Origin of the sequence: Cytobacillus sp. Hm23, from assembly GCF_051842895.1 — a bacterium.
Lineage (GTDB): Bacteria > Bacillota > Bacilli > Bacillales > SM2101 > Nanhaiella.
In genome coordinates this window covers 1-57671 of record NZ_JBPXRQ010000020.1, presented here as the reverse complement: position 1 = coordinate 57671, position 57671 = coordinate 1, and the positions used below count along the sequence as shown (strand labels likewise).

Annotated in this window: 53 protein-coding genes and 1 pseudogene (1 of these 54 running past the window's edge); 36 read left to right on the top strand and 18 right to left on the bottom strand. The window is 32.9% G+C overall.

Features of this window, described 5'->3' with window-relative positions; translation table 11 throughout:
* Positions 1-326: the final stretch of an aminoglycoside phosphotransferase family protein gene (locus ACSVDA_RS13905; RefSeq protein ID WP_485884036.1), read on the top strand. Its footprint begins 562 nt before the window's first position; 326 of the gene's 888 nt are visible here — the last part of the coding sequence; its start codon lies beyond the left edge, outside the window; its stop codon occupies positions 324-326.
* A 482-nt stretch (positions 327-808) separates the two neighbouring features.
* Positions 809-1306: a DinB family protein gene (locus tag ACSVDA_RS13900; RefSeq protein ID WP_485884035.1), complete on the top strand. Its 498-nt coding sequence runs from the start codon at positions 809-811 to the stop codon at positions 1304-1306.
* Positions 1307-1575: 269 nt separating this feature from the next.
* Here ACSVDA_RS13900 and cyoE read toward each other — a convergent pair whose 3' ends face one another.
* Both cyoE and ACSVDA_RS13890 read right to left on the bottom strand, forming a co-directional pair.
* Positions 1576-2493, bottom strand: a complete 918-nt coding sequence (gene cyoE / locus ACSVDA_RS13895) for a heme o synthase (RefSeq protein WP_485884033.1) — start codon at positions 2491-2493, stop codon at positions 1576-1578.
* A 184-nt stretch (positions 2494-2677) separates the two neighbouring features.
* On the bottom strand, positions 2678-3019 hold the full coding sequence (locus ACSVDA_RS13890) for a cupin domain-containing protein (protein ID WP_485884031.1): 342 nt from the start codon (positions 3017-3019) through the stop codon (positions 2678-2680).
* A gap of 489 nt (positions 3020-3508) precedes the next feature.
* On the opposite strand from ACSVDA_RS13890, the gene ACSVDA_RS13885 reads away from it, so the two are divergent.
* On the top strand, positions 3509-3847 hold the full coding sequence (locus tag ACSVDA_RS13885; RefSeq protein WP_485884029.1) for a zinc ribbon domain-containing protein YjdM: 339 nt from the start codon (positions 3509-3511) through the stop codon (positions 3845-3847).
* A gap of 115 nt (positions 3848-3962) precedes the next feature.
* Here the strand turns inward: ACSVDA_RS13885 and ACSVDA_RS13880 are convergent, their stop codons facing one another.
* Both ACSVDA_RS13880 and ACSVDA_RS13875 read right to left on the bottom strand, forming a co-directional pair.
* Complete coding sequence (locus ACSVDA_RS13880) at positions 3963-4748, bottom strand: DUF817 domain-containing protein (protein ID WP_485884028.1); 786 nt, start codon at positions 4746-4748, stop codon at positions 3963-3965.
* A 478-nt stretch (positions 4749-5226) separates the two neighbouring features.
* Positions 5227-5607: a DUF4440 domain-containing protein gene (locus ACSVDA_RS13875; protein ID WP_485884026.1), complete on the bottom strand. Its 381-nt coding sequence runs from the start codon at positions 5605-5607 to the stop codon at positions 5227-5229.
* 335 nt (positions 5608-5942) lie between these two features.
* Between ACSVDA_RS13875 and ACSVDA_RS13870 the strand changes: the two genes are divergently transcribed.
* On the top strand, positions 5943-6410 hold the full coding sequence (locus ACSVDA_RS13870; RefSeq protein ID WP_485884025.1) for a DinB family protein: 468 nt from the start codon (positions 5943-5945) through the stop codon (positions 6408-6410).
* A 97-nt stretch (positions 6411-6507) separates the two neighbouring features.
* On the opposite strand, the gene ACSVDA_RS13865 is transcribed toward ACSVDA_RS13870, so the two are convergent.
* Positions 6508-7074 carry a GNAT family N-acetyltransferase gene (locus ACSVDA_RS13865; RefSeq protein WP_485884024.1) on the bottom strand — a complete coding sequence of 189 codons (567 nt, stop codon included), beginning with the start codon at positions 7072-7074 and terminating at the stop codon, positions 6508-6510.
* Between the two features lie 109 nt (positions 7075-7183).
* Between ACSVDA_RS13865 and pdxR the strand changes: the two genes are divergently transcribed.
* The 8 genes from pdxR to ACSVDA_RS13825 all read left to right on the top strand — a co-directional run bounded on the left by pdxR (position 7184) and on the right by ACSVDA_RS13825 (position 14304).
* Complete coding sequence (pdxR, locus tag ACSVDA_RS13860; protein ID WP_485884022.1) at positions 7184-8596, top strand: MocR-like pyridoxine biosynthesis transcription factor PdxR; 1413 nt, start codon at positions 7184-7186, stop codon at positions 8594-8596.
* Between the two features lie 281 nt (positions 8597-8877).
* Positions 8878-9660, top strand: a complete 783-nt coding sequence (locus tag ACSVDA_RS13855; protein ID WP_485884021.1) for a TetR/AcrR family transcriptional regulator — start codon at positions 8878-8880, stop codon at positions 9658-9660.
* Positions 9661-9877: 217 nt separating this feature from the next.
* A complete protein-coding gene (locus tag ACSVDA_RS13850; protein ID WP_485884019.1) occupies positions 9878-10738 on the top strand; it encodes an alpha/beta fold hydrolase in 861 nt (286 codons plus the stop codon).
* An 87-nt stretch (positions 10739-10825) separates the two neighbouring features.
* A complete protein-coding gene (locus ACSVDA_RS13845; protein WP_485884017.1) occupies positions 10826-11254 on the top strand; it encodes a hypothetical protein in 429 nt (142 codons plus the stop codon).
* A 78-nt stretch (positions 11255-11332) separates the two neighbouring features.
* Entirely contained in the window at positions 11333-11536 is a 204-nt protein-coding gene (locus ACSVDA_RS13840) for a tautomerase family protein (protein ID WP_485884015.1), read from the top strand.
* A gap of 434 nt (positions 11537-11970) precedes the next feature.
* Positions 11971-12312 carry a PadR family transcriptional regulator gene (locus ACSVDA_RS13835; protein WP_320208845.1) on the top strand — a complete coding sequence of 114 codons (342 nt, stop codon included), beginning with the start codon at positions 11971-11973 and terminating at the stop codon, positions 12310-12312.
* The gene (locus ACSVDA_RS13830) at positions 12309-12821 is read left to right on the top strand and encodes a hypothetical protein (protein ID WP_485884013.1); all 513 of its coding nucleotides are present in this window, start codon (positions 12309-12311) and stop codon (positions 12819-12821) included. Before ACSVDA_RS13835 ends, ACSVDA_RS13830 begins: the two co-directional genes overlap by 4 nt.
* A 4-nt stretch (positions 12822-12825) precedes the next feature.
* The gene (locus tag ACSVDA_RS13825; protein ID WP_485884011.1) at positions 12826-14304 is read left to right on the top strand and encodes a serine hydrolase domain-containing protein; all 1479 of its coding nucleotides are present in this window, start codon (positions 12826-12828) and stop codon (positions 14302-14304) included.
* A 115-nt stretch (positions 14305-14419) separates the two neighbouring features.
* Here the strand turns inward: ACSVDA_RS13825 and ACSVDA_RS13820 are convergent, their stop codons facing one another.
* Complete coding sequence (locus tag ACSVDA_RS13820; RefSeq protein ID WP_485884009.1) at positions 14420-15400, bottom strand: alpha/beta hydrolase; 981 nt, start codon at positions 15398-15400, stop codon at positions 14420-14422.
* A gap of 312 nt (positions 15401-15712) precedes the next feature.
* On the opposite strand from ACSVDA_RS13820, the gene ACSVDA_RS13815 reads away from it, so the two are divergent.
* Both ACSVDA_RS13815 and ACSVDA_RS13810 read left to right on the top strand, forming a co-directional pair.
* Positions 15713-15883, top strand: coding sequence for a hypothetical protein (locus ACSVDA_RS13815; RefSeq protein ID WP_485884008.1), 171 nt, complete (start codon positions 15713-15715; stop codon positions 15881-15883).
* A gap of 134 nt (positions 15884-16017) precedes the next feature.
* A complete protein-coding gene (locus ACSVDA_RS13810) occupies positions 16018-17055 on the top strand; it encodes a serine hydrolase domain-containing protein (protein ID WP_485884007.1) in 1038 nt (345 codons plus the stop codon).
* Between the two features lie 115 nt (positions 17056-17170).
* On the opposite strand, the gene ACSVDA_RS13805 is transcribed toward ACSVDA_RS13810, so the two are convergent.
* Positions 17171-18112 (bottom strand): 3-oxoacyl-ACP synthase III family protein, encoded by a 942-nt coding sequence (locus ACSVDA_RS13805; RefSeq protein ID WP_485884005.1) that lies wholly within the window; start codon positions 18110-18112, stop codon positions 17171-17173.
* Between the two features lie 262 nt (positions 18113-18374).
* Here ACSVDA_RS13805 and ACSVDA_RS13800 point away from each other — a divergent pair, with 262 nt between their 5' ends.
* The 9 genes from ACSVDA_RS13800 to rlmD all read left to right on the top strand — a co-directional run bounded on the left by ACSVDA_RS13800 (position 18375) and on the right by rlmD (position 27311).
* Entirely contained in the window at positions 18375-19250 is an 876-nt protein-coding gene (locus ACSVDA_RS13800; RefSeq protein ID WP_485884004.1) for an alpha/beta fold hydrolase, read from the top strand.
* A gap of 117 nt (positions 19251-19367) precedes the next feature.
* Positions 19368-20228, top strand: coding sequence for a right-handed parallel beta-helix repeat-containing protein (locus ACSVDA_RS13795; protein WP_485884002.1), 861 nt, complete (start codon positions 19368-19370; stop codon positions 20226-20228).
* A gap of 216 nt (positions 20229-20444) precedes the next feature.
* Positions 20445-21053 (top strand): pyroglutamyl-peptidase I, encoded by a 609-nt coding sequence (locus ACSVDA_RS13790; protein WP_485884000.1) that lies wholly within the window; start codon positions 20445-20447, stop codon positions 21051-21053.
* A gap of 121 nt (positions 21054-21174) precedes the next feature.
* Positions 21175-21942, top strand: a complete 768-nt coding sequence (gene pxpB, locus ACSVDA_RS13785; RefSeq protein WP_485883999.1) for a 5-oxoprolinase subunit PxpB — start codon at positions 21175-21177, stop codon at positions 21940-21942.
* A 4-nt stretch (positions 21943-21946) separates the two neighbouring features.
* A complete protein-coding gene (locus ACSVDA_RS13780; protein WP_485883997.1) occupies positions 21947-22711 on the top strand; it encodes a LamB/YcsF family protein in 765 nt (254 codons plus the stop codon).
* A gap of 3 nt (positions 22712-22714) precedes the next feature.
* A complete protein-coding gene (locus tag ACSVDA_RS13775; protein ID WP_485883995.1) occupies positions 22715-23722 on the top strand; it encodes a 5-oxoprolinase subunit C family protein in 1008 nt (335 codons plus the stop codon).
* Between the two features lie 99 nt (positions 23723-23821).
* Positions 23822-24028, top strand: a complete 207-nt coding sequence (locus tag ACSVDA_RS13770; RefSeq protein WP_485883993.1) for a hypothetical protein — start codon at positions 23822-23824, stop codon at positions 24026-24028.
* A gap of 726 nt (positions 24029-24754) precedes the next feature.
* Positions 24755-25669 (top strand): diacylglycerol kinase, encoded by a 915-nt coding sequence (locus ACSVDA_RS13765; protein ID WP_485883992.1) that lies wholly within the window; start codon positions 24755-24757, stop codon positions 25667-25669.
* A 250-nt stretch (positions 25670-25919) separates the two neighbouring features.
* Positions 25920-27311, top strand: coding sequence for a 23S rRNA (uracil(1939)-C(5))-methyltransferase RlmD (gene rlmD, locus ACSVDA_RS13760; protein ID WP_485883990.1), 1392 nt, complete (start codon positions 25920-25922; stop codon positions 27309-27311).
* Between the two features lie 17 nt (positions 27312-27328).
* Here the strand turns inward: rlmD and ACSVDA_RS13755 are convergent, their stop codons facing one another.
* The 6 genes from ACSVDA_RS13755 to ACSVDA_RS13730 form a co-directional block, all read right to left on the bottom strand.
* Positions 27329-28807 (bottom strand): recombinase family protein, encoded by a 1479-nt coding sequence (locus ACSVDA_RS13755; RefSeq protein WP_485883988.1) that lies wholly within the window; start codon positions 28805-28807, stop codon positions 27329-27331.
* The gene (locus ACSVDA_RS13750; RefSeq protein ID WP_485883986.1) at positions 28804-28977 is read right to left on the bottom strand and encodes a hypothetical protein; all 174 of its coding nucleotides are present in this window, start codon (positions 28975-28977) and stop codon (positions 28804-28806) included. Before ACSVDA_RS13750 ends, ACSVDA_RS13755 begins: the two co-directional genes overlap by 4 nt.
* A gap of 619 nt (positions 28978-29596) precedes the next feature.
* The gene (locus ACSVDA_RS13745; protein WP_485883984.1) at positions 29597-31111 is read right to left on the bottom strand and encodes a recombinase family protein; all 1515 of its coding nucleotides are present in this window, start codon (positions 31109-31111) and stop codon (positions 29597-29599) included.
* Positions 31108-32505: a recombinase family protein gene (locus ACSVDA_RS13740; protein ID WP_485883982.1), complete on the bottom strand. Its 1398-nt coding sequence runs from the start codon at positions 32503-32505 to the stop codon at positions 31108-31110. Before ACSVDA_RS13740 ends, ACSVDA_RS13745 begins: the two co-directional genes overlap by 4 nt.
* A gap of 15 nt (positions 32506-32520) precedes the next feature.
* Complete coding sequence (locus ACSVDA_RS13735; protein WP_410626107.1) at positions 32521-32679, bottom strand: hypothetical protein; 159 nt, start codon at positions 32677-32679, stop codon at positions 32521-32523.
* A gap of 83 nt (positions 32680-32762) precedes the next feature.
* On the bottom strand, positions 32763-32891 hold the full coding sequence (locus ACSVDA_RS13730) for a hypothetical protein (protein ID WP_320208862.1): 129 nt from the start codon (positions 32889-32891) through the stop codon (positions 32763-32765).
* Positions 32892-33535: 644 nt separating this feature from the next.
* Between ACSVDA_RS13730 and ACSVDA_RS13725 the strand changes: the two genes are divergently transcribed.
* From ACSVDA_RS13725 to ACSVDA_RS13680, 10 genes are all read left to right on the top strand, one after another.
* Complete coding sequence (locus ACSVDA_RS13725) at positions 33536-35053, top strand: hypothetical protein (protein ID WP_485883979.1); 1518 nt, start codon at positions 33536-33538, stop codon at positions 35051-35053.
* 10 nt (positions 35054-35063) lie between these two features.
* Positions 35064-37400: a GmrSD restriction endonuclease domain-containing protein gene (locus ACSVDA_RS13720; RefSeq protein WP_485883977.1), complete on the top strand. Its 2337-nt coding sequence runs from the start codon at positions 35064-35066 to the stop codon at positions 37398-37400.
* Between the two features lie 1910 nt (positions 37401-39310).
* Entirely contained in the window at positions 39311-40777 is a 1467-nt protein-coding gene (locus ACSVDA_RS13715; RefSeq protein ID WP_485883976.1) for a type I restriction-modification system subunit M, read from the top strand.
* Complete coding sequence (locus ACSVDA_RS13710) at positions 40774-41913, top strand: restriction endonuclease subunit S (protein WP_485883974.1); 1140 nt, start codon at positions 40774-40776, stop codon at positions 41911-41913. Before ACSVDA_RS13715 ends, ACSVDA_RS13710 begins: the two co-directional genes overlap by 4 nt.
* Positions 41914-41955: 42 nt before the next feature.
* Positions 41956-45300 carry a DEAD/DEAH box helicase family protein gene (locus ACSVDA_RS13705; protein ID WP_485883973.1) on the top strand — a complete coding sequence of 1115 codons (3345 nt, stop codon included), beginning with the start codon at positions 41956-41958 and terminating at the stop codon, positions 45298-45300.
* A gap of 41 nt (positions 45301-45341) precedes the next feature.
* On the top strand, positions 45342-45509 hold the full coding sequence (locus ACSVDA_RS13700; RefSeq protein ID WP_485883971.1) for a hypothetical protein: 168 nt from the start codon (positions 45342-45344) through the stop codon (positions 45507-45509).
* 883 nt (positions 45510-46392) lie between these two features.
* Positions 46393-46530 (top strand): hypothetical protein, encoded by a 138-nt coding sequence (locus ACSVDA_RS13695; protein ID WP_485883970.1) that lies wholly within the window; start codon positions 46393-46395, stop codon positions 46528-46530.
* Positions 46531-46941: 411 nt separating this feature from the next.
* Positions 46942-47148, top strand: a complete 207-nt coding sequence (locus ACSVDA_RS13690; protein ID WP_485883968.1) for a hypothetical protein — start codon at positions 46942-46944, stop codon at positions 47146-47148.
* A 188-nt stretch (positions 47149-47336) separates the two neighbouring features.
* Complete coding sequence (locus tag ACSVDA_RS13685) at positions 47337-47639, top strand: hypothetical protein (protein ID WP_485883966.1); 303 nt, start codon at positions 47337-47339, stop codon at positions 47637-47639.
* Positions 47640-47666: 27 nt separating this feature from the next.
* Positions 47667-48038 carry a hypothetical protein gene (locus tag ACSVDA_RS13680; protein ID WP_485883964.1) on the top strand — a complete coding sequence of 124 codons (372 nt, stop codon included), beginning with the start codon at positions 47667-47669 and terminating at the stop codon, positions 48036-48038.
* 637 nt (positions 48039-48675) lie between these two features.
* Here ACSVDA_RS13680 and ACSVDA_RS13675 read toward each other — a convergent pair.
* Positions 48676-48831 (bottom strand): hypothetical protein, encoded by a 156-nt coding sequence (locus ACSVDA_RS13675; RefSeq protein ID WP_485883963.1) that lies wholly within the window; start codon positions 48829-48831, stop codon positions 48676-48678.
* 114 nt (positions 48832-48945) lie between these two features.
* Between ACSVDA_RS13675 and ACSVDA_RS13670 the strand changes: the two genes are divergently transcribed.
* Both ACSVDA_RS13670 and ACSVDA_RS13665 read left to right on the top strand, forming a co-directional pair.
* Complete coding sequence (locus tag ACSVDA_RS13670; protein ID WP_485884073.1) at positions 48946-50310, top strand: reverse transcriptase/maturase family protein; 1365 nt, start codon at positions 48946-48948, stop codon at positions 50308-50310.
* 89 nt (positions 50311-50399) lie between these two features.
* The gene (locus tag ACSVDA_RS13665) at positions 50400-51416 is read left to right on the top strand and encodes a DUF4238 domain-containing protein (RefSeq protein WP_485883962.1); all 1017 of its coding nucleotides are present in this window, start codon (positions 50400-50402) and stop codon (positions 51414-51416) included.
* A 365-nt stretch (positions 51417-51781) separates the two neighbouring features.
* Here ACSVDA_RS13665 and ACSVDA_RS13660 read toward each other — a convergent pair whose 3' ends face one another.
* The 4 genes and pseudogenes from ACSVDA_RS13660 to ACSVDA_RS13645 all read right to left on the bottom strand — a co-directional run bounded on the left by ACSVDA_RS13660 (position 51782) and on the right by ACSVDA_RS13645 (position 55943).
* On the bottom strand, positions 51782-52348 hold the full coding sequence (locus ACSVDA_RS13660; RefSeq protein ID WP_485883961.1) for a hypothetical protein: 567 nt from the start codon (positions 52346-52348) through the stop codon (positions 51782-51784).
* Positions 52349-52577: 229 nt separating this feature from the next.
* Positions 52578-53699: pseudogene (locus ACSVDA_RS13655) on the bottom strand (site-specific integrase).
* 251 nt (positions 53700-53950) lie between these two features.
* On the bottom strand, positions 53951-54280 hold the full coding sequence (locus tag ACSVDA_RS13650) for a helix-turn-helix domain-containing protein (RefSeq protein ID WP_485883959.1): 330 nt from the start codon (positions 54278-54280) through the stop codon (positions 53951-53953).
* A gap of 646 nt (positions 54281-54926) precedes the next feature.
* Positions 54927-55943 (bottom strand): beta-propeller fold lactonase family protein, encoded by a 1017-nt coding sequence (locus tag ACSVDA_RS13645; protein WP_485883958.1) that lies wholly within the window; start codon positions 55941-55943, stop codon positions 54927-54929.
* A 496-nt stretch (positions 55944-56439) separates the two neighbouring features.
* Between ACSVDA_RS13645 and ACSVDA_RS13640 the strand changes: the two genes are divergently transcribed.
* Positions 56440-57453 carry a cytochrome D1 domain-containing protein gene (locus ACSVDA_RS13640; RefSeq protein WP_485883956.1) on the top strand — a complete coding sequence of 338 codons (1014 nt, stop codon included), beginning with the start codon at positions 56440-56442 and terminating at the stop codon, positions 57451-57453.
* The last annotated feature ends 218 nt before the right edge of the window (positions 57454-57671 follow it).

Sequence of the window (57671 nt, the reverse complement as noted above, 5' to 3'; positions counted from 1 at the left end):
AAAAGCTTGCCGGAATGATAGATTTGCAGAAAATCACTATTGCTGACCCTTATCATGAATTTTATAAAATGGAGTATTTCACAACACCTATTAGTCAAGCATACGCTCGTGGTATCATCGATGGCTATCATCAGGATGGTGTGCCAACATTATTTTGGCAACTTCATCGCCTATATGCAGCGATACATATTATTTCTGCTGAAGTATGGGGGCATAAGGTTGCTTTAGATCAAAAGGATAAATTTATGCGCCATACACTTAGAACACTAGATGAATGGGACGATTTCAAAAGAGAGATTCCTAGTTGGTATAATAGCGAATGTTAAAGAGATTAATAACGATATATTAGGTAGTTTAGTTATATTTTTTTTCATATTCAATAATCATGAACATCAAAAATAAGTTGTTTAATATATTCTCTTCGTAATTACACTTATATAAATATCCGTAACTTCTTAATTACGTGTTTAGTATTTTTTAGGAGCGGCGCTGTTTTACATACAGTTGTTTCTTTTTGTACTATGATATAAACACGTATAAACTATCGTTCGAGATACCTTGTCAACTTTCTGAATTTAGGAGTCCGGTTACAAAGGCTGTTTTTGCATTGCTTATTGCTTTTCGTTAGATATATGAACGTATATCTAGCGTTTCTTTTCTGTTTTTACAATTGTTGAGGTCACATAAAACTCAAACAAGAAATTTTACGAAACGAGCTTTAACAAAAGTGTCTATAATAAACATGAAATCTGTTTGGAGATAATAAAATGTATTATCAAATAGTCCTTTAAAGGAGGCTACGATTAAATTGGATCTAAAAGAAGTTTTATTAGAACAAATGATAACTTGTCATGAGCAAAAGAACTGGTTTGTACCACTTACTGTTGCCCTTGAAGGGGTTTCAGCGGATCAGGCAATGTGGAAAGTAGGGGACAGCAACTCCATATGGGAAATAGTTAGCCATTTAACTTTTTGGAATGAGCGATATTTGAAGTTTTTTAAGGGGGCTCCACTACCTAAAGGTAAAGTCGTTAATGATGATACATTTGATTTGTCTAAGGTAAATGATTCTAACGAAGAATGGGCAGCTGCAGTATCACATCTATGTAACATCATGTCTGAATGGGTAACTGTCGTGAAAGAAAGCGATCAAGATAAACTTTATAGTGTAGCACATATTGATTCTGGTACATTATGGTCTTCAATGATAGCTAACTTCAATACTCATAATGCATATCATATTGGCCAAATTGTTCAAATACGAAAGATACAAGGGATATGGGATTCATCAGCTGGAGTCAACTAAATTTCTAACATATTTAAGCTGTTCTCATTTGCTGACAGCATCTTATGTTAAGGAATCTGTGTAATAATGGAAAAAAGTAATTTGCAAGGGCGAAAAACAGCTATGCTTTGTGACAGTAGGTCTAAGATCAGTATCTCCATAAAAATGGTAAGAGTCCCAAAATGTCGACACTGATACATAACCACTATCTGCATAAAGAATAGCTGTTTTCATTGGATCTGGGCATGTAAATTATTTAAAAATTACTAATGCCATCTTCAATATATGTTTTACAAGTCAAACAAAATGCCCATGAGAGAATAGATGATTACAGTTGAAAATAAAATAGTCATATGGAAAAGGGAAAATATAAACATTGACTTTGCCCATTTTTCAGAATCCATTCTTTTATAACCATAAACACTTAAAACAAGCCATGAAATACTTAACAGAAGTGCTACAAGCATTAACCCGGTGCTTAAAGATACGAAAAGAAAACTAATTAAAATTAATACAACTAAGTAGACATTTGTTTGTATATACGTTCTTTTAACTCCTTTGATTACTGGAAGCATTGGAACATTTGCAGCTTTATATTCACTGTGTTTTCGTATAGCAATAGCATAGAAATGAGGCATTTGCCAAATAACTGTAATGACAAAAAGACCGAGAATGGCAGGATGTGTAATGTCTGGATAAATAGCAGCCCAACCTATGAGTGGAGGCATAGCCCCAGAAATACTTCCAATCTCTGTATTGTAAATTGTTCTTCTTTTGCTCCACATCGTATAGGGGACAACATAAAAAAACAAGCCCAAAAACCCGAGAAGTGCTGCTAAAGGAGTCGCTAATGATAATATTATTATTCCAATGATGGTCATGAAGCTACCTAGCCATAGAACGGTTTTAGGCTGTATTTCTCCTGTCACAGTGGGTCTGTTTTTGGTTCTTTCCATTATTGAATCAATATCTCTATCATACAAGTTATTAAAAGCTCCAGCCGCACCCATTACTAAAATAGAACCGATGGTAGCATAAATTATTTCTGGTATTTTCTCAATGAGACTCAATTGATACGTATATAAAGCCAATGTCAACCCAGCAAACATAGGAAACAGATTGGATTTAATGATCCCAGTCTTAACAGTTTGCGCTAAAATTTGCGATAATGTACGCTTTGACATTGTTAAGTTTTCTTCCTTATTCATGATGACCCTCTTCTCTTTGAACTAGATGATCTGAATGTTTCTTACTATACTCGAGAATAACATGATTGATGTTGATCTACAAAATTAAAAGCTTACATTTTACATTTCATATTGAATTTACAAACTAATTGGTATGTTTGTCAAGAGAAGGAAGTTATAACTTTTCTATTTAAAAATGGTTATGTTATGCAATGTTGTCATTTTGCAAGAGTGTTGCTGGTGAGAAAATTACGATAATCGTAAGGTCTTTTTTTATGTCATAAAATTGATGTTTCACATTTTTCTCTACAAATACAAAAGATCCGTCCTTAACTGTAAAGTGATTCTCACCGACGAACATTCGTGATTCACCACTTATTATAAAATAAAGCTCATCCTCTGTATGTGGTTGCTGAGTATCAATCTCACCAGCTTTTAGCTCATATATACCTACACTCATTGAAGAGGTATTAAAAAACTCATTATATGAGTGTTCTGAGCCTTTGAATTTATTAATCAGCTCCTGTAGGTTAAATATATTCTCCATTATGAATCAGCTCCATATTAATCATTTATTATTCTGAATATTCTATAATATATTAGTGTATTTTACAATTACATCTATATTTAAAACGAAAAAACGAACATTTGAAGATAACTTGTTTTTGGGAATGGCTATTATTCGGGTTATAAAAGAGGGGAATTCTACATTTTTGTAAAGACTGTTTTCTAAATGGTATTAATTTGATAACAATAGCAACAAACTTTAAGAAAAAAAGCCTTAGAAATAGTTGTTTTCGCATTAATTGTAGCTTGTCGTAATAGAGCTAAATACGTATGATTAACGTTCGTGGCAATTTTTCTATTTTTAAAATCTATATCCACTCTTAAAACTCATCATACTCCCTATTTTTAATAACAATAGCAACAAAGTTAAAAAAGCCTTAGAAAATGTAATACAATGTTAACGCGATCGATAAGAAATGATAATATAGTTTCTATCGATCAACTTATAGGAATGGATGGAGGAAAATAAATGAGCTTGCCAAATTGTCCAAAATGTAATTCACCATATACGTACGAAGATGGGATTTTACTAGTGTGCCCAGAATGTGCCCATGAGTGGAGTTCTGAGGGAGACGTCGTAAATAATGAAGATCAGAAGGTGATTAAAGATTCGAATGGGAATGTCTTGAAAAACGGTGATTCTATAACAGTCATTAAAGACCTTAAAGTTAAAGGTAGCTCAATAGTCGTAAAGATGGGGACCAAAGTAAAGAACATTCGTCTAGTTGAAGGAGATCATGATATTGATTGTAAAATTGATGGCTTTGGGGCTATGAAGTTAAAATCAGAATTTGTTAAAAAGGTATAGTGACACACAGCAGCAATATTGAACATTACATAACCATTCAGGTATTTGATGTGGCTCTTAAAAATGGAGAAAATAATAAAAAAGAGAGAAAGCTCCAAGTGGAGTTTTCTTCTCTTTAAATGGATATTTCACTTGACGGCTTCCTGTTGTTTTTTACATGTTTAAGCTCAGCAACGATCATGAGGCTGACAATAACAAGTAGGAGCCAAGAACTGATTTTTCCAATATGCACAATTTCCCAAGTCTGTTCTTGATTCGGATACGCCCATGCACCAAAAAAGGTGGCGATATTTTCCGCAATCCAAATAAAAAATCCTATTAGGATAAATGAAAGTGCTAGAGGCATTTGATAAGTTGTTTTGTTAACCGTAAAGGACACGAATGTTTTAAGGAAAACAAAGAGAATTGTAAGCTTTAATACCCAGCGAACATCAAAGATGAAGTGATGTGTGTAAAAATTAAAATAGATTGCAGCTCCTAAAATGATTACAACCCATGAAGGAGGCCAACTGTTCAATTTTAAATCAAATCTTCTCCATGCCTGACACATATAACTAGCTACACTTGCATACATAAACCCGCTGTACAGAGGAACACCGTATATTTTTGTAACTGCGTTCTCAGGGTAAGACCATGATCCCATATGAACCTTATATATCTCAAGAGCAAGTCCAATTAAATGGAACACAAAAATAACCTTAACTTCATCTGCAGTTTCATACTTAAATATTACTAATAAAACTTGAGTTACTACACAAATGAGCAATATAAGGTCATATCGAGCAATAAAGGGAACTTCAATAAATTTTGTAAGTGCAAGGGAAAGAAAAATAATAACGGGAAAAACGCAGGACCGTGCCTGTTCAAAACCAAAATAGAAAAAGTTACGTAAATGTTTCATTTATAAAGCACCTCATAAAACCCCAGTAATATAGTTGTAAGTATGGGTGGAAATGAAAAAAAAATCTATAGTAATAATTGGTTATATGTACTAATACTGGTTATTAATCGTAATAGTAGCATAGATGACTGCAAAGTACGATACACTAAGTAACAATTTAGTGAAGTGAAGTTAATTTCTAGTTAACTATCTATGCAAAAACGACAAGAAACAGCCCCGATTTTTTTCTTTAAAGGCTGTTTTCGCATTGATTGTTGTTTTTCGTACAACAAGAGTTCGTGACAGCTTTTCTTCTGTACAACGAAGACTAACAATAAAGACGACTGTTTATGGTAATGATAACAATAACACCAAAGTTTACGAAAAGAGTCTTATATGGAGCTACGAATCGTTCTATGTAATGGTTATTTAGTATGTTAAAGTTTATTGGTGTTTGAAAAGAATAACTTAGATTTATGTACAGGGAGTAACTTGTATATTATTTCTCTATCTCAATGAACTCTCTAAGTAACTTCCAATTGTTTTCTTCTCGTTTCCAAATAAACATGCATTTCGCATATGCAGGTGTACCATTTATTATGCTGATCTTTGTGCCTAAAATGATATGTTCATCTCCGTTATTACGTTCTGTAATAGAAAGGGGTTCCAATGTCATTTCAGTATTCTCATCATATTGTTGTAAGACTGCATTAATATCATAATTGTAATCATATTGTTCGGGATGATTTAGGTTTGAATGTGCCCAAAACCCTATAAAACTTTTAGACATATATTTTCTTATGTCATCTCCATTTTTACTTTTAAATCCCTCATTCCAAGACTTGTAATATCGGTCTAATACTTCTTGAATAGTATCCATAGCATTCTCTCCTTATAAGATGATACGTATTAAATTTCAATAAAGACACTATTAATCCTTTAATAAATGTTCGACATGATATGTCAATCTCTACTTCCTTGTGCAACTGATGCTAGCTAACTAATGTGTCCGAGGTTACTATAACAATGAATGGTCAATAAAAAGGACTATGATCATTTTGTTAATATGCAGGGATTATAAAATAGTGCATCGAAGCATATTTTATAGGATAATATGCAATTTATCTGGAGGAAAAATAGGCTTGGAAGTTGATAGACATAAATGATCGTGTAATTTCCATTAAACTATGCTAAGCAGGTGTTAAGGAGGATAAGATGTGTAAAGATTATATAATTGAGAAAAAATTAGTGTTAATTGACTGGAGTCAGTCGTTAAATAATATGAGTGATGAATTATGGCTCAAGCCTATTAAAAAGGGTTCTTGGGCTACAGCTGATATTATCTCTCATTTCAAATTATGGGATATGTTTTTAATAGAGAATAGATTGTCTTATTTAGTGAGAGGAGAAGCTTTCCCAAAACTAGAAGTTGATGTTGAAGGTATGAATAAAAAAGCTTCTGACTATGCTAGGTCGGGTATTTCAAAGAATGATTTAATAGATGAATTTATTTCAGTTCGTAAAGAATTAGTTTCGATAATAAATTATTTTCCTGAAGAAAAATTTAATCAACCATGCAAAGGTAAAGAGCATTTAACTCTATGTGATTATCTTTCAAGCATGGTAGATCATGACATACATCATCAAAAACAAATTGAAGATTTTTTAGCAATGTCGTTGTGAAAAGCCTAGCTGTTATTATTGTCTTTTTGTTGCTAAAGGATGGTTATATAAATCAATCAAATATACCCCAATAAAAGAGTATATTTGATTGATACTGCTAATCTTTTTTACTTAATCGATATTCATCTTCTAGCATACTCATTAAAATAGCATCATGGTATTGATGATCGTAATATAGTCTGTCACGTTGTATACCCTCTTTTTTAAACCCCAATTTCTCATAAACATGTAACGCTCGTTTGTTAAACGAAAATACTTCCAGTTCGATACGATGAAGGTTTAATATTCCGAATCCGTATTCCAACATTAAGGAAATCGCTTCACTTCCATAACCTTTACCTTGATGTTGATCAGCATCTATAGCAATGCGAATGCTGGCACTGCGGTTAAAAGTATCAATATCCTGTAAGGCAATGTCACCGATTACGTCATCTGAAGAACAAAGTGCAATTAATAAAATAATTGAGGAAGAATCTCCAGATTTGCTCTCAATATAGCTATTAATTTCTTTTCGTGTATAACTCCTCTGTGTACCTGTTAGTCTTCTTGTTTCTGAGTTATATAGCATGCTGAAATATATTTCACTATCCTCTACATCCAATGGACGTAAATAAACTTTATTTCCAGTCAAGAAGCGAACTGGGAGCTGTTGATTTGATGTCATAGTCTATTCCTCCTTGTTCATTTAGCAAGAGTATATCAGTAAATTGTATATTTAAAAATGTGCAGTTTATAATAATTAAAAAGGACAGATGTGGAAGAAGGATGATTAGATGATACTGCTCCCAAGATTAGATGAAAACAGTAACATGCCTCTTTATGTTCAGATATATGAATATATGAAGCAAGAAATTGTCGGTCAAACTATTTCAGAAAATACGCGTCTTCCATCTATTAGAAAGATGGCAGATTTACTTGCTATTAGTACGACGCCAGTAGAGCTTGCATATCATCAGCTTATAGATGAAGGTTACATTATTAGTAAACCGAAAAGTGGATATTATGTTAAAAACTTACCGAATACATTATATGATAATCAAGTTAATCTTTTTGATACTGCAAACGTAAAAGGTTATACACCAAAACAAGTCTATAAATATGATTTTCATTTATCGAAAAATGATTTTAATGCATTTCCTTTTCAAACGTGGCGTAGACTTTTTAACCAGGTTATGCGCCTTGAAAATAAAGATTTACTTTTTTATGGAGATCCACAAGGAGAAGAAGGGCTGAGAAATGAAATTGCAAAATATTTGTATCAATACAGAGGGGTTCAATGTTCTTCAGATCAGGTTGTCATAGCAGCAGACCAATATGCACTACTTAATTTTATTAGTCAAATTTTGCGAGAGTACTCTGTGAATGTTGCAGTAGAAAACCCAGGATATATTTTATTTCGATCCACTTTTAAGCAGCAAGGCTTTCAAATTTCACCAATTGAATTAGAGAAAGGTGGGATTAGCCTTCAGCATTTATATGATAGTAAGTCAAGAATCGTTTGTGTTTCACCTTCACATCAGTATCCACGTGGTATGATCATGCCTGTCTCGAAGCGCCTCAAATTGCTAGAGTGGGCAAAACAACATGATGGCTATATTATTGAAGATGACTACGATGGTGAGTTTCGTTATCATGGAAGACCGATACCTTCATTACAAGGATTATTACATGACACAAATGTTATTTACTTAGGTGGTTTTTCGCAAGTATTAGCCCCTGCCATGTGTATTAACTATATGGTATTGCCAAAAAAACTAGTTTCTACATTTCACTTAGTACAACAGCGACTATTATTTGAGCAATCATCCTCACCAATTCACCAAAAAACGCTAGAGGTTTTTATGAAGGAAGGCTATTTAGCTAGACATATTGCCAAAATGAGAAATATTTATAGAAAGAAACACGACAAGGCAATAAATTCGATTCAAACTCATTTTGGAGAAAAAGCATCTGTCTTAGGTGAGGATGCAGGCTTTCATCTTTTAATAAAGGTTCATAGCACAAAAAAGGAAAGTGAGCTTATTGATTTAGCAAAACATGCAAGTATAAATATTGCATCAGCTACATTCACTTGGTTTCAATCACCAATAGAAGAACAAAAGGAATTTATTTTAGGTTTTGCTAGTATGGACATAGATGATATTGAACCAGGTATCAAATTGCTCAGTGAAGTTTGGCTGAAGTAAAAAATAAGGCTCTTTTCGTAAATTTTTTTGCTTTTTTACTAAAACCGGACAGCTAGATGAATTTTATGAGGGTTCATAAATTTTAAAAGTAGAAAAGGTACCACGGTCACTAAGTATAGACGTGCTTATATCTAAGTACGAAAAGCAAATCAATGCAGAAACAGCCAATATTAAAATAGAAATGACATTTAAAATATAATTGAATTTTCATAATATATAAAATATAATAAATACATACTCATAAGTTTGTTTTTGTTACATATGTATATAGAGGTGGTCGTGTGAATTTAATAGATAGAATTAATGAAGCTATAAAAAAAGTATCAGTTGAAAAAGCTTATGACAAGGTTACTTATGCTGACATTGCTAGAGAAGCAGATATACATTGGACTACGGTTAAAAGAAATATTGGAAGTAAAGAAAACATCCGAATAAAAATTTTAGAGTATCAAGCTGCAAGCAACGAATCATTCAAAGATACACGAACAAAAATTATAGATTCTGCTGAAGAAGTATTTACTCAACTTGGGTATGACGGAGCGACTTTGGATCAAGTTGCTGAGCATGCAAACATGACAAAAGGTGCTGTATATTGGCATTTTACAAGCAAGAGTGAACTTTTTTTAGCATTAATTGATAGAAGCCTAAAGCAGCTTTTATATCACTTACCTCAACAGTCAAAAGATGTATTTTATTCATATAATCCTCAGGAAGCATTATCAAATTTACTACAAAGTCAATTTATGTCATGTGAGCATGACCAAGGGCAAAGGCCAACACTATTTTTTGAATTTATTTCTAAACGGAGAGATGAGGAAATCCATAAAAAGTTACATCAATCCTTCTCACAGCTGTTTAATGGAACTACTGAAATCATCCAACAAATGCAGCAACAAAAACGGTTGAATGATGATCTAGATCCTCACAAACTAGCTGTTACATTGCACGCAATAATGAACGGCATGATTCTTATGTGGTTAGTTTCTCCGGAGTCTGTACCGCTTAGATCAATAGGAGAGGAAGTAGCAAAAATCGTGTGGAGAGGAATTGAATATACAAAATAAGCTCATGCAATTGATATGATCAAGTAGTAATATTAACATACCTACAAGTATGTTGATGAACTTTATCATTAATTAACAAGGGGTGGATAAAATGGCTTTCACTATTTTACTCAGTATAGCTTTGTTATGTTTTGCTTTGTTCGTATTCAATAAATTTCAATTTATCAAGGCAGAAAAGTTGTTTCCGCACAGGGGGAACTTTATAACAGTTAATGGAGTGCAGTTGCATTATATTTGCGAGGGCACTGGTCAACCAATCGTTTTTTTACATGGTGGCATACTTTCGAGTCGGGATTATGAAGAGATAGTGAAGCTAGCTGCTGAAGAGGGCTACCAAGCGATTGCCTTTGATAGACCGGGGTATGGACACAGCGATAGACCACAAGGTATTGACATGAATCCAAACGATCAAGCAAGAATGATTCATGCTGCAATTAATGCCATGGGAATTACGAAACCTATTATACTAGTCGGACATTCATGGAGTGGTACGATGACGTTATCGTATGCATTGCAGTTTCCTAAAGATGTGGCAGCGCTTGTTACATTAGGGGCGGTCATGTACAAAGAAGGTTATCCTGCGGAAAAACCTGATCTATTATCGAGAATAGTAGTGACACCTGTGCTTGGGTCAATCCTTTTACATATGTTATTAAAGTCACCAATAGGGAAAGGCTTAGCTCATACTACGGTTACTGAGACGTTTAAACCTGAACGTGTGCCTGAAGGCTATAAAGAAGAATTTTATGCTTTAGCATTCCGCCCAGTTAATTTTAGAGCCAATCGTGAAGATGTACTTGCGTTTCCAATTACATCAAAGAAGATAAGTGAAAAATATAAAGAGATCAAAACGCCACTCCTCATAATGGTTGGAGGAAATGATCCTTTTAGTACTACAAGGGAACAAGGACAGCGGTTAATGAAAGATATTCCACACACACAATATAAGCTTATTCCAAATGCAGGTCATATGATGCCAGATATACATCCAAAGCTAGTTTTACATCATATTAGCACTTTTTTTACGGAAATAAATATAAAACGCAATAATACCATAGAATATCCACGTATAAAATAGTAAATATTTGGTATTTTATGTTAATCTAGTAATGATAAATTCATAAGATTGTCGGTAGTGTAAGAGAATGACGTGAAGGAGGGTGTAATGAAGTTTAACCATGTTTGTAAACTTGTATTAATATTTTCTTTTACACATATGTTACTATTACCAAGCAGTTCTTTCGCCACATCTTGGGCGTATGAATTTGTCGTATGGAAAGGTTATACGTATGAAGTACTTGATGAAGTTGTGACGAATGTAGGTAGGAAAATAGGTAAGGTAACTAGATATTCGGATATGGAATCTTACTCAGGTAATTTTTCGAATGCTTATAAGGAAGGTACGAAATATTACGCTATTCAAGGTATAAGTACAGATGAAGCCATTGCAGTGCAAGTTGAAGATGGGGTTTATAAAAAAGCTGTAAGAAGAGGGGAACATAAGGGTGTTTCATCGCCAGCTTTACTTATTGTAGGAGCTTTTGTGCTCCTTATCATTGGTGCATTCTATGTTGAAAAGAAGTTGAAGAAATGAAAAATAGTTATTGTATGATATTAAAATGTCACCTGTTTACATTGGGTGCCGTTAATAGTATTTATGGAGGGTGAAGAAATGCCTTATATTAATCTTCAAATAACAAAAGGTGCAAGTCGAGAACAAAAAGAGCAAATCGTTAAAGATTTTACAGAAACTCTAGGTCGTGTATTAGGAAAAAAGCCAGAGCATACTCATATTGTTATACAAGAAATTGAAGATGAAAACTGGGGATTTGCTGGTGTTTTAACTGACGAATACCGGAAAAACGCTTCACAGTAATCATGTTAATAGGCTGTTTTCGCATTAATAAAAGCTAAACAAGAATATAGGGGGATCTTTTACCTCTAAAGTACATCAATTAATCAAATGTAGGGGGAAAAGCAACAAAATTTGAAAATAGCCTTTCAATAAAATGTTATAACTTCTTGTTCTTATATCTAGCTACAGTAATAGCGAATATAATAATTTCATTTGCAAAGCTGATCCTGTTTCGTAATAGGTGTCAGCTTTTTTATTTGGTTGTTTTATTATTTTTTATTGTTGTTAGTAGGTTTCTTTGACTCGGAAGGAATCATGTAAGCATTACTTAAAGGTGATATTTTAGTGTAGTTTGCACAAGATAATATTACTATCCACACCATTATTTCCAAAAAAAGTACATTTTTTTCTTTTATATACTTGAAAGAAGTATATATGTGTGTTAAATTTATTTTATGAATAGAATAAGTTTAATAAAAGGTCATTTAGAAATGTGTGTACTGTCGATTTTGTCAAAGAAAAAAAGCTATGGGTATGAAATTATGAAGGAGTTAGAACAACACAATTTAAAACTGAAAGGAGTAGGCAGTATTTACCCAATATTGACGAAGTTAAAAGATCAAGAATGGGTGGATACTTATCGTGAAATGACAGATAGTGGTAAAGTTCGCGTGTATTATGAAATTAATGATCAAGGAGAATTGTATCTTCAAAAGAAAATTGATGAATGGTTAGAGTTACAGAGTGATATTAAATCTCTACTAAATAGTGGATTAAAGGGAGAGGATCTAGAATGAAAATGGAATTGAGCATTGCAGAACAACAATATGTAAACAAAGTGCTTGATGAGTTAAAAAGGTACCAAATAAGCTCAAAAGAAAGAAGTCGTATTAAAGAGCAGCTTCTGGAACATATACAAGAAGCTCGTGAGCATGGTGATGATGCGATTAGTGAATTAGGAGATCCTGCTACATTTGTTGCTGATTTTTTGGAAATAAATGGTATAGATCAAACTGCTGGGCTTAAACAAATACAGCAAAGTAAATCAAAGAAAGGTAGGGTATTTCCCATTGGAGTGTTTACCCTCATCGTAACCTATCTTTGTACACAGTTCATATTTTCTATGTCTTTAACTAGAGCATTTGATCCAACATACACGAATAATACGTTTAACTATAATATTTTATACCAAATCTCAGATAATACATGGTGGAATGCTATGCTAATGGTTTTTAGTCTTGCTATTTCCTTGTTAGTGTCATTACTAGTAGTGGTTTATTTACGTAAAGTACGATATAAGAGGTGAAGATATGAACATAAGAAAACGTATAGGTAAAGTTATACTTGTGTCCTTATTGCTTCATCTATTTTTCTTCAGTCAACAAGAACCTCGAGCTTTCGCAGAAGAAGACTTGAAGAAGACGATCGAAAAATATGTAGAGTCTTACTTAGAAGAGCAACGAATACCAGGTGCTTCAATTGCAATTGTTAAAGATAACGAACTATTTTACTCGGAAGGTTGGGGGGTGACTGGAGAATCTGAGGAAGCGGTTACGACTCAAACTCCATTTACTGTTGGGTCAATTAGTAAATCCTTAACGGGTTTAGCGATTATGAAATTAATTGAAGAAGGTACCATTCATCTAGACGATCCTATTCAAATGTATCTTCCATGGTTTTCCCTTAAAGATAAAGAAGCAGCATCTAAAATAACAATCAAGCAATTACTTACTCAAACGAGTGGTATAAGTACATACTCTGGCTTATTATTATCAGACCAAGGTTCTCAAGATTTTAATGCGATTAAGAACAATGTGGAAAGTCTCTCAGACACTAAGTTAACAGTTACACCAGGAGAAAAATATCAATATAGTAATGCTAACTACCTAATTCTTGGTGCCCTTATAGAGGAAGTGACGAATCAAACGTATAGTGAGCATATGGAAGAGCAAGTATTTTCACCGTTAGGTATGAATAATGCTGCAGCGGATCATGATACAGCATATGAAAGAGGGTATTTAGCTGGGTACCAGTCTTGGTTTGGAATTCCACGAATAAGTTCAGTAACATATGATAATGGTGGAGCACCGTATGGGTACATCACGGCTAGTGCAGATGATATGGTTCAATTCATACATTTTCTTAGTCAACAAGATGGAAATTCATTGCTAAATGAAAAATATATGAACCTTTATTTAACTCCTCATGTTCAAACAGGTGATAATCGATTCTATGGTTTAGGTGTTAGAATTTCAAACCCAAATTCTGAGGATAAAATGGTATGGCATTCAGGTTCTACGCCTGATTCGCACTCTGAAGTATTTTATCTTCCTGAATCAAAGTGGGGTGGTGTTATTCTCACTAATAAAAATCATGCTTTAGAAGAGATGGCACTTGTTAACCTTAAACAAGGAATTATAAACATCTTACATGGTGATGAACCAGTTGAAATTTCGAAGTTCAATCCTATCTTGCAGTTGATTATATTAGGAATAGCTGTTCTATTAATGATGTTGTTTATCTACCAATTAATTACCGTAAGATTGGTAACAGTTCGACGAAGAAAAAGGTGGAGCATCATTGGTATGTTGTTATTAGTATTAGCATTTGCAATTAAGCCGGTATTTAGTTATAGTGTTGGATCACCTTGGCATTCAATTAAAGTATTCGGTCCGGACGTTGCGTTCCTTACTAATTTAATGATGATCCTTCTAGCATTGAACGGCATATTATCAATCTATATTTCTTTAAAATATAAAAGATCGAAGGAACATTTAATAGCAGCATAGTTTTATCAATCAGTAGCTACTTCTTCCAGCCTCTCAAGTCATTTCGTAAAGGGATAATTACCTTAAAACGAAATGACTTTAAGGCATATCGGAGAAGGCCGTATCATACAGTCATTTAATTTAAAATAAACTGAATTAATTTTGTACTTAATTCTTCGTCAAGAGGCAAATTAGCGTTTGTATAAGTTGCAAGATTTCCTGCTTTATCAAGAGGGGCTTGTTTTAATATATGATTCATTCCTTCTATAATAAATAGTTCAGCTTGAGGGTTTGCTTCTTTAAGCAGACGTGCTTCTTTTTCAGTTACTTGTATATCGTTTGTCCCATTTATAATTAGTAGGGGTATGTTGAGTGAACTAATAATATCAACTGGATTATATGTAAACCAAGAAATTAAATAAGGTTGCACAGAAGGCCTAAATAAAACATTTAATTCTTGAGAAACATCTGTTACTTGTTTTCCTTGCTTAAGTTGATTCAGAATATTTTTCGTTTCGTCCATCAATTTTGGCGGTAATTGTCCTTCAAGTTGTTCGAGCAAGAGCTTATCAGCTGACTGCCCGACTCCAGCTAAAGAAATAAATTTATCAACCGCCACTTCCTGTACAGCTATCATTCCAATTAATGAACCTTCACTATGTCCAACAATATTTATTGAAGCAAAACGGCTATCTTTTTGTATATAATGAACAATTGCTGCAACATCATGTACGTATGATTCGATTGTTAAGTCTTCTTCTTTGTTAACGAGGTTTATATTATCTCCTACACCTCGTTTGTCGTAGCGAAGAGTTGCAATACCACGTTCATTTAATGCTTCAGAGAGCATTTTTAGACTATTGTTCTTACCGTTTGCCCCGACTGTATTCCCATCTTTGTCTGTTGGACCAGAGCCCGCAATAATAATAGCAATAGGTAGAGAATCTGCTCCCTCGGGTATGTCAAGAACAGCTGTTAAAGTACTTCTTTCAACCGGAATTGAAAGTGTGTTTTCCTCTGTTTTTCTGTGCTGTAGCTGTTCTTCAGATTGATTGGAACAAGCTACAATTATTAAGGATATGATTAACAAAACGCCTCTAGCTAGTGTTTTCTTCATTGTAAATCACCTCTTGATGTAAGATTTTTTTGCTAAGAACATATATGTTTACAGTGCTAGCATGTGTGTCACCTATTCATCTATATAAACAATGACAGTGGCATACAACCTAAACTTGTTGTTCTACTTTGTTGTTTTTTCACTTACATTTGAATAGCTGTTGTGTATGATACGAATTTTGTAGTCTTTAGAGAAGAAAAGATGCTCTATATTCGTATTTAGTTCTTATTACGAAAAGCAAAAATAGGTTTAAGTAATTACTTGTTTAAAATTTAGGAGAGAACATAAGTGAGGAATGGTGCGAATTTCTAAGTGATTAATAAGCTTGGTGTAAAAGCTATGTTGACAATCATGTTGGTTTTTATTCCTTTGATAAATGTTGTAGCTGATCTTCTTATCACAGCAAAAGGTACTAAACAAGCTAGTGTGAAAATAGACTATATTTATTCTCGGTATATTTTATCTTGTGTTATAGATATATAATAGATTATGAAGTGTATAGCAAATTATTCCATGTTAATTGGATAATAACTAGATTGAGTAAATTGATTATCTTGTAATAGAGAGTGTCGATTATACCGAATATAAAATAACATAGGATGAAAGGAACGTTTTTTATGCAAAATATGCAGAAGGACATCAATATAGTCATATCAGAAGTCGTTAAAGATACAACGTTTTCTGGAGTCATTTTTTTGAAGGATGACAAGAATAATATTTTTGAAGAAAGTCATGGCTACGCAAATAGATCAGAAGAGATTGCTAACACAGTAAAAACGCGTTTTGGAATTGCATCCGGCTGTAAGTTATTCACTTCTATTGCTATTTGTCAGTTAGTAGAGAAGGGGTTAATATCATTTAATACAAGGCTCAATAAGTGTCTGGAAATTGAATTCCCACACTTCGATGAAGCAGTAACGATTCATCACCTGTTAACCCATAGCTCTGGGGTCCCTGATTATTATAACGAGGAAATTATTGAAGATTATGAAGACCTTTGGAAAGATAGACCAATGTACGTAATGAATACTTTAAATAGCTTTCTGCCAATGTTCCAAAAAGAGAAAATGATGTTCACACCTGGCGAGAGATTTCATTATAATAATACCGGATTTATTTTGTTAGGGCTCATTGTAGAGCAACAAACAGGTCTTAGTTTTACTAAGTATGTCGAACAGAATATTTTTCAGCCATGCGGTATGAGAGATTCGGGCTATTTTTCACTTGATAGACTACCTAAAAACACAGCCATTGGCTATATAGATAACGATGAAGAAGGTACATGGAGAACAAACACCTATGCTATTCCTATTAAAGGTGGTGCTGACGGTGGTGTATTTATAACTGCGCCTGATATGATGAGATTTTGGAAAGGGCTGTTTAGTTATGAATTATTAAGTGAAGAGTGTACTAACGAGTTGTTAACTCCTCATATCCATGAAGATGGTGATGACTATTATGGGTATGGGATATGGATTAAGAAAAAGAATAATAGAATTTATAAATATCATGTAATGGGGTACGATCCAGGCTTATCATTTCACTCATCTTTTTACCCTGATAGCGGTGTGACGATGGTCATCACTTCAAATAATGAAAGTGGAGGCCCTTATAAAATTACTAGAACGATAGAAGAGCATGTATTAAATGTTTAATATGTTACAAAAATTGCAGGAACTGCTTTTGTTAATCTCAGATGAAGTAGCAGCTAAAGTAAAGCACTGTTCTTTAGCTGCTTTAACTTTGTTAGCAATTTATTAGACATACATTTTATTTACCCCAACGAAGGGCAATACCTCCCCATCCAAGGCCCGCACCGTAACCAACTAGGACGATTAAATCTCCATCTTTAATGTTTCCTTCCTTTAACTCTTCATGTAGACCGATTGGTATCGTAGGAGCAGAAGAATTGCCATAGTACTGAATCGTTTTTGTGTGTACTTTTTCCATAGGGAAACCTAATGCTTTCATTCCTTGCTCCATAATTCTTAGATTGGATTGATGTGGTACGATATAGTCGACTTCTTCCAAGTTTAACTTCGATACTTCTAACACTTTATTGATAGCTTTAGGCAGTTTATCAACTGCAAATTCAAAAACAGCCCTACCATCCATTTTGATATTCTTGTTTTCATCAAGGTGTAAGTACTTCCCACCGCTGCCGTCCATCTGCATGTTAATTCCTAATATACCTTTCTCTTGAGGAACTTCTCCTACAACAACAGCCGAAGCACCATCTGCAAATATGAGTGCAGTTTTTTTATCCATCGGATCAATGAAAGATGAACACTTATCCACTGCAATAACTAGTACTTTCTTATAGAGACCTGTTTGAATATATTGCGCACCTGTAGCTAGAGCTGTAATAAAGCTTGAACATCCAGAATGCAAGTCTAGCCCTGCACATTTTGTCGCTCCAATGCGATCTTGAACGAGTGCTGCCGTAATATGGGTGTCATGTGTATTTGTCCCTATAATCACCATCTCGATTTCATCAGCATCAACTCCAGCATCTTCGAGCGCTCTTCTCCCAGCTATTTCACACATATCCGCTAGCGATGCGTCAGCACATTCATATCTTCTCTCTAATATCCCTGTTTTTCTAATAATGACTTCTTCTGTAATCCCAAATCGTTGAGCAATTTCTTCATTTCCAATGATTTGTTCAGGAATATTCACTCCTATACCTAGAATCCCAGCATTATAATCCATTTACATATTCCCCCCTAATATTTGTTAATTCGACACTATTATTTTATCATGGTAATTAGTTGGAAATATAGTAAAATTTACATTTTAGTAGTAACTTTGAAGGAGTAATAGTAAGTGAAAAACAGCTAAATAGTATGATCCCTGTGTACAAAGTTTAGGTAGTGTTCTAATGGCGTGACATGCTGGGAAAAAGGAGGGGAAGATCAATAGATGTAAGTAACATTGTCATATGAAATGAAGCTAGTTTTTTAGTTTAACATTTTTGTCATCGTTTTTAGCAGGGGATGTGTTAAATCTGGATAAACTATTAAACAAAGACTTTATCAAACTAATAAGTGAGGGAATCATTATGCCATTTAATGAAACAGATCATGTGCAAATCTATTATGAGGATTGTGGGGATAAAAATGCTGCTGTACTGGTCTTAATCCCAGGAATTGGTGCCGGTCATGAAATGTATAAACCTCAAGTAGATTACTTTAGTACACAATTCAGAATTATAACGATTGATTTACGAGGGAACGGAAAATCATCTGAATTAAATATGAAAAAGAATGCTATTATTGATAAACAATCAGAAGATGTTATAAATCTATTGAAAAAATTACATATTACTAAAGCTGTGTTTTTAGGAGTCTCATACGGAGGTGTAGTATGTCAATTTATAGGTATAAATTATCCAGACTATGTGAAAGGACTGGTCATTGCAGATAGTTTTTGTGATACTGAGCTAGCTGTTATCGGACGAAAATATAAAATATCCTCTTATCTTGCTGTTCCACTATACTTTCTCCCAAGAAGAGCATTAGAACATATGACAAAAGCAACCTATAAGGAATGGCCAGTTGCCGCGGAGTCAATGGGACAAGTAATAGTAAACATGAGGAGATCAGAACTAGTTCAGCAAAGACTAGCTGTTAATAAGATTAGTTATCGAAAGGAGCTTTATAAAATTGATGCCCCAACATTAGTATTAATGGGTGACAAAATGCCAATAGAATGGGGAGAAGAAATAGCTCATTCAATCAAAAATGCTAGGCTACAAACGATTAATCATTCTTTTGACCCTAGTAATTTGTGCAACGCAGAGCAATTTAATGAATATGTTGACAAGTTTTTACGTGAACTATCATACTAGCAGCTATTGTTTGATTTCCTTAAGGGGAATAATAATGTATCATTTATAAAACAAACATACAATCACTTCAAAAATATTAGAATAATATATTTTATTCTAAGCTAAGGAAGTGATAATGTGACGATCTTTATTGTACCTTCAGATGAAACACCAACTATAAATTCAGCAATTAAACTTGCAATGCCTGGAGATACGATTGAAATCCTTGAAGGAACATACAATGAAAATGTCATTGTAAATAAGAATGATATTTCGATCCAAGCAGCTGACAAAGCAATTGTTACGATTATGGGGTTTGATAAAGCAGGGATAGGCATTGATATAAAGGGTGTGGATGGTGTTGTCATTAAGGATTTAGTAGTTACAAACTTTGCAACTGCCATCTTTTTAAGAGGGAATGGAAATAGCATTATAGATGTATCAACGATATCAAATGCTGTTTATGGCATTCTTTTAAGAGGAGATAACAATACAGTTGAGGATTGTTTATTTCGCTTGAATGATATTTCTGGATTGAATTTGAACGGACATTCTAACAAGATTAGATATAACATTAGTGATGAAAACGTCATAGGTGGTATCATTAATTCAGAAGGTACTGCAACTAGGAACTTAATTGAACACAATACTATATTAGAGTCTGAAATAGGTATAGGTTGGTTCACGTTAAATTCGACAAATAATATTTTTTCAAACAACCTAATTACGAAAAATGAGTTTGCTATTATCATACAGAATTCAGGGAATACGATCTCAAGGAATATTATTAAATCCCACAAGATCGAGGGTGTAGATATTCTAGGAGATAACAATAAGTTTATAAATAATGAAGTAGTAAATAGCAATATAGGATTAACTATAACTGGTGATGACAATGAAGTATTAAATAATGTTTTCTTAGGGAATAAATTAGCTGATATTGTTAATTTGGGGGCGAACAACATAATAAATAGTAATAAGACTGAAAAAAATATTTGAGAAAGGCTAGCATAATGCTGTTGTTCGATTGACTGATGTGTATGAGAATAACAGCAATGAAGCCTTTAAAAAGAGGAATTACTTTAATCATAAGTCCATGAAATTATATTCTACCTTTCATTTATCTGGAGCAATAGAGTTACAAATTCTCAAGGTTGTAAATTGTTATTAAAGTAATAGGTAGCATGCTATACTTCTATTAGGAGGGTTACTACTATGAAAAAACTACTATTAACAGGATTTGTTCCGTTTTTAGATAATCCTATTAATCCAACTGAGGACATTGTAACAAAATTAGATAAAACGATTATTGGAAATTATGAAGTGTTTGGTCGCGTGCTACCAGTTGAATTTGCTAAGTCAGGTAAGGAAATAATAAAGCTATACGAGGACATTACACCTGATGCTATTATTTCGTTAGGGTTAGCTGCTGGAAACAACCGAATAACACCAGAAAGAATTGCGATTAATTGTAATGATGGTGCTGTTGACAATACGGGTGCCGCTATGAAAGATCAGCCGATAAATATTGAAGGCCCTGATGGTGTTTTCTCCACATTACCAATTCGCCGTTTTGTAGATACTCTACAAGAGGAAGGGCTCCCTGCAGAAATCTCTAATTCTGCTGGAACTTATTTATGTAACAATGTGATGTATACTATGCTTACATATTTGCAACAGCAAAATAAATCAGTTCCGTCTGGGTTTGTCCATATTCCAGCTTCCCATGAGCTTGCCTTAAAAAATAGGAAGCTACCAAGTTGGTCTAGTGAAGATTTATTAAAGGCAGTTACAACGATGATCGGTGTGTTAGATGATGCGTAATTAACCCGTGAATGCTCTATAGAGGTAGCGAGTATTTAGCAGGAAATTCATTTTTACTCGCTACTATTTTAATTCGTTGTCATCTTTCGATATTACCCTTTCACAATGACAAAAGTATAAGGTGATTGATTTGAAACCATTCACATTTTATCCTATTGGTGATTCAGGAATGAAGATTCAATTAAGCGATGATATCTCGTTATATACTAATAAGAAAGTTCATCAAGTATGTAAGGTGTTAGAGGAGAGAAAGATAGATGGAATTTTAGAGATTGTACCATCCTACCATTGCTTTTACGTATACTATAACCCACTGAAACTGAAAATATTTCATATTGTCGATTCAGTAGAGCATGTCTTTCACCAGCTTGCAGCTCAAGGTGATGAGCAGAATGAGATCGTTTTAGTCCCAACTTTATATGGTGGGGAATATGGCATAGATCTTACTCGAGTGGCGCAAGAAAATAGTGTTTCAGAAAGTGATGTTATTCAAATGCACGCTAGTATAGATTATTTTATATATATGATGGGTTTTTTACCTGGATTTCCTTATTTAGGTGGAGTTGAGGAAGCGATTGCTACGCCTCGTCTTAAAAATCCTAGAACAAAGGTCGCTGCTGGTTCTGTTGGTATTGCTGACCGTCAAACAGGAATTTATCCAGTTGACTCGCCAGGTGGCTGGAACATCGTTGGAAGGACGCCATTACCACTTTTTAATGCTGACTCTGCAAAGCCATTTCTTTTTCGTGCTGGACAGTATATTCGCTTTATACCTATTTCAGAGGATGAGTTTTACTTTATTCAAGAACAGGTGAATAACGATACATACGTAGTGAAGGTAGAAAAAAAGGAAAATAAAAAGCACTATGAACATAGGGAAAAGAGGTGACTTTATGTTAAAAAGCATTGACTTAAACTGCGACTTAGGCGAGAGCTTTGGTGCGTATACGATCGGACAAGATGAGGCTATTCTTGACTATGTCTCATCTGCGAATATTGCTTGTGGTTTCCATGCTGGTGACCATAACGTTATGGCAAAGACAGTAAAGCTTGCAAAGGAAAAAAATGTAGCTATCGGTGCTCATCCAGGGCTTCCAGATTTAATTGGCTTCGGTAGGAGAGAAATGAAAGTGTCTCCAGAAGATGTGTATCATTTTGTTATCTACCAACTAGGAGCGTTACAAGCATTTTGCAAAGTTCATAAAGTAGATATGCAGCATGTGAAGCCACACGGAGCACTATACAATATGGGTGCAAAAGATATACAAATTGCCGCTGCTATAGCTAACGCAGTTAAAGTGGTAGACTCACAGCTCATTCTTTTCGGGTTAGCAAACAGTAAGATTATCGAGGCCGGTCAAGAACTGGGTTTAACAACGGCATCTGAAGTATTTGCTGATCGGACATATCAACAAGATGGAACATTAACACCTCGCAGTGAACATAATGCACTCATTGATGATGACAATATAGCAGTCAATCAAATTATTCGTATCATTCAAGAAAAAATTGTAACGGCTGTAACAGGAGAAAATATACATTTACATGCTGACACAGTATGTGTTCATGGGGATGGTCCACAAGCGTTGATGTTCGTAAAGAAGCTGTTTAAAACATTAAAAGACAAAGGGTTTTCTATTAATAAAGTAGGTGGCTAGAAAATGGGTAAGCCAATATTTTTTGTGAAAAAGAAAGGGTTATTTACAACATATCAAGATTTAGGTCGATACGGCTACCAAAAATATGGCGTACCTGTATCCGGTGCAATGGATCAATTAGCATTAAAGGTCGGTAACTTATTAGTTGGTAATTCTATACGTGAAGCGGGAATTGAAATTACGATGCTTGGGCCATTATTAGTTGCAGAAAATAGATGTCTCATAGCAATCACCGGCGCTCATTTAGGAGCAAAAATAAACGGCAAGCCAGCACCATTATGGAAAGCATTGTTGTTGAACAAAGGTGATGAACTCTCATTCTCTGGTCCGCAGGTAGGTATGCGTGCTTATATCACTGTAGCTGGTGGCTTTGATGTGCGTACAGTAATGGGAAGTCAATCAACTTATGTAAAGGCTGATATAGGGCAAGCAATCAATGATGGAGATATTATAAAATGTAATGATTCATATGAAGAGCACACGGAATCAAAATTACTAAAAAGCGGTAATGTAATACCCAATCATTGGCTTGCAACACATACTGTTCCTACATACGGTAAACATATTGTTGCTCGCATCATTAGTAGCCCCCATACTGAACAATTCACGAGCACAAGTTTAAAAACATTCGTTAAAACTACATATACTGTCAAACAAGCTGATCGCATGGGCTATCGCTTAACATCTCCTACACCCATTGTACATAACAACGGTGCGGACATCATCTCTGAACCAATACCAGTAGGCACAATCCAAATACCTGCAAACGGTCAACCTATTATTTTAATGTCCGATCGACAAACGATTGGTGGCTATACAACGATAGGTACGGTCATCGCTGCTGACTTACCAAAAATCGCACAGCTCCCACCAGGTGGCACGATTCAATTTCAAGCTGTTACTGTAGATGAAGCACATATGCTAATAAAGCAGGAACGTTCGATGCTTGCTCAAATCGCTTTAGGTGTAACTGGAAGTGAAGCACAAGCGTTAGCGCTTATAAATGAATGATCGTGATGTACTTGGTGCAGAGTTCTATTGAACTTGAGAGTATAAGGAAATTGTTGGGTCGGACAGTAAAACACGAAATCGGACAGTAAAGAACCAAAGTTGGACAGTAAAACAGCAAAATCGGACAGTAAAGAACCAAAGTTGGACAGTAAAACAGCAAAATCGGACAGTAAAGAACCAAAATTGGACAGTAAAACAGCAAAATCGGACAGTAAAGAACCAAAGTTGGACAGTAAAATACCAAAATCGGATAGTAAAACTACTAATTTGGGCGGTAAACTACAAAATGTTATTGAGATTGTCTAAATTTCAGTAAGTTGAAATTAACATTTAAGGTTTGATTGCTGCTTCCCAATTATATCGCCTCCTATCATTTCAATTTTACAGATTTAACAGTTGAAGCTTGTTAAGGTCCTCTAAACAGGGGGGCATTTTACTCTTCTTATGGCGTTTCTCAACTGCTCATTCTCTATCTTTATCTCACCCATTAACATTTCTGCAAATGGATAAAATTATAATTATCAGTGAACAATTGTATAACTAGATCAACAATATTAAGAGGCTTTTTTGATTGCGAATTTTTTTGTAGGGATTTTAATCAATTTAGGTGAAAATATAGTAGAAAAAGCAAATGCTCCAATATATTTCGAAATCTTTTTTTTTTAATGTTATTGTAGTGCATAGTTCTTCTCGCTAATAATCCTGTAACTTTGTCAGAGAAAGTTCAACCTCAAAATAGTATTTTGAAGTGTCAACGAATGTTCAAATACAGTTGTCATTATGTTAGGATGACAATTATCTAATAATTTTTGTATTCGATGTAGAAAGAAATGATCTTTTTGTATGAACTGCTAAAGACAAACATACATATAAAGATATATAGAATTATTTAAGATAAAATTGATCATTTTGTATAAAATGTATATTGCATAATGATTTACAAATTCTTTGCATCAAAACAATCTTTGAGCTATGATGTTAAATGATGGAATGGAAACGCCAAGAGACATAATAATAAATAGGATGATGGGTATGAAAAGAGCGCGAATTATATATAATCCAACATCAGGACGTGAAGCATTTAAGAAGCATTTACCAGAAGTACTTCAGCGGCTTGAAAAAGCTGGTTATGAAACCTCATGTCATGCTACAACTGGTGAAGGTGATGCAACGAAGGCCGCACAAATTGCTGTTAAGAGACGTTATAACCTTGTAATAGCAGCTGGTGGAGATGGAACAATTAACGAGGTTGTGAATGGAATTGCAGAACAGCAATACCGTCCTAAATTAGGGATTATACCGGTAGGAACAACGAATGATTTTGCGAGAGCAATCGGCGTACCTCGGTCAATTAATGCAGCTTGTGATATTCTCGTCGAAGGTGAACCAGTACCAATTGATCTGGGTAGAGTTAATAAGCAATATTTTATTAATATTGCAGGTGGTGGCCGCCTAACGGAATTAACGTATGAAGTACCTAGTAAGTTAAAAACGATTCTAGGACAGCTAGCATATTATTTAAAAGGGATTGAAATGCTACCTTCAATTCGTCCTACAGAAGTGGAAATTGAGTATGACGGGAAGTTATTTGAAGGAGAAATCATGCTTTTTTTAGTAGCAAACACAAACTCTGTAGGTGGCTTTGAAAAACTAGCTCCAAAATCAACATTGAACGACGGCATGTTTGATTTGCTCATTTTGAAAAAAACAAACCTTGCAGACTTTATTCGTATTGCTACATATGCGCTAAGAGGAGAGCATATTCGTGACCCGAAAGTGATCTATGCAAAAGCTAACCGCATTAAAGTGCAAACACATGATAAAATGCAATTGAACCTTGATGGGGAGTACGGTGGCTTAATGCCAGGTGAATTTGTAAACCTGTATCAGCATATTGAAGTATTTGTACCGAAAGATAAAGCCATGAAAATGAAAAAAAAGTCATAGACTGTGTTTCGGTTGAGAAGGACTACACAATTGTTTTCAAGCAGGAACATCCACATTTGTAGCATACAGCATATATATATGTAGAAGTTGTAGTGGAAGATGTAAACAAGGTTCGTTATTGAATACAAAGTTATTGATAGACCGCCATACGCGGTCTATTTTTGATGGTTATGAATATCATTCAGGTGCTTAGCACATACAATTTATGTTACAATCGTTTCAGTATTTTATCGAAAAGGAAGTAGTCATGATGACAAAGGAAATAGCACCTATAGAAAAAAATGAGTTTGTGACGGTAACGTTTGAAGACCTCACTCATGATGGAGCAGGGGTTGCAAAAATTGATGGGTTTCCATTGTTCGTTCCACAAGCGTTACCTGGTGAAACGGCTAAAATAAAAGTAATAAAAATAAAAAAAGGCTATGGTTTTGGTCGCTTAATCGAAATACTTGAACCAAGCAAACATCGAATAGAACCAATCTGCCCGATATATAAGCAATGTGGTGGTTGCCAATTGCAGCATATGAGTTATGAAGGGCAGCTTTTAGCAAAGCATAAGCAAGTAAAAGACGTCTTAACTCGTATCGGACATATAGAAAATGTGACAGTTCACCCTGTCATGGGTATGAACGATCCATGGCGCTATCGGAATAAAGCACAGGTTCCAGTTGGAGAACGTGAAGGAGGACTTGTCGCAGGATTCTACCAGCAAAGATCTCATGAAATTATTAATATGGAGTCTTGTGACATTCAGCACGAGCAAAATGATTTTGTCGTGCAAACAGTGAAGTCCATCTGTGAAAAATATGGCGTACGTGCGTATGATGAAAAAAAGCATCGTGGAACGCTTCGTCACGTTATGGCTAGGTACGGTCAAGTTACAAAAGAAGCTATGGTCGTACTGATCACGAAAACAGCGGACATCCCTCATAAGAAAAAGATAATAAAAGAAATAGTGGAACGCATTCCTGACGTAAAGTCTATCGTTCAAAACGTCAACACAAAACGAACAAATGTTATTTTTGGTGATGACACGTCTGTTCTTTGGGGAAATGAATATATTTATGACTATATCGGCAATATCAAATTTGCCATATCAGCACGATCGTTTTTTCAAGTAAACCCAGAACAAACAAAAGTACTCTATAACAAAGCGCTAGAATATGCGGAGCTTACCGGTGATGAGACAATCATCGATGCGTACTGTGGCATCGGTACGATCTCCTTATTTTTAGCACAAAAAGCAAAACAAGTATACGGTGTAGAAATCGTACCAGAAGCAATTGAAGATGCAAAAAGAAATGCAAAGTTGAACGACATATCAAATGCCGAATTTGCAGTAGGAAAAGCCGAAGAAGTCATTCCAGCATGGTATAAACAAGGCATACACGCAGACGTCATCGTGGTAGACCCACCTCGTAAAGGCTGTGATGAAGAACTACTAAAAACAATTATCGATATGAAGCCTAAACGAGTCGTTTATGTGTCATGTAACCCGGCAACACTAGCACGAGACTTACGAGTGCTTGAAGCAGGAGGATATGAGACGAAGGAAGTACAGCCTGTTGATATGTTTCCGCATACGGGGCACATTGAGTGCGTCTCGCAGATAGTTTTAAAAGAAGCAGCAGGCCCCAAATAGGGGATTCCTGCTGCATTTTATTCGATTATTGGAGCCGAAAAGCGATAGTGAATATTAAAACTGCTGTCTTCATTTACTTCAATACGATTGACTAGTCGAGACAAAATTTCTGGTGACAGCTCATTAAAGTTAAGGAAGCTGAGTAGTTCTTCTTTTAACTTTTCTATACTATCTATAACTTGTTCATCCTCAATTTTTGATAATAACTCATTTTTCTTTTTAACTAATTGTTCGATTTCAATATTGCTTGCTTCAACGTTTTCACGATAATCTTCATGAGTTATTTGTTCGTCAGCCAACATATTAATATATTTCCCTTTTCGTTTTTTAAATACAAGTATTTGTTTATTGGCTTTGTCTATTCTTTTCATAAGATCATGTTTAGATTTCTTTGTCTTTAGCTCTAGTTGCTTGAGATATTCTTCTTTATTAATTTGTTTCACTAACAATTTAATGTCGGTTAAAATCGTATTTGTAAGATGCTCCTCTTTTACAAAATGACTACTGCAGGCTTTCTTACCATGCCGTGCGTAATTGCCACAAATATACCCTTTTCGATTACTTCGATACCACAATCCTTTACCACAATCAGCGCAGTAAAGAATGTTAGTAAATAGGTGTTTCTTAGGTGCAGTAATATATTTAGTTCTTACTTTCATTTGTTGCTGAACAACATTAAACATTTCTCTTGGAATAATTGCTTCATGAGTATCTTTGTGGATGATTTGATGTTCCTTTTTAACTTTTTTCCGTTTCTTGCTTGTAACACTGACTGTAGTTGTGCGCCCCTGAACTAAGTCACCAACATAATGAGGATTTGATAAAATAAGTCTAATCGTCGAGTCATTCCACTTGTCATTAGCATTTTTTTTACCAGCAACTTCAGCAGGAGTAGAAATACCATCGTTATAGAGCCCTCTTGCTATACTTTCTCGGCCAGCTCCACGTAAATATTCACTAAAAATCCTCCTAACGATATCGGGTGAATCGTCACTCCTAATATGCAACTTTCCATCTCTTACTTCATAACCGAACGGAGGGCTAGACCCCTTAAAGAGCCCTTTTTGTGCTCTTGTTCGCAAAGTCTCTTTCACACGGTTACTCGTATTTTCTGATTCTTGTTCATACATCCAAGCGTAAAGTCCAAACATATTAGTATTTCCAGTTGTGGTATTAATGGCATTATCTAAAGTGATGATATGGATGCCTTGATTCTCACATAAGTTTTTTATTTTATATGAAAGTTCTCCGTTCCGTGCTAACCGAGAAAGTTCTTTAGCCAAGATAATATCGAATTTTTTCTCTTCAGCATCTTTAATCATCTTTTGAAGATTTTTTCTCTTCGCAGTAGTTCCAGATTGGACATCCACATAGAATTCGTAGATGTCCCATCCTTGTTCTTTAATATATCTATAAAATAGTTCTTGTTGATACTTTAATGATGCTTTTTGTTCCTCTTTATCGGTTGATACACGAATATAAACTGCACATCTCATAGTACATCCAACCCTTCAGGTTTATTTTGAGATGTAGCAGTGCTTACCTTGTTAGCATTATTAACAATTTCATCAATTTTATTATGAATAATTAAACTAATAAGTTCGTTAAATCCAGTTTTTGGATCGGTATAAATTCGTTTAGCAATAGTCTTTTTTGTGTTCTTCATCTGTTTTCCTCCTTTCCAAAGAAGTAAATAAATGAAGATCTATAATATGAATAGGTAACTTCCTTTTGAATTTTTGAGTAGGTTTATAGTTGTGAAATAGTGGCCTTGCATAATAATTAATATTTGTATTCATAAAGATGATCCTTTCTTACATTAGTTGTGAAAAATAAAAAACCGCAAAGTATTAGCTTTAATGAGCTAATTAAACTTTGCGGTTTTCGCTTTTCATGTTATTTTGTTTTTTGCTAATTTAAATTTCGGTTTTCATTATTTAATCCGATTTTTCTTACTCACAATATTTGTGAATCTACAAATACTATATGTCTTTGGGGTTTCTTATTTCGAGAACATCTCCTTCCTATTCACATTAGTAATATGCTTTATAGTTAACATAGTATATTGTATCTTCGTTTTTTTATATTTTAAGGCTATTTTTAAAAAATATATTTTTCTTCGGTTTTTTGACCAAGAAGAATATTTATGATTCGATTTTACAACCATCGAAGTATACTTCGATGGTTAAATAACCGAAGAATTGCCTCCAAAAACCCTTGATTACAAGGGTTTTTAATGTGTGTATATCTTAGTGTTAAAAATTCAATGGCGAATCTTCGGTTTTTTAACCAGACAAATCCTCGACCTTGTTAATTTTTTCGGTAAAGTAACTAGTTACATTTTCCAAAGACACAAACGGTGAGAGTCTGTAATTAATCTCTAATTCATTGTCTTTTTCAAAGTTGACTTTTACTTCTTTAAAATACATGAGAAAAAATACTCTCAGTTCTGTATCTGTAAATTTAAAGAAGGAGTGTTTTTTTAGTTGTGTAACAAATTCATAGTAATAATCGTCATTTAAAATTCTGCTAATTTCATCCTTTGTGCTATTCAAATACATGATATCATTCTCAAGGTTTTTCTTAGCTGAAACAAAGACATCTCCTAAATCTTTGTCTGAAGCAATTTCGTTGGCCATTATTTTTTCGTTGTATTGTATTCTGTCTAGTTGTTTTCTTAGTATTCTTTTTGATCTGTCCAACTTCACTGACCAACCTTTTAGTTGTTTGTTAGCAGTTTCAGCAAAGCTACTTAGTTGATTAGACCATTTATTCTTCAAGTCATTTAATACAACGTTATGAATTTCAATAATTGGTAGTGAATTCTTACACTGATTACATCTATAAATCATATACATGCCTTTTTTACCTTTTGGAGAGTTATCCTTGGCTATCATTATACTATTACAATTACAACATTTGATTAAATTACGAAGGTAATAAGGTGTTTCCATTTTTCCATGCTTTTCTTTTAATTTGTTCATTTGTTTAACAAGATGTGCTAGTGTTACTGAAATAATTGGCTCATGCACTTGTTTAAATAATTCAATATCTTTATCAGGTTTAGGTTTGCTGATATCATATTTTGTTCTTACATACCATGCTAGGTCACCATTATATACTTTATTGTTAAGAATATAACCAATGGTGCTGCTGTTCCAAAATATAATCTGTTTCGTTGTTATAGAACAGCGATTTAAATGGTTAGCGATTTTTTGATGTGAGTAGCCCCAACTTGCAAGGTAGTAAATATATTCAATTACTTCAGCATCTTGATTAGGAAATAGACATGCGTCTATCATATCGTAACCAGCAGGTGATTTTGAGCCAGGACGCTTACCAGCAGAAAGTGAATTTTTCTGTGAATCTTTTGCTCTCGAAGATTTAATCTCTGATTCTTCTGATGCAAAAACTAATTTAGATTGGACTAATGGATTATTAGGATCCCAAATTCCAATAGATTGAGTACTGTAGAATCTTGAATCAGGGTATTGACCTATAATTGGTAAATAAAAGTCGTAATAAAAATCCGTAATACTTCTAGTCATCCGTGATTCCTCATAAAAACAAATCGCTATTACACCTTCATTAAGATATTGAAAGATCTCTTGAATACCTTTTCTTTTTGAAACATTATTGTGAAAAGCGCTTGTAGCCTCGTCTATACACCAAGCTACAATGTCAATACCCTCTTCTTCAGCAGTTAAGAGAATTTGTCTCTTTTGTATATCTAATGAATGATTTCCATGCTGTTTTGTATCCGAGTATCGTAAATATCCTATACCTCTCACTTTTTTCATGAAGTCTCAACTTCTTTCATGTATTTTGCTAGGAATAGTTCAACACTTACATGATCATCATAAATAATAGCCTTTTTGACTAGTAGTTTAATCAACTTAAATAAATCCAGTTTTTCGAGGTCATGAACAAAATCAAATATCATAGCTTTTATGTCTTTTATCTCATACTTTAGTTTTAAAAGACTTGCAAGGTCATTATTTATCAAGTTGTATTGTTTTTTTAATTTATAGATTTCTTTTAAAATTTGTTGGTAATTGAATCCTTTTGACTTTCCTCTAATGCTTATTTCTATAGATAAATCGTCACAACGTTTTGAGATTTTCTTTTGTTCTCGAACTAATTCCTTACTTCTAAGTTTAATCCCTTCTTCCATTAATCTCTTAGAAATGCTTGGGCTAATATTCTCCACATGTTCTAACACTGTTTGTGTAATTACATCATTAAATTCCTTAATGTCCATAAAATTTCTCTTATGCTTAGAACTGCAAACAAAGTAGCCAACATCAAGTACGTTTTTCTTCTTATGTTTCATAACTTGTTTACACATCCCACACTGTGGAATGAATTGGATCTCTGCATTGACATCATGAACTTTATTTTTGTATTGGGTGTAGAAGCTATTAATAATTTCATTAACTTCAGTAAACAATTTTAAACTAATGATAGGTTCTACATAAGAAAGTGGCTGATATCCACCACCATGTGATTTATGATGTCCAGAATAAAAAGGATTTCTAAGTATTTTTAATATCTTATCAACATTGTTTATTCCTTTTCTACGCTTAATGAGGACTTCAAAAAATTGATCTTCATTTTCCACTTTTTTTAAATCTTTAAATAATACTTCAATAGATTTTTTTTGCTCATGATTAATGACATACTTTACATTTTCTTTTCCTTGTTCTTTTCCTTTTATACGTTTATATCCGAATATTCTAGAGGGATACAGCATTCGAGCATCAGCTGTACGAGTCCGAATGTTTTCACCTTCAACTTGACTAAATATTCCATACAATGCTTCAACACTTAGTTTTCCACTAAAGGGTGGTTCATTACTTGCGGTGTAAACTACTTCAACACCATTGTTGAAAAATATTCTATTAATATCCACACACTCATAAAAGTTTCTAAACAAACGATCGCGTTTATAGACAATTAATTTTTTAACCTTTCCATTTTTAATTAAATCGATGACCTTCATTAAATCTGATCTTTTAGTCATAGGGAGTTGTGTAGCTGATACATCTTTATCACGGAAAAAATGAATTAAATCTTCATCACCATTCAATCCGATTGATTTCAAATACCTTATAGCAGCAGTTTCTTGGAGCTCAAGACTTTGTGTTGCAGAACTTACACGTCCATAAACTGCAATAATATTAAGTTCTTCCATAAAATGTTCCTTTCATTATCGGTTTTTACTAATTAAAAGAGTTCGAAGTTTATCATCATCACGAGTTAAGTGGTTTAAAAGTGCCTTTTCAATGAATCGCTCTAGCCATAATTCAGATTCTGAAGACAATTCTTCTGAATAGGTGACTTTTACAACTCTGTACTTTTCACTCATATTTATCCCTCCAGTAAAAATGGTTGATATCCATCTTAGCCTGAAGGGACATTATTTATACCAGTGAGAATTTACTTCCTTTATCACTCTGAATCAATCTCTAGAGATAATTGAGATCCTTCATTTTGTTTGATATTTTTACCCTTTCTAGGTTTAATAACTACCTTGGTTTCATAGCCGGGAATTTTTAGCTTTTCTATTATTTGGTTCATAATCCCAACCTCTTTGCCGGATAAACAATTTGATTATGGCTTTGGATATACCGTCAGATTCACATTGTTCTAAGCAACGATAGTGCCATATAAGACTGCGCTTTCCAATATCCATCATCGAGGAAGTCCTCCTTTCTATATTTTTATACACTGAGTAGTGTGTAAATATAATAATTAGTATTAATGAATATTCTTATAGGACTTTTGGCTCATTTTTTGGGTGTTGTTGTTCATATTAGGGAGACTAATTAAATCTGATATTCATAGAACTCTACAAGTGTTTCAATCTAATTTTAATTACCGATTCAAAAAGTAATAGGACAAAAAATAGATCAAGCTGAAAATGATTGGTTGACCTCCTAATAGGATTTGATGAAAAGATAATGTTCTTAAAAGAATAATTAAGTTGTTAAAAGTGATATACTACGTAACAAATAATTTCATTTGTGAAATTATGAACTTAAAGAAAAGAAATTTTATTAATTTGATTATTTCGCAAACGGACCAGATCGTTGCATAACACTATCTTCTACAGAAGTTCATTTATTGGAAGATTTTTAGTATAATATTAATGGTGTTATAGCTGATTAGATTTTATATAAAAATTAGTTAAAGGTAATTGAAATATAAAAGAAGGTGAAATTATGCTTACCTATACACAAAAAATTAAAAATACAGCAAGGCGGGATATGTTATTTTATTCTGTTGAATTATTAACAACAAGAAGAAGTAAAGCCTGTTGTGTTGAGAGATCTTATGTTCGAAAGGTATATGATTACTTTTTATCATTAGAAGAAACCATTGAAAAAAGTGAAGCTTCTAAAATTGATTTAAATTATATAAAAACATGGGAATCTCTACATGATTCTTGTGTTGGTTCTAAGCGGGTGGAGGACCTTGTTGTTTGCTATCTTTCAGGTCCTGAACCACAAAATGATTTTAATGAGCTAATTTCTTTGGGAGTACACCCTCAAAACATTTGGGCATTTGAAAACAATCTAAGTACTTTTAATTCTGCGCTTAAGAACTATGATAATAGTGATTTTCCTCAACCTAGGATTGTAAACGATTCAATTGAAAGGTTCTTTGTGAATACCCCAAAAAAGTTCGATATAGTGTATATAGATGCGTGCGGTGCTATTGCATCTGAACAGCAGTGTTTGAGAATAATAGCTACCTTATGCAAATATCATCGACTGAATTCTCCAGGAATAATTGTAACCAATTTTGCATGTCCTGATTTATCCAAAGATCATATTATAGAAGAGTATTCTGAACTAATAACACAATACCTATTATATAAAGATAGTCCAAATGAGAAAGTTGGAATTGAAAATTCAATAATTACCTCTAACACATATGAGAAATTAAAAAAGAAAGTTAGAAGTGATTTTCAATCATTTTATGGTGAAATTATTACTAATTCTATAATTGATATTGCTTCACTGGCTATACCAATTCAACGATTTGTCAATTCAAGTTACATTAACAATTTACTAGTTGATATACCTTTTAGTAGATCAGAGAATTCTTATATAGAAGAACTAAATGAGATAAATAATAATTCCTTATATAAGTTTTTGTATCTTTCTAAATTACAAAATAATGGTAAGGGAATAAAAAAAAATAAGAAAATAAAAACATTTATTAATGGCTTCTCTGGTTTAGAAAATATGCCCAAAGATTTATTTGAAGCACTCAGTATTTTATATGGTATAAAAGAAAGTAGCTTAGTCTTAAAGAACGATATTGAGGAGTTGAAAACTCATTTTGACAAAGCTGAAGGCATTTATCAATTTTTGGATAAACCTAGTAGGAGTCTTCTTCTAGATGTTATAATAAATCAACTTTCATATCCTTTACATTACAATAGTCAAGCCATTAAAAGATATAAATATAAAGCTAAGACAATGGATATGTTCATGGATGTAATTGTGTTAGATGAGTGCAGGTATATTTATGAATGGTTACCATCTGTAAATCAAATAAAAAATGCATTTGAAAATCTTAGTTGGCAGTATGTTTTTAGATTCGCCTTAGATGGTTTAGTTAAGCAAAGAATCAATTACAACAATGAATATTTCTTTCAAGGATCAGTTATCTCAAAAGAAATCGAAGGCTTTGAAAGTAAATTTATTAGTAGTAGAAAAAAAATAGATTAGAGGTAATCTCATGAATCATAACGATATAGAGTTAGATTATTCAGATATTTCTAGTATTTTTAAAAACAACTTAAAAATAGAAAATACATTAAAGTCTATCACATCTATTTTTAACAATAAGAGATTTGCAGGTAAAATAGATTACGCTCCTTACTTTCAAAGAAAATATGTGTGGGATGAATCAAAAGCAACATATTTTATTGAGAGTATATTACTTGGAACTGAGATTCCACCAATGGTACTTTTTAATAATTATAAAAAGAATGAAGTCATTGATGGTAGACAAAGGTTTGAAACTATAGTCCGCTTTATTAATAATAAACTTGTTTTAAAAGAAGATGGATTAAAATCTTTGAAAAGCATATCAGGCAAGCGCTTTTCTGAATTAGATGAATCGTTACAAGAAAGGTTTGAGGAAACAAAATTAAGAATCTTACAATACAGTATTGTGAATGAGCCATCCCTAGAAGAAGATAAAGAGGATAAAATAAAAAAAGAAATATTTAGACGATACAACTCAGGAATTATTCCATTAAAAAAGGAAGAAATCCAGAGAGCTGAGTTTATAGAGGATGAAATAACAGAAGCTTTTTTTGTATTACTAAAAGAAGATGAAGAATTATATGATAATACTGCTCAGTTATTTTTGCCTAAAGGACAAGCAAAATCCCAACCTCGGGACAAATTAAATGTCCTTGTTACACGAATTAGAAGATTAATAACATTGCCTCTCATTCCTATTAGAAATTATGCGCATAGTAGCAACAAAAATGATGTCATTAGTATCTATTATAAAAGTAAAATACAAATTCATAGTTCAGATGATGTAATTAGAGAGTTTAAGACAGTTATTGAAATACTTACCGAAATGAAAAAATTGTTAGTAATGAAACAGAGTAAATTTATGGACTCTGGACTTTTATACGAGTGTTGTTATTGGATTTTCTCTATATTATTTAAGAATCATAATGAGATATTCTATAATTTTGACCTTGATAAATTTTGTGAAGACATAAATAAGGCTAATGATATTTCCTCATTCTGGAGCAATATAGATGTTGAATCAAAAGATGTTGAAGTAATATTCGAAAGTTCAGGTAGTCATTACTATAAATCAATTCTTCACAGATATACTTTTATAGCTAACTATTTTGAATGTGAATATTTAATTCAAACAGAAATTTATTTGAAAAACCCTATTGAGTTCAAAAATATTATGGACAATTCCACAGTACAAAAAGAAGAAATTAGTCGATTTAGATTAAATAAGACAGATCCAACCTCAATGACAATTGAGGATATATTACAGAAAATTGAAAAATCAAAATTTTTAATTCGACCTCCTTATCAACGGTCTGAGGTCACCAACCCCCAAAAATCCGCATATTTAATGGAAAGTATCATGTTAGGAATTAAGATTCCACCAATCTTTATCTACAAAAGAACAGATAAGGTAAGTGAAGTAGTAGATGGACAGCAGAGATTACTTTCAATTATTGGTTTTTTAGGTAAAACATACTTAAATGAAGAAGGAAAAAAAGAACTATCTAAGAAGAATATGTACAAGTTAAGTGGTCTTAAAATACTTGAAGAACTTAATAAGTGTGATTCAGAAAGCATCGGTGATACATTTAGAGACAAAGTTCTTGACTTTCAATTGGATGTCGTTGAGATAGACGCTGAACAAAATCCAGGTTTTGATAATATGGATTTATTTTTAAGGTTAAACACAAAACCTTATCCAATTCGGCCAAATACTTTTGAATTGTGGAATGCATATGTAGATAAGGATACTATTTTATCTATAAGAAAAATATCAGACGAGTATTCAGGGAAAATATTTAGGGCACAAGATACAAGAATGAGAAATGAAGAATTAATAACAACCTTGGCGTATATGGATTATAAAAAGACCATATCGAATAGTAATCCAAGGAGTGTTTTAACTATATATATTCGGTCAGGAAGGGTAAATGCACGTATAAAGAAAAAGGCTGACGTTACAAGAGTATTAAGTGACATCACAAATAATGATAGCTCCTCATTTGATATATCTGTGAATAAGGTATTAAAATTTATTGAGAAAATTAACTTATTAACCGATGGTGATGATAGCTATTTAAATACAGTATTTGCTCATAGATTAAAATCAAATCAAAGTCGCACAAACCAAAACTTTTACATTTTGTGGATACTTTTGGATAAAATAGAAAATAAAGTGATAGAAATAAATAAAAGTAAGGTTGTTGATAGTTTAATTTCTGTTTACAGCTTAATACAAAAAGTTCCAGACGATTTTACTATAGAAAATTTTTATTCTATTTTGGATGATTTTTGTATCAACTAACTTTTGACTCTTTAATAGTTAAATATTTACTTTTTCTTGAACGAACATACGTAATTGATCAATAAGCATCATGATCTTACTTTAAGTTTAGGACGTGTACTTTAATAACCAGCTGCCAAATTAGGCAGCTATTTTTATTGAATTTAGGGAGGTTATTTAAAAATTTGAGTAAAAGAGGAATATTTAACTCACCTGAATACCTAAAATTGTTGCAGAAACTATTATCTGATATGGTCGAGCATGACACTGGGACAACGTTTGATATTAATAATAGTTAATATTTAAACCAGTTCGAGGTCATTTTTAGTTAACTGGTACTTTTACTTTAGTAAATTCTTTTCGGAAATACAATTTTGATTACTGACTTACCACGATCTGGCGCAAATATGGAAAAACATAGGTGGGAATGATCAATCTTTTTTTCTAAATGTCTCCTTTTTATTAGTGATATATTTAAGTTTCTTGAGATATTTTTAATTAAACTTTGTTTTAAACCATTACTAATATCTTTCATATCTGACTTACTGGTCTTACCCATTTGAAATCGCTTAAAATTATAGTGATAGATGTATTCTTCAATTACTTGTCTTATTTCATTTTTGATTAAGACCGGAAGGTTTTGAATTTTTTCTTTAGACGAGCAGGAATTACCACGGAAGGAGTATGTCCATGTCTTTTGCTTTTCTTTCTAATGATTGACTGAATCCCTAATCCTTTCATTAGTTCATTTCCTATTTTATGGTGGATATCATATTTTGTTTCTCTTGAAAAGTGGTTATACGTAGATATCCAAATTCAGGATGTAGAAAATGAATTGCCATCCCTATTGTGTTTTTCTTGTTCTTCACGCTTATTTCCTGTTGATCTTACTTATAACAGCTGGCTGGGTTATTGTAGGTGACCTCCAATAGTCAAGTAATAGGATGAACATTTCTTAATTCCTTTTCCTCAATTAATTCATACCTTATTTGTCTTAAGATTCTATTTCCTCCTTTAACATATTTGGATACTGCTCTTTTATATAGTCTACCTGTTTCTTTATGTAATATCTTTCTTCTTCTACTGTGTTAAATTTTGTTTGAGGTCTACCTTTCAGTGGATTAGAGTCTCTACTTCTAGTATCAAAAGATTCTCCTTTCTTCCCTTTCCTTCCATTTTCTGACCCAAACTTTCAACTGAGTTCAACTTCCGAGGGACCAATCTCATTGGCTAGCTCTTCACAGTGCTAAAAGATAATCACCAAGATTAAACTCTTTGTAGGCTAAATCACTTCGTTTCATTTTATACTTAGTAATTTTAAAGATATCAGTATACACGAAGTGGGTATAAAAACTTGGACTGTCATTACTTAAATAGATAATTTTGGTTTATGAAATGTACATAGTCATGAAGTTCTCGTGTTAATATTTCTAAGCTCTCATAATTCAGTTGATTTATTGCTTGTTCACATTTACTTTTGTCCTAGTATTAAAATATCATTCTTCGTTTCTTATTGCTTGTTACGCTTACGAAGTTCTTGAAGCTCCTTCTGCTCAGGAGTTAGGCTGTCTTTTTCGGAGCTTGAATTCTTCACATGATTAATCCGTTTTTCAAGTGAAGAAGGTATAAGTCATAATCTCGAATGATTTCCTTGCGTTGCCTTCCGTTTTCCTAAAGCTGTATGATTTGTTGTGAATTCTTGGATAATCGTTCGGCGTGCTCTTTCGTCATGTAGATTCTCCTTACCATTCATGTAGTAAGTTCAATTTAATTGACCAAAAATTTCTGTTTAACTAAGTGTAGCCTATACATAGGTAAATGGTAGTGTGATTATGGACTCTAAAAGTGAGGTTTCCCATTATATTTCCATTGGGAGTTGTAGTATAATTGAACTTACATATTTATAAATTTTTTACTTATGAGGTGTAACGATGATTACGGGAGATTTGAAAAGTAAAGTAGATAAAGTTTGGGAGACTTTCTGGACCGGGGGAATAACAAATCCTTTAACTGTCATTGAACAGTTTACATATTTGTTATACATCAAAGGCCTTGACGATAATGAAAAGAAAAAAGAAATGGATGCGGAGATATTAGATCTAGAGTTTGAAGGGATTTTTCCTAAAGAAAAGCCTCAGTTACGTTGGTCAATTTTTTCGAATCTAGGACCAGAAGAAATGTTTAACGTTGTTTCAAAGGAAGTTTTCCCCTTTATAAAAAAACTATCAGGAAAGAAAACGGTTTATTCGAAGTTTATGAAAGATGCTATTTTTGTTATCCCAACACCTTCGTTATTAGCTAGAGTTGTAGCTGGTATTAATGGGCTCGTACAATCTAGTAATACAGAAGGTAAAAAGGATACGCTTGGTGATCTTTATGAGTATTTATTATCGAAACTATCGACAGCAGGAACCAATGGCCAATTTAGAACGCCACGGCATATAATTGATATGATAGTCCGTTTAATGAAACCAACACCAGAAGATATTATTGTAGATCCTGCAGCAGGTTCAGCTGGATTTCTCGTATCCTCTGGGGAATATTTAAAAGAAAATCATAACGATATGTTCTACGTTCAAGGGTTAAAAGAACATTTTAATCAGAAGATGTTTCACGGCTTTGAAATGGACGGTACAATGCTTCGAATCGGTGCAATGAATATGATGCTTCACGGTGTGGATAATCCAAATATTGCTTATCGAGATAGTCTCTCCGAACTAAATAAGGAGGAAGAGACATATACATTAGTTCTAGCCAATCCTCCATTTAAAGGATCATTAGATTATGATTCTGTATCTGATGATCTATTAAAAATCACCAAAACTAAGAAAACAGAGCTTTTATTTTTATCTCTTTTCCTTCGATTGCTCAAAAAAGGTGGTCGAGCTGCTTCCATTGTACCGGATGGAGTTTTATTCGGAAGTTCAAAAGCTCATAAATCCATTCGTCAGGAGATAGTAGATAACCACAAGTTAGAAGCAATCATATCAATGCCTTCAGGTGTCTTCAAACCATATGCAGGGGTTTCAACTGCTATTATGATCTTTACTAAAACCGGAGCTGGCGGTACGGATAATGTTTGGTTTTATGATATGAAAACAGATGGCTTCTCTCTTGATGACAAACGAAGTCCGATTGAAACTAATGACGTTCCAGATATCTTAAAGAGATTTATTGAACTGTCTAATGAAAAAGAGCGAAAACGTACAGAACAATCCTTCTTAGTACCAGTTGATGAAATTCGTGAAAATGGATATGACCTCTCTATAAATAAATATAAAGAAATTGAGTATGAGGAAGTAGAGTATGACAGTACGGAAAATATTATAAATACTATAAAAAATTTAGAGAGTGAAATTCTTCAAGGGATTAATGATTTGGAGGATATCCTGAAATGAAGACCATAAAACTAGGTGAAATTGTTAAGGTTAGGACAGGAAAATTAGATGCAAATGCTAATAATGAGAATGGAAAGTATCCATTTTTCACTTGTTCTAAATATTCATTAAGAATAGATAATTACTCATATGATTGTGAATGTGTTTTAGTAGCTGGAAATGGGGATCTAAATGTTAAGTACTATAAAGGGAAATTTGATGCATATCAAAGGACATATATAGTAGAAGCAAGGAATACTACTATTTTAAATGTAAAGTATTTGTATTATTTTTTAGAAAGTTATTTAAAAAAATTAAGAGAACAATCTATTGGTGGAGTAATAAAGTATATTAAACTTAGCAATTTAACAGATGCTTTAATACCTTTACCTGATATTAAAATTCAGAAAAAGATAGTGGGAGTTTTATCAAAAGCCCAATCTTTAATTGACAATCGAAAAGCCCAAATCACTGCTTTATCAGACTTAACACAAAGCATCTTTTATGAGATGTTTGGGGATCCAGTTACCAATAATCATAAATGGAATGCAAACCCACTTGGGGATTTCCTGGATAGAATTGATAGTGGATGGAGCCCTAAAAGTGAGTCCTTTCCTGCAAAAGAAGGAGAAGAAGGTGTTTTAAAACTAAGTGCTGTAACAAAGGGCGTATATAATCATATAGAAAATAAGGCACTTTTTGTTGACACACCTTTCAAATCAAAATATGAAGTAAAGAAAGGTGATTTACTAATTACTAGAAAAAACACAAGAGAATTAGTAGGTGCTTGTGCATATGTTTTTGAAACTCCTACTAACCTTATGATGCCGGATACAGTATTTAGGTTAGTGTTTAAGTCTCCACAAGATATTGATCCAATTTATCTCTGGGTATTATTTAATAATAGTAGCTTCAAAAAAAAGGTAACTTCTTTGGCTGAAGGAAGTTCTGGTTCAATGCCTAATATTTCAAAAAAAAATCTTATGAAAATCGGTATAGTAGTGCCACCACTAGAATTACAAAATAAATTTTCAAAGGTAATAGTGGGTATTGAGGAATGTAAGGACAAATTTAATAGAGGATTAACTCTACTAGAGGATAATTATCTTTCTCTTATGCAAAGGGCATTTAAAGGAGAATTGTTTACAATTAATTGATCTAATAATGGTGATAGTCATTGACACATTGGGGGGATCGGTTTGTTAAGGAATTTTGAGTTTCTAAAGGATAAAGATGAGTTTAGTAGTTTTGCATATGCTTGCTTGGAGGCTGAAAACAGTCTTCAGGTAAGCCCTGCTACTTGTGCAATTCTAACCAGACGTGCATTTGAGCTTGCTGTGAAATGGTTATATTCCTCTGATAGCGAGCTTAATGTACCTTATCAAAATAATTTATCAAGTTTGATTCACGAACGAACGTTTTTAGCGATCATTGATGAAGACCTATTTCCATTAATGAAATATATTATTAAATTAGGCAATGTGGCTGTACATACAAATTCAGTTATTTCTAGAGATGAAGTAGTATTAGCGTTACATAATCTTCATCAATTTATAGATTGGCTCGATTATTGTTATTCAGAAAATTACTCTGAGTCTGAATTTAAAGAAGATCTTCTTCTAACTGGAGAAGAATCAAGAAAAAGACCAGAAGAATATCAAAAGTTGTACGAACAATTAAGCTCTAAGGATCGAAAATTAGAAGATTTAATTAAAGAAAATGCCCAACTTCGTAAAGAAATGGCGACGAAACGAATTGATAAAACTGAAAATTATGATTTCCAAGTAGAAGAATTAACGGAGTTTGATACACGAAAAATTTATATTGATTTAGAGCTAAAATTAGCTGGATGGGATTTCGGAAAAGATATTGTCGAAGAGGTTAAAGTAACAGGAATGCCTAATGATCAAGGCATTGGTTTTGTTGATTATGTCTTAATTGGGGACAATGGAAAACCGATTGCGGTCGTTGAAGCGAAAAGAACATCATTTGATGCCAGTAAAGGAAAGCAACAAGCAAAATTGTATGCGGACTGTGTTGAAAAAATGCACGGACAGCGTCCAGTCATTTTTTATACAAATGGATTTGATTATCGTTTATGGGATGATCAAACATATCCGGAACGAAAAGTATCTGGTTTTTACACGAAGGCGGACCTACAGCTTTTAATTGATAGACGTACTATGAAGAGACCGTTAGCTAACATTGAGATAAAAGACGAAATATCAAACCGTTATTATCAAAAAGAAGCCATTCTATCTGTTGGTGAAGCTCTCGAAAACAAACAAAGAAAAAACCTTTTGGTAATGGCGACTGGAAGTGGGAAAACCAGAACGGCTATTTCGATTGTGGATATAATGGTAAGACACAACTGGGTGAAAAATGTTTTATTTTTAGCAGATCGTAAGGCACTTGTCTCACAAGCAAAGAAGAATTTTAACAATTTGTTACCTGATATGACTCTATGTAACCTGTTAGATAATAAAGATAGTCCAGAATTAAGTCGAATGGTCTTCACTACTTATCCAACGATGATGAATGCGATTGATGATACAAAGCGAAAAGATGGAAATAAGTTATTTACGGTGGGTCATTTTGATTTAATTATTGTTGATGAAAGTCACCGTAGTATTTATAAAAAATACCGAGCGATTTTTGACTATTTTGATGGAATATTACTAGGTTTAACAGCTACACCGAAGGATGAAATTGATAAGAATACATATGATATTTTTGGTCTAGAAACTGGTGCCCCTACATATGCCTATGAGCTAGAACAGGCAGTCAAAGATGGTTATCTAGTTGAGTATCGAACGATTGAGTCTACTTCAAAAATTCTAGATGATGGTCTACGATATGATGAATTATCTGATGACGAACGAGAACAATTTGAAGATACCTTTGATGATAAGGAAGGCGAAGAAATAAGTAACTCTGCCGTTAACAATTGGCTGTTTAATGATAACACCGTTGATCAAGTGTTGAATGACCTAATGGAAAAAGGAATTAAGGTAGAGGGTGGAGATAAGTTAGGAAAAACAATTATTTTTGCCAATAATTCTAAACACGCTAAACAGATAGTGGAACGCTTTAATCAAATTTACCCGCAGTACAATGGGAAATTTGCTGCTCAAATTGATTATAAAGTCGATTATGTTCAAACCCTCATTGATGACTTTTCAACGAAAGATAAATTTCCGCAAATCGCAGTATCTGTTGATATGTTAGATACAGGAGTAGATATTCCTGAAGTGGTGAATCTAGTATTTTTTAAAAAGGTTCGATCAAAGTCTAAATTCTGGCAGATGATAGGCCGAGGAACTCGCTTAAGTCCAAATCTTTTTGGAGTCGGCGATGATAAAAAACACTTTTTAATATTTGATTATTTAAGAAATTTTGAGTTTTTTAGAGAAAATCAAAAAGGAATTGAAGGAAAAGTCTCAGTTGGATTAACTGAACGAATCTTTAATATGAAAATAGATATTATTAAAGAGCTTCAAGCATTTGATTTCCAAGAAGAACCATATACCAAACACCGTAAAGCGTTAATTGAAGATGTGTATCAAGAGATTAGTCGGCTTAATGATGATAATTTTCAAGTAAGAATGCATCTACAATTTGTGCACAAATATAAAAACCGAGAGAATTGGCAAGCTCTTAGCGTAACAAATACAAGTGAAATTCAAGAGCATATTTCTCCGTTGATTCTTTCGATAGTAGATGATGAACTAGCAAAACGTTTTGATAGTATAATGTATTCTATCGAACTTGCCAAGCTTACTGCAAAGAATGCTACAAGACCAATCAAAAGTGTAGTTCAAACAGCGGAAGAGTTATCAAAGTTAAGTACGATCCCTCAAGTGAATGCACAAAGAGACATCTTATTAAAGGTACAGACCGATGTATTTTGGGAAGAAGCAAATATATTTGAGCTTGAAGAAGTTCGAGAAGCAATCCGTGAGTTGGTTAAATTCCTAGAAAAAGAAAACCAAAAAGATTATTACACAAACTTCAAGGATAATTTCACGTTAATTGGTGAAAGTGAAACACCTTTTTACAGCTCAAATGACTTGCAAAATTACCGTAAGAAGGTAAACCAATACTTAAAAAAGCATCAGGACCATACATCAATTTATAAGCTGCGACATAACAAGCTACTAACTAGACAAGATGTAGAAACTCTTGAAGGAATCCTCTGGACTGAACTAGGAACACAGAATGACTATAAAAAAGAATTTGGTGATACCCCGATTGCAAAACTTGTTAGACAAATTGTAGGCTTGGATCAACAAGCTGCTAATGAAGCATTTTCTGAGTTTCTTAATGAAAAAAAACTTAATATGCATCAATTACGGTTTGTAAAAATGATTATTGACTATGTTGTGGCAAATGGCACACTTGAAAAGAAAGTATTGCAGGAAGATCCATTCCGGACTCTGGGAAGCGTAACTGATTTGTTTAGAGATAATATTGAAGATGTGAGAGGGATTATCAGTGTAATTGATACGATTAATCGGAATGTAGATGTATTTGAAGGAGCATAAAAGTATAGATTACTTAGAATGACTTCTTAAATGAGGAGGAGGTGGAAAATTACTATTACTTCCAAGAAAGTTCATATGAAATATTAGACCATTGTAAAGAAAAGAATCCATATAAGACTGAATTAATAATTAAGATGGAAAAACATTATTTTGAGATAGATAAAATGAGTAAGGATACAGGTTTATGTTTAGAAGACTTACAAAAATGAACTTTAAAATTAAATGAGAATTTGAAAGAGAAGATGTGAATCTCACATTCAGTAAATGTCTTTGGCTCTCCTAAAGAAACAAAAAATTTCATTATTGCTTCTTATGGGGAAGACTTAGGAATTGAATTCTTAGTAGATGAATTAAGACTAACAAAAAATAAGTTACTAGAATTAGCTTCTGACGAGATTTATGAAAATGAAATTATGAAAAGGAAGTTCACTGAGATAATAACCAATAGATTAAATGTTACATTTTAAATTGCACACATAAAAAACATAATATTAGTGAAATTAGTGAAATTAGTGAAATTAGTGAAAACTCAAACCCTTTATTCAATAGATAATTTAAAGGTATTATTGAAATGAAATAAATATAAGACCTTTTAAGAAGCAGGAATCTTTTGAAAAATATTCCTGCTCTTTCTATTGGTATTAGTAAAATTATGTGAATCATACGTATACTAAAAAGAAATAAAAAGTTAGAGATACAACAGCGGAACAAGGGAATGAAACCTTGCAAAAGGTACACAGTTGGAATTATAGATACTTTCATTTAATCCAAAATATTCATCTTTTAATAATAATATAAAACAAGGTTTATTCTATTGGTTGACTATACTAACATGTAGAAATGGAGGGTATCTACTTATGCTAATGATGGCTGTCTTTATATTAAGTCTCTGTTAGAACAAACTGAAAATATATTCAGCCATTACGTTGATTTCCTTTTAGAATACAATAAAAACATTGGTGTTAAAGCTTTTCTTAATGCCAAACTTGTTATGGATTCACTTGTATTGGTAGTCTATTCATATGATGTGAATGACGACGACATTGTGGACTTATTAATTTACTTGCAAGAGGTTTTCAAATATCCCTTTAAATGGTGAATCATGATATGCTTCAAGTGGTCGCTGATAAAGTATTTACTATTATGGATAAAGAGATTGAAGAATATAAAGAAAAAGAAAATGTGATTGAGGAAGATAGTGGTAAAGTTAAACCTGTAGCCGAAGTGTGAGAAACAGGATAATGAATAAATTGACAATAGCAACAGTAATAAAGAGAAAGGGTTAATCACCAACGTAAGATTTAGAAATATTGATTCTGACAACATTGAAATATTGGATGAGGATGTTCTGGGACTTAGTAAAAAAGTAAAAAAGATAATTAAGAGCAAAATTATTAAAGAATTAGTTATTAAACGGTAACCAAAGAAAAGATACAGTGTTAAAGATAATGATTAATTAGAGTCATAAGTAACTACTAATTAGGTGTATCTAGTAAGTTTAATGGGAATGTAGAGACTGATATTTTCGGTGAGATAGAGCACCTTTATGTAAGTGAACTATGTGAGCCTAGAGGCATACCTATTATTCAACTTAGTCATATTAGAAAGCTGAAGGTCACCTCTATTGCAGAGGCTGTTAAATTGGAAGAGGGAATCATATACGACTGGTTAATTGAGGTCCTATATAATAAAAACGAACTAGCAATCACTTTAAATGATAATATAAAGCTTGTTCCAACGTATATCATACTAAATGACAACGAAAATACGAAAATTAAATACAATTCTAAAATTAGCATTAAAGATACCAATAAGACAGATTTAACATACGCTCAAATAGAAGTCTAGACAAGAATAATCAAAATGTTAGATCAGGTAAAGTTTGGATTATCCACCCTAACAAAGCAGGAGGACATACATGTAATAATAGACTGTATATCAATGATTCAGAGCAAATTACTGAAATTTTATTAGATATAATAAATAATGGTTCTGAAGAAGAACTTATTGAATATTTACTTCTATTTGATATCCCCTTGGACTTAGCAAATTTTAGTGTTGGAGGGAAAATTCCCGGAGCAACTGAAAACAAAGGATATGTGTTTGGTCAACTAATCCAACAAAGTAAAAGTTCATTTATAACTCCGGGAGTTTTTAAAGCAGCTCAACAGTTCCTATCTACAAATTTTACTAAGCTTAATAGACATTATGATGAGATTCAATTGAATAAACTTGATAACTTTATGCTTATTTATGGAACCGTGTTTAATATGATGCGTGTTTTCAATGACTATATTGTAAGCAATTATAAAAGAAATCCTTTAGATGCTAGTGATTGAGCAATGATGAGGGAATATTATGATTTAATGTTAAAGTACATTGAAAAAACATTGAGTCTACTTTGGGTGAGTCATGAAAATAAAAGTTTTGAAAAAAAAGTAAATATTTCTATTGAAAAGGACAATCAACAACTATTGGGAAATATATCTTCATTTAAAATCTTAATTGTCAAAAGAGAATATTATACCCAATATAAAAGCAGCTTGATCAATTCTAGGAGAATCATAAATCAATTAAACCTATACATCGAGAAAGGTAGAATTAAAACAGTATTTGAAACACTTGTTAATACACCTGTAGTAAATAATGGTATAAAAGACATTTATATTAATAAAAGAAAGCGAACACCAAAATTAGTTAAGATGTTGATAAGAGATTTAAGTAAGTGGGAAAAGTAATTTTTTATTGGCTACATTTGAGTAGGTATAATTCACTTATCAATTTAAAAATCTATTCGAACCGTTTTATCACATAGGGAATTTCATGCTATGAATCATCAAAGACCATATAGGGTTATTGAGGGAAGCAATAAAGTATTTTCTAAAATTTAATGGATTTAAACAGAAATCAGGAGCCAATAGAGGTTCCTGTTTTAATATATATCAATCAATTTTACTGATTAAATAACAAGTTAGAAGCATAAGTAGTTTTTTCATTATTTTCTATAGATTTTTGAAAGAAACCAGTAAATCTAAAATAACTTGAAGTTTTTCATTGAAATAGAATAAAGTTTACCTCAACTTTCAAGTACAAAAATAAAGGTTAAAATAAAATGTACCCTATAGAGTAGACGCTAAAAAAGTTAACCTACCAATGCCTTTTTTTGCATCCTAAATAACCACGTGAACCATATCATAAATAAATGAGGTTTTTCTAACTAAATTCTAGTATACAAATTGTACCGGTTGCTGCCGTTGATTTATAAATTCTGATGATGACTTCTCTTCTCCTTTTTTTTGGTTTCCTAAAATATGGAAGTAAGTGGAGGGAAGGCTTCTAGCAAAATATCAATTTAAATAGTTAGATAATTTTGACTTAAGTTAAAGGAGAATGGTAAAATAATGGTAGATTACGCCTCATAAAAGTAGTTATGAGGGAAGTTGGTGAATTTCTGTCAAGCTTTATCTCAATTGTAATCACAAGGCTGACCCAGCTAATTACAAACGATAACGCTTCTGAATAACTTGGCATTTGGAAACCTCCAATCGTCATAATTAACCAATTCGATATACTAATTATAGTATAAGCTATTAGTGCATTTAGTAGCCTCTTTATAGGTTAGCAATAGTCTGTAATTTGAAAGGAGTGTATGCTTGCAAGGGTTTCTTTGATAGAGTAATAGGCTACGATTACATACCCTTGCTAGCTCTGCCAAATATGAATAAAAATAAGTATCGTGTGAAAGGTTATAAACACCTTGATAATAAAAAATCAATTGAAAAAGTTAAGGGTAAAATCCAGAATCCCCAATGGGTTGCTAATCATGGATTTTACCCGTTTATGCATTTTGAAATTAAATTTCAAAAATATAGCAGGAAAGAAAAACAACCAAAAGAAAAAGTTCGTAAAATATTTTATGCTTCTCACATTGATAGCTTTATTTATAAGTATTATGGAGACAAGATAAATAACCACTATAATTCTATTGTAGATGAACTAGGTATTGATAAAGTAGCAACTGCATATAGAAATAACTTATCTGGAAAAAGTAATATTAACTTTGCTAAAGAAGTTATTGATTTTATTAAAGTGCAGAAAAGTGCATATATTTTTGTTGCTGATTTTACTAATTTCTTTGATACATTGGACCATAGGTACCTTAAAGAGAAAATCCGCTATGTACTTAAAAAGAATACATTACCTGACGATTATTATAATGTTTTTAAGAATATTACAAGATTTAGTTACTTCATTAAAGATACGATAGAAGCAGAATTAAACACTAAATATACTGAAAGTGAAATAAAAAATAGTTATAAATACTTCACAGAAGAGGAATTCAGAGCCTTTAAGCATAAAAATATTTATAAAAACTCTAAGAAATATGGAATTCCTCAAGGTGCAGGTATTAGCTCAGTGTGTTCTAATATTTATTTGCTAGATTTTGATGAAAAAATACAAAGATATGTTAAAGAACAAGGTGGACTATATCGAAGATATTGTGATGATTTAATTATTGTTATTCCTATTGAAGGAGAAGTCCAAAACTATAACTATCAAATTCATCAAAAAGTTGTGGATGATATTAAGGAACAGATTCCCAATCTAGAAATTCAACCTGAAAAGACAGGTATTTATTTCTATTCTAATAATCAGATTACTGATTTAGCATTGAATAAGACAAAGTTGGACTATCTAGGATTCAGTTTTAATGGTAAAGAAGTTCGGATTAGAGAAAAAAGTCTTTTTAAGTATTATACTAGAACATATCGTAAAGTAAGGATTTGCAATCGTAAATCAATAGAATTTAGTAGAAAATCATATAGGAGAGAATTATATAAGAACTATTCACATTTGGGTAAAAATAAGAAAGGACATGGTAATTTTATCAGTTACGCCGAAAGAGCACAAAGAATATTTGATGAAAATTCTAAAACTTCTAATCTTATGGAAACTCAAGTGAAAAATCATTGGAAGAGAATTAAATCTCGTTTGGAAAACCCTGACTAAATTATACTGATGGTGACTCTAATCTAGAGTTAAGCCTCTTTAGTTTGGGGGGGCTCGGTCTAAATAAGTTAAGTGTGGTGAAATTTACTATGGGGAAGTCAATTGTTAAGAATCAGCATTATGTTCCACAAAGATACCTGAGAAAATTTGCTGTTGCTCAAAAAAAGAAAAAGAAAAATATTTACCGATTTAATATTTTTGATAAAGAAAAACAAGAATCAAGGGAAAACCAAAATGTGGAGAATTATGCTTCCGAAAGATATTTTTATGATGTAGATTTCAATGAACTTCTTGTACAGGCTGAATCAGAAGGAATAAATATTGATGATGAGATAAAAGTTTTAACCAATAAAGTAGATAAACAACACCTGGAAAATGTATTTGCCACAAAGGTTGAAACAACAATGTTTGACCCCTTTGAGAAAATTATTTCAAAATACACTTTAACTCCAGCAAATATGTATAAAAAAGTTCAAGTGGTACCAGATGAGGATAAGGTCACAATTGCGTATTATTTGGCGCTTCAATTTGTAAGAACAAAAGAATACCGAGAAAAGATAATACAAATGTATGAAAAAGGTACAAAGCTATTACTTAGGAAGGGATTAAAAGATGAAATTGACTCTGAATTTTTGGATAGTTTAGAAATAAAGTTAAAAGAAAATAGGATTAATTTATTTCATAATGAGCATTTGATAGACACAGAACTATTAGAATCATTTGCAAAGATATTTTTAAAACATATTTGGATTTTTGGAGTTAACGAAACAGATAACTTATTTTATACATCTGATAATCCATTAGTCTTTTATGGTCATGAAGAACATCAAGGTCTAGGCAGTAAAGGTGTAGAACTAATTTTTCCTATTACACCAAAATTAGTTTTAGTGATGAGAGAAGTTGAACGTTTTCAAAGAGAATTACCTTTATACAATAGATTTATTCAAATTCCTGAAGAATACATAAATTTTTATAATGAGCTTCAAGTATTCCAATCATATAGGTATATTTTTTCAAAAGATAAAAACTTTAGTTTGGTGTTAGAGTTGATGGAAAAATATCCAGAACTTAATAACGTTAATAGGAATAGGTTTTTAATGGGATAAAATAAAAAGCTCATTTAGATAAACCACGGTAAACTGTTTCACAAGTTTGATTTTAGAGTTTTGAACTAATATTTGATAATGATTTATTGAAATTGTCGCATGTAAAACAGCAGAGCAATCTGTTGTGTCAGTTTATTCTTTAACTTTTTCTACCTTTTAAAAATAATAAGTTATTCCTTATCAATTTCCTTTACTAGGTGGTTGGCTTACTTACTTAATTTTTTTATGTTCGACATCACAAGTGTTGTCGAACAAAACTAAGAAAGAGTGTAGAAAAATCACTTCATTCTCTACACTCTGTTCACACGTTAGCACAAGTGGTTTTAATTAAAGTTGCTGCTGTAAAAGAGGGATTTAATCCCTATTCATTTAGAAATATTTATTAATACATTCTCCCGTTTGCGCTTTATTTCATTTCCAAATATACGCACAAGTGATGAATAGGCTCCTTTGGCCTTACTGTTTGATACAGATGTTTCAACAAATTTTCCATATATATCTTCATCTGAATCCTGTATGCCATTATAGTCACTTAGGTATCTTTGTAGTACCTTTTGAATGAAAACTATACGTTCCTCTTCTTTTGATGGATCAATGAGTTCATCTATAGCTTTAGCTTGATGAATGTCTTGAATGAGTTGTTCATACTCAGCTGTTTCTTCTTCAGTTAAATAGACATAAGGTAGTTGAATCCTTTTTTCCTGTGCAACTAGGTTATCATATTGATCAGATGTTATGTCTGTTATCTCAACTATTTCCTCCTTAGAAAGACCATGTTGAATAAGCCTATCTACTGTCCTTTGAAGAGGGAGGTTATTTTTATTTCTTTCATTAGTTGTACAATTCATTTTTTCTAAAAGTTGGTCCTGCCTTTTGATAAGTTGTTGCATTTCATTTATGTATAAATTAATTTTATTGTCATTAAAATCCATTATAGTAACCTCCTAATTTTTATTTGATATAATTCACACTATTTGAATACTTAAATAACCTTGATTTGATTTTTAGTATTAAGTTAGAAAAATTAGGTAAACACCACTACATCATTTTATCTGCGATCACCACTCAAGCCATGTAGAGTGTGTGGCTTTGTTATCCTTATAACTAAAGGGTTTTGTACGATATTTTTAATAATTGACCACACTTTGACCACTTTATTGTTTAATATTTTTTAGAGCTTCGCCTATTAGCAGCTGCTTCTTGCATATCTGGAGTAACATGGCTGTATGTATCTAGCGTAGTTTTAATTGATGTATGTCCTAAACGTTCTTGAACTACTTTGGGGTTTTCACCTAGCTTTAATAATAAGGTTGCATGAGTGTGTCTAAGGTCATGAAATCTAATTTTAGGCACACTTGCACTTTTTATAATCCTATTAAACATGTCTGTTAAGGCTCTAGGGTAAATCGGCTCACCATTATCTTTGCAAAATACAAGCCCTAAATCTATATATTCAGTACCTGTGAGCAGTTTTATTTCATTTTGATACTTTTTGTATTTCTTTAAATCGTGGACTAGGGAATCAAGTATAGTAATTAATCTACTTGAACTTTAAGTTTTTAAATTTCCAAAGCGGTATCCTTCATCATCATATATTAAAGATTGAACAATACTCAATTTTCCTGTAGTTAGGTCTAGATCTTTCCATCTTAACCCTAAAACTTCTCATCTTCTCATACCAGTATGAATAGCAGTCAAGAATAAATAATGGTAAAAAGGATTTTTTAGTTTTGAAAACCTTAAAAAACGGTCTACATCTTCGATTGTCCATGTCTTCTGTTTCCCCTTTCCACGTCTCGGAATTTCTACATGTTGAAAAGGATTTTTATATAAAAATTCCCACTTGACTGCTTGTTCCAAAGCTCCTTTTGTAATAATGAAAATGTACTCAATATAACTATTTGATAATCCTTGCTCTATTAAGTCCTTAACAAAACCTTGACCGTGAATAAGAGTAATCTCACCCAATTTAATATTACCAAGTGCTGGAATTATCCTAGTTTCAATCGCTTTCTTATAATTCTTAAACGTGATTTCTTGAACTTTCTGTTTTGCATGTAATTCTAGCCAAGAGTACATATATTCACCAAAAAGTTGATCTTTAGTGACTATGTTTACACCTTTGCTCATTTTATTTATTAGCTCGGAACATGCATTTTGAGCTTCTTTTTTTGTTTTAAAACCAGACACAGTCTTTTGTTGTCTTTTTCCAGTTTGAGGATTTGTTCCTATGTCTACTGTAAATGACCACTTATTACCACGCTTTCTAAAGTATCCTTTCATATAATGACCACCTTTTTAAATATTTGTGATTTCAAGAAATTCAAGCTAATTGATTAAATTATCTGAACTAAAGTAAGCATAATCAGTATCAGTTTCTGTATTATTGTTCGTAACTTTAAGGGTGTATTTGATTGCTGATAATTTTAATTTTTTTACAATAGGAGATACAATCTCTTTCTTAAAAAAGTGTGACTGATAACTGGAAGGTATTACTGAGAGTTTTGTGTATATGTTGTACGGAAGAATCAAGTTCAGTTCCGTTCCGTTCCGTTTGTATGAACTACTATAGTACCTGTTGCTTCAGTTGATTGTATTGAAATAGTAGTTTCTACATGATAATCATTGTCTGCAATCATAGATACATTTTCAAATGAGATACGTACTTTTATCTTAGTAAGAATTTCACTAACATCTACATCAAAGAAATCACAAAGCTTTGTTAATGTTTCAAACTGAACTCCTTTTGCTTGGTTATTATATAATGCACTAATTGTATTTCTTGTTATACCTGTTTCATTAGATAAGGCTGTAATATTTAATCCTCTCTGAGCCATTAATACTGCTAGATTGCTTTTGATCATTTATTGTTCACTCCTAATAACTTATTGCTTACAAGTATGATGGGTTTGGTCAGCCTATACATCAAAAGCTTTTACTCTTCAGGAGTAGAGGCTTTTTTATTTTTATAGTACGTTAATGAAAAGATAATTTTGTCTGAAGGCGCTCTAGCAACATTGATTAATAAGAAAAAGCACCCAATAGATGAGTGCTTTAATTAAAGGTGGGTTAAGTGAACGTTTTATTATGTTGGCAGTTGTTTAATCAAGATCTTATTTATTCTTGTATCCGAAAAAGTAATTCACAATCATTGCACAAACCTATTTTGGAATTACCTTCAATTAAGCGATTGTCCTCAGAAACATCCGCCTTAACGCTAACTAAACCAACAGAATTATTACAATTGCAATATGGACATTTAATTGTACTAATAATAATCCCTCCATACTTTTTTATATTTTCATCCTTTCCTTAATAAGAGAGATTTAAAATTGTTTTCTAAACACAATGGACAGTTTTTTGAATAAAATTAATTGAAATTTGTTTATTAAATTTATTAATTTAATACATTTTTCCACAAGTGCGTTTTCTATCTTGATTAAAGAATGTTTTTTTCACAATAAAGATAACAATTTATTAAATAAAGGAGTAGTAACTATACATTTACTTTCACCCTTCAACTACATAAGCAAGTTTCCCGTCTGGCGTGAAGGCGACATTGAATGGGCTCTCAACCTGTACAGTTGTTAATATACTATGAGACTTCGTGTCAATTACTGACACATTGCCCGAACCATTATTAGCAACATAAGCGATTTTTCCATCTGGTGTGAAGACGACAACTCGTGGACTATTTCCAACTTGTAAAGTCGCAATCACACTATGTGTTTTCACATCAATGACCGATACTGTACCTGGACCAACATTCGTTACATAAGCGATTTTTCCGTCTGGAGTGAAAGCGATAACATTCGGACTATTTCCAACTTGTAAAGTCGCTATCACACTATGTGTATTCACATCAATGACCGATACTGTACCTAAAGGAATATCATTATTAGTCACATAAGCTGTTTTTCCGTTTGGTGTAAAAGCAATTGCTTCTGGAGCGTTCCCAACCGGAACAGTTGCTATTATACTAGGTGATTTTACATCAATAACCGACACTGTGTTAGAGCCATCGACATTGCTAGACACGTATGCAAATTTTCCATCTGGTGTGAAGGCCACAACACGTGGATCTGGTCCAACCGAAACCGTCGCTATCACACTATGTGTATTCACATCAATAACCGACACATTGTCAGGGCCAGCATTTGTTACATAAGCGATTTTTCCATTTGGAGTGAAAGCTATAAAACGTGGACCAAAGCCAACTTGTAAAGTCGCAATCACACAATGTTTATTCACATCAATGACCGAAACAGTACCTGTACCAATATTTGTTACATAAGCAATTTTTCCGTCTGGAGTGAAGGAGAGAACACGCGGTTCAATCCCAACGGGAACAGTGGCTATCAAAGAATGCGACTTTACATCGATGACCGACACAGTTTCACCACCACTATTAGCCACATAAGCAATTTCTCCATTTGGAGTGAAGATAGACTGTTCAAATATAACTATGCCAACAGGTACAGATGCAATTACTTGATGCGTTTTGACATCAATCACAGTTGTCGTCAAATGAAACCACCTCTTTTATATTTCTGTTAATAAAAGATATGCGAGTTAGGAGTGGTTATACGTATCAAACGAGTTTATATAATAGAAGGTTGAATTGGAATTGGTAAACAGAAGTGATATTGAGGTTACAACTTTATCTACCTTTGGATGCATAGTCGTGATTATCAAAAAGAAAACAGTTGGATTAATTTTCATATTCTTTTCAATCCTAATAACAATTGTTAGACTATTTGTTTCAGAAACGCTAGGTTATAATGTCTCATTTAGAAATTTCAAACATATATCGGATAACCATGCCAACATACGTTACTGCTTCAAACGTTGTAAGTTTAATGTTATTTGTTACTGGGGTTGTTTTAATCCTTTTAAGATCAAAAACAAGTAATAATATAGAATAAGAATTTATTTAGAAACATATTAGAAAGTTAGTTGCGTAACTTCACACCAACATTCATATATATAGTAACAATTAAATAAAGAAGAGGTGTGGATTTTTATGGGAGTGGCTTATGTAATATTAAATGATGGTACGATATCAGTAATTGATACTAAGACGTATAGCATAATAGCAACGGTACAGGTTGGAGAAAGCCCAGAAAATATAATCTTTACACCAGACGGGAAACTCGCTTATGTGTCGGATACTGGAAATGAAGACTCGGTATCGGTTATCGATGTGAAAAATCATAAAGTTATAGCCACGTTGAGGGTTGGGCGCAATCCAGATGTTATCGCCTTTACACCTGATGGGAAACTTGCTTATCTTGCAATTGGCATGGTTGTGACGGTGATTGACGTGAAAACACATAATGTGATAGCGACTGTGCAGGCTGGAGGATCACCAGATATTGTCGCCTTCACACCAAATGGGAAACTCGCTTATGTATCTGAAACTGGTATAAACAATAATTCAATATCTGCCATTGATGTCAAAATACATAGCTTGATAGCAACAGTGCAGGTTGGGACAGATCAAACGGATATCGCCTTCACGCCAGATGGGAAACTCGCTTATGTGACTATTGGAGAGGGCATTGTGACGGTGATTGACGTGAAAACGCACAGTGTAATTGCTACGGTTCAGGTTGGGGGCAGTACCGAGAAAATCGCCTTCACACCCGATGGGAAACTTGCTTACCTTGGCAATGGTGATACTGATGGTGGTAGATTAATCGTAATTGATACAAAAACACATAGTATCATTGCTTCGTTAGGAGTGGATGATGCAGTTGTAGATATTGCCTTTACGTCCGATGGGAAGTTAGCGTACGTACTATTAGTAGAAGATGATTTACTTGTGATAGATACGAAAACACATAGTGTGATTGCCACAGTTGGAGATATTGGCCTCTCGAATAATACTGTAACTTTTGAACCTAATGGACAATTTGCCTATACATCAAGTCAAAATGATAATAAAATATCGGTAGTTGATTCGAAGACGCACCAGAAGGTTGCAACAATAAGTTTCACAACTGGTGCTAGAGAAATTGTATTCTCACCGAAATAACTAAGGAAGCACAAATTATAAGGGAAAGAAAACTAGCCCACACATATATTTAATATTTAGTGAACTCAATGATTATTGAGGTTACTAAGGACTGAAAATTGAACTGCACCCCAATTGTTAGACAAAACTAACAACGGGGGTGCAGTTTTTTATGACTAAATATTCTTTAGAAACTAAATTAACAGCTGTGAATGCTTACCTTAACGGTTCAGAATCTT

Bases quoted from the DNA above. Each gene is read 5' to 3' on its own strand.
- cyoE (WP_485884033.1), bottom strand. From the start codon at position 2,493: ATGAATAAGGAAGAAAACTTAACAATGTCAAAGCGTACATTATCGCAA.
- ACSVDA_RS13715 (WP_485883976.1), top strand. From the start codon at position 39,311: ATGATTACGGGAGATTTGAAAAGTAAAGTAGATAAAGTTTGGGAGACT.
- ACSVDA_RS13745 (WP_485883984.1), bottom strand. From the start codon at position 31,111: ATGAAAAAAGTGAGAGGTATAGGATATTTACGATACTCGGATACAAAA.
- ACSVDA_RS13675 (WP_485883963.1), bottom strand. From the start codon at position 48,831: ATGCCAAGTTATTCAGAAGCGTTATCGTTTGTAATTAGCTGGGTCAGC.
- ACSVDA_RS13775 (WP_485883995.1), top strand. From the start codon at position 22,715: ATGGGTAAGCCAATATTTTTTGTGAAAAAGAAAGGGTTATTTACAACA.
- ACSVDA_RS13835 (WP_320208845.1), top strand. From the start codon at position 11,971: ATGAATAGAATAAGTTTAATAAAAGGTCATTTAGAAATGTGTGTACTG.
- ACSVDA_RS13695 (WP_485883970.1), top strand. From the start codon at position 46,393: ATGGTGAATCATGATATGCTTCAAGTGGTCGCTGATAAAGTATTTACT.
- ACSVDA_RS13765 (WP_485883992.1), top strand. From the start codon at position 24,755: ATGAAAAGAGCGCGAATTATATATAATCCAACATCAGGACGTGAAGCA.
- ACSVDA_RS13825 (WP_485884011.1), top strand. From the start codon at position 12,826: ATGAACATAAGAAAACGTATAGGTAAAGTTATACTTGTGTCCTTATTG.
- ACSVDA_RS13885 (WP_485884029.1), top strand. From the start codon at position 3,509: ATGAGCTTGCCAAATTGTCCAAAATGTAATTCACCATATACGTACGAA.
- ACSVDA_RS13790 (WP_485884000.1), top strand. From the start codon at position 20,445: ATGAAAAAACTACTATTAACAGGATTTGTTCCGTTTTTAGATAATCCT.
- ACSVDA_RS13805 (WP_485884005.1), bottom strand. From the start codon at position 18,112: ATGGATTATAATGCTGGGATTCTAGGTATAGGAGTGAATATTCCTGAA.
- ACSVDA_RS13665 (WP_485883962.1), top strand. From the start codon at position 50,400: ATGGGGAAGTCAATTGTTAAGAATCAGCATTATGTTCCACAAAGATAC.
- ACSVDA_RS13755 (WP_485883988.1), bottom strand. From the start codon at position 28,807: ATGAGATGTGCAGTTTATATTCGTGTATCAACCGATAAAGAGGAACAA.
- ACSVDA_RS13830 (WP_485884013.1), top strand. From the start codon at position 12,309: ATGAAAATGGAATTGAGCATTGCAGAACAACAATATGTAAACAAAGTG.
- ACSVDA_RS13890 (WP_485884031.1), bottom strand. From the start codon at position 3,019: ATGGAGAATATATTTAACCTACAGGAGCTGATTAATAAATTCAAAGGC.
- ACSVDA_RS13870 (WP_485884025.1), top strand. From the start codon at position 5,943: ATGTGTAAAGATTATATAATTGAGAAAAAATTAGTGTTAATTGACTGG.
- ACSVDA_RS13735 (WP_410626107.1), bottom strand. From the start codon at position 32,679: ATGAGTGAAAAGTACAGAGTTGTAAAAGTCACCTATTCAGAAGAATTG.
- ACSVDA_RS13875 (WP_485884026.1), bottom strand. From the start codon at position 5,607: ATGGATACTATTCAAGAAGTATTAGACCGATATTACAAGTCTTGGAAT.
- ACSVDA_RS13650 (WP_485883959.1), bottom strand. From the start codon at position 54,280: ATGATCAAAAGCAATCTAGCAGTATTAATGGCTCAGAGAGGATTAAAT.
- ACSVDA_RS13660 (WP_485883961.1), bottom strand. From the start codon at position 52,348: ATGGATTTTAATGACAATAAAATTAATTTATACATAAATGAAATGCAA.
- ACSVDA_RS13730 (WP_320208862.1), bottom strand. From the start codon at position 32,891: ATGAACCAAATAATAGAAAAGCTAAAAATTCCCGGCTATGAAACCAAG.
- ACSVDA_RS13865 (WP_485884024.1), bottom strand. From the start codon at position 7,074: ATGACATCAAATCAACAGCTCCCAGTTCGCTTCTTGACTGGAAATAAA.
- ACSVDA_RS13750 (WP_485883986.1), bottom strand. From the start codon at position 28,977: ATGAAGAACACAAAAAAGACTATTGCTAAACGAATTTATACCGATCCA.
- ACSVDA_RS13680 (WP_485883964.1), top strand. From the start codon at position 47,667: ATGTTAAAGTACATTGAAAAAACATTGAGTCTACTTTGGGTGAGTCAT.
- ACSVDA_RS13740 (WP_485883982.1), bottom strand. From the start codon at position 32,505: ATGGAAGAACTTAATATTATTGCAGTTTATGGACGTGTAAGTTCTGCA.
- ACSVDA_RS13780 (WP_485883997.1), top strand. From the start codon at position 21,947: ATGTTAAAAAGCATTGACTTAAACTGCGACTTAGGCGAGAGCTTTGGT.
- ACSVDA_RS13845 (WP_485884017.1), top strand. From the start codon at position 10,826: ATGAAGTTTAACCATGTTTGTAAACTTGTATTAATATTTTCTTTTACA.
- pdxR (WP_485884022.1), top strand. From the start codon at position 7,184: ATGATACTGCTCCCAAGATTAGATGAAAACAGTAACATGCCTCTTTAT.
- ACSVDA_RS13820 (WP_485884009.1), bottom strand. From the start codon at position 15,400: ATGAAGAAAACACTAGCTAGAGGCGTTTTGTTAATCATATCCTTAATA.
- ACSVDA_RS13710 (WP_485883974.1), top strand. From the start codon at position 40,774: ATGAAGACCATAAAACTAGGTGAAATTGTTAAGGTTAGGACAGGAAAA.
- ACSVDA_RS13880 (WP_485884028.1), bottom strand. From the start codon at position 4,748: ATGAAACATTTACGTAACTTTTTCTATTTTGGTTTTGAACAGGCACGG.
- ACSVDA_RS13640 (WP_485883956.1), top strand. From the start codon at position 56,440: ATGGGAGTGGCTTATGTAATATTAAATGATGGTACGATATCAGTAATT.
- ACSVDA_RS13810 (WP_485884007.1), top strand. From the start codon at position 16,018: ATGCAAAATATGCAGAAGGACATCAATATAGTCATATCAGAAGTCGTT.
- ACSVDA_RS13840 (WP_485884015.1), top strand. From the start codon at position 11,333: ATGCCTTATATTAATCTTCAAATAACAAAAGGTGCAAGTCGAGAACAA.
- ACSVDA_RS13720 (WP_485883977.1), top strand. From the start codon at position 35,064: ATGAATCATAACGATATAGAGTTAGATTATTCAGATATTTCTAGTATT.
- ACSVDA_RS13725 (WP_485883979.1), top strand. From the start codon at position 33,536: ATGCTTACCTATACACAAAAAATTAAAAATACAGCAAGGCGGGATATG.
- rlmD (WP_485883990.1), top strand. From the start codon at position 25,920: ATGACAAAGGAAATAGCACCTATAGAAAAAAATGAGTTTGTGACGGTA.